Origin of the sequence: Mesorhizobium sp. M0816, from assembly GCF_040320005.1 — a bacterium.
Classification (GTDB): domain Bacteria; phylum Pseudomonadota; class Alphaproteobacteria; order Rhizobiales; family Rhizobiaceae; genus Mesorhizobium.
The window spans coordinates 1-54874 of sequence record NZ_JAMYOT010000003.1 but is presented as its reverse complement, the minus strand read 5'-3'; the positions used below and the strand labels follow the sequence as shown (position 1 = coordinate 54874).

At 63.0% G+C, this 54874-nt stretch carries 57 protein-coding genes and 1 pseudogene (1 of these 58 cut by a window edge); 30 read left to right on the top strand and 28 right to left on the bottom strand.

Translation table 11 applies throughout. The annotated features are described in order from the left end of the window. Positions 1-885, top strand: the 3' portion of a protein-coding gene (locus tag NKI17_RS04610) for an ATP-binding protein (RefSeq protein WP_352905447.1). The gene continues 1008 nt to the left of window position 1, outside the view; only the last 885 of its 1893 coding nucleotides appear in the window; its start codon lies off the left edge, out of view; it ends in the stop codon at positions 883-885. 871 nt (positions 886-1756) lie between these two features. On the opposite strand, the gene lepA is transcribed toward NKI17_RS04610, so the two are convergent. After that, positions 1757-3562 (bottom strand): translation elongation factor 4, encoded by a 1806-nt coding sequence (gene lepA, locus NKI17_RS04605; protein ID WP_352905445.1) that lies wholly within the window; start codon positions 3560-3562, stop codon positions 1757-1759. A gap of 157 nt (positions 3563-3719) precedes the next feature. On the opposite strand from lepA, the gene NKI17_RS04600 reads away from it, so the two are divergent. The 4 genes from NKI17_RS04600 to msrA all read left to right on the top strand — a co-directional run bounded on the left by NKI17_RS04600 (position 3720) and on the right by msrA (position 6901). Beyond that, positions 3720-4805 carry a TadE/TadG family type IV pilus assembly protein gene (locus NKI17_RS04600; protein ID WP_352905444.1) on the top strand — a complete coding sequence of 362 codons (1086 nt, stop codon included), beginning with the start codon at positions 3720-3722 and terminating at the stop codon, positions 4803-4805. A 179-nt stretch (positions 4806-4984) separates the two neighbouring features. Further along, positions 4985-5695 (top strand): DUF1223 domain-containing protein, encoded by a 711-nt coding sequence (locus NKI17_RS04595; protein WP_352905443.1) that lies wholly within the window; start codon positions 4985-4987, stop codon positions 5693-5695. Between the two features lie 79 nt (positions 5696-5774). Then, a complete protein-coding gene (locus tag NKI17_RS04590; protein ID WP_352571561.1) occupies positions 5775-6095 on the top strand; it encodes a hypothetical protein in 321 nt (106 codons plus the stop codon). Positions 6096-6172: 77 nt separating this feature from the next. Further along, positions 6173-6901 (top strand): peptide-methionine (S)-S-oxide reductase MsrA, encoded by a 729-nt coding sequence (gene msrA, locus NKI17_RS04585; RefSeq protein WP_352620820.1) that lies wholly within the window; start codon positions 6173-6175, stop codon positions 6899-6901. Between the two features lie 199 nt (positions 6902-7100). Here msrA and NKI17_RS04580 read toward each other — a convergent pair whose 3' ends face one another. The 3 genes from NKI17_RS04580 to NKI17_RS04570 all read right to left on the bottom strand — a co-directional run bounded on the left by NKI17_RS04580 (position 7101) and on the right by NKI17_RS04570 (position 12112). After that, positions 7101-9635 (bottom strand): mechanosensitive ion channel family protein, encoded by a 2535-nt coding sequence (locus NKI17_RS04580; RefSeq protein ID WP_352620822.1) that lies wholly within the window; start codon positions 9633-9635, stop codon positions 7101-7103. Positions 9636-9737: 102 nt separating this feature from the next. Next, the gene (locus tag NKI17_RS04575) at positions 9738-10742 is read right to left on the bottom strand and encodes a cytochrome d ubiquinol oxidase subunit II (RefSeq protein ID WP_352797260.1); all 1005 of its coding nucleotides are present in this window, start codon (positions 10740-10742) and stop codon (positions 9738-9740) included. Continuing rightward, positions 10739-12112 (bottom strand): cytochrome ubiquinol oxidase subunit I, encoded by a 1374-nt coding sequence (locus tag NKI17_RS04570; protein WP_352619970.1) that lies wholly within the window; start codon positions 12110-12112, stop codon positions 10739-10741. The genes NKI17_RS04575 and NKI17_RS04570 overlap by 4 nt, the downstream gene beginning before the upstream one ends. Positions 12113-12375: 263 nt before the next feature. Between NKI17_RS04570 and NKI17_RS04565 the strand changes: the two genes are divergently transcribed. The 4 genes from NKI17_RS04565 (at position 12376) to NKI17_RS04550 (ending at position 15408) form a co-directional block, all read left to right on the top strand. Next, on the top strand, positions 12376-13302 hold the full coding sequence (locus NKI17_RS04565) for an ABC transporter ATP-binding protein (RefSeq protein WP_352472842.1): 927 nt from the start codon (positions 12376-12378) through the stop codon (positions 13300-13302). Positions 13303-13316: 14 nt separating this feature from the next. Further along, positions 13317-14078, top strand: a complete 762-nt coding sequence (locus tag NKI17_RS04560; RefSeq protein WP_352451914.1) for an ABC transporter permease — start codon at positions 13317-13319, stop codon at positions 14076-14078. Between the two features lie 161 nt (positions 14079-14239). Then, complete coding sequence (locus tag NKI17_RS04555) at positions 14240-14731, top strand: MarR family winged helix-turn-helix transcriptional regulator (RefSeq protein ID WP_023679020.1); 492 nt, start codon at positions 14240-14242, stop codon at positions 14729-14731. Beyond that, positions 14728-15408: a GNAT family N-acetyltransferase gene (locus NKI17_RS04550; RefSeq protein ID WP_352575304.1), complete on the top strand. Its 681-nt coding sequence runs from the start codon at positions 14728-14730 to the stop codon at positions 15406-15408. The genes NKI17_RS04555 and NKI17_RS04550 overlap by 4 nt, the downstream gene beginning before the upstream one ends. A gap of 101 nt (positions 15409-15509) precedes the next feature. On the opposite strand, the gene NKI17_RS04545 is transcribed toward NKI17_RS04550, so the two are convergent. Beyond that, complete coding sequence (locus NKI17_RS04545) at positions 15510-17501, bottom strand: PhoX family protein (protein WP_352636239.1); 1992 nt, start codon at positions 17499-17501, stop codon at positions 15510-15512. Positions 17502-17704: 203 nt separating this feature from the next. On the opposite strand from NKI17_RS04545, the gene NKI17_RS04540 reads away from it, so the two are divergent. From NKI17_RS04540 to NKI17_RS04530, 3 genes and pseudogenes are all read left to right on the top strand, one after another. Then, the gene (locus NKI17_RS04540) at positions 17705-18043 is read left to right on the top strand and encodes a hypothetical protein (RefSeq protein WP_023679017.1); all 339 of its coding nucleotides are present in this window, start codon (positions 17705-17707) and stop codon (positions 18041-18043) included. 14 nt (positions 18044-18057) lie between these two features. Beyond that, on the top strand, positions 18058-18759 hold the full coding sequence (locus NKI17_RS04535) for a phosphatase PAP2 family protein (protein ID WP_023679016.1): 702 nt from the start codon (positions 18058-18060) through the stop codon (positions 18757-18759). A 259-nt stretch (positions 18760-19018) separates the two neighbouring features. Beyond that, positions 19019-19243: pseudogene (locus NKI17_RS04530) on the top strand (sodium-independent anion transporter); the annotation flags it as partial. Between the two features lie 36 nt (positions 19244-19279). Here NKI17_RS04530 and NKI17_RS04525 read toward each other — a convergent pair. Beyond that, positions 19280-20140: an SMP-30/gluconolactonase/LRE family protein gene (locus NKI17_RS04525; protein ID WP_023679013.1), complete on the bottom strand. Its 861-nt coding sequence runs from the start codon at positions 20138-20140 to the stop codon at positions 19280-19282. A 115-nt stretch (positions 20141-20255) separates the two neighbouring features. On the opposite strand from NKI17_RS04525, the gene NKI17_RS04520 reads away from it, so the two are divergent. Beyond that, entirely contained in the window at positions 20256-21059 is an 804-nt protein-coding gene (locus tag NKI17_RS04520) for a helix-turn-helix domain-containing protein (RefSeq protein ID WP_352905442.1), read from the top strand. Positions 21060-21185: 126 nt separating this feature from the next. Here the strand turns inward: NKI17_RS04520 and NKI17_RS04515 are convergent, their stop codons facing one another. From NKI17_RS04515 to NKI17_RS04505, 3 genes are read right to left on the bottom strand one after another with little or no spacing between them, the layout of a single operon-like run. Next, on the bottom strand, positions 21186-21986 hold the full coding sequence (locus NKI17_RS04515; RefSeq protein WP_352571573.1) for a C40 family peptidase: 801 nt from the start codon (positions 21984-21986) through the stop codon (positions 21186-21188). Positions 21987-22027: 41 nt separating this feature from the next. Beyond that, positions 22028-22975 (bottom strand): CHAD domain-containing protein, encoded by a 948-nt coding sequence (locus NKI17_RS04510; protein WP_352571574.1) that lies wholly within the window; start codon positions 22973-22975, stop codon positions 22028-22030. Next, positions 22972-23445, bottom strand: a complete 474-nt coding sequence (locus tag NKI17_RS04505; protein WP_023679010.1) for a CYTH domain-containing protein — start codon at positions 23443-23445, stop codon at positions 22972-22974. The genes NKI17_RS04510 and NKI17_RS04505 overlap by 4 nt, the downstream gene beginning before the upstream one ends. 88 nt (positions 23446-23533) lie before the next feature. On the opposite strand from NKI17_RS04505, the gene NKI17_RS04500 reads away from it, so the two are divergent. From NKI17_RS04500 to NKI17_RS04485, 4 genes are read left to right on the top strand one after another with little or no spacing between them, the layout of a single operon-like run. Continuing rightward, positions 23534-24250: a CerR family C-terminal domain-containing protein gene (locus tag NKI17_RS04500; protein WP_352571576.1), complete on the top strand. Its 717-nt coding sequence runs from the start codon at positions 23534-23536 to the stop codon at positions 24248-24250. Then, the gene (locus tag NKI17_RS04495) at positions 24247-25200 is read left to right on the top strand and encodes an HlyD family secretion protein (RefSeq protein ID WP_352571577.1); all 954 of its coding nucleotides are present in this window, start codon (positions 24247-24249) and stop codon (positions 25198-25200) included. Before NKI17_RS04500 ends, NKI17_RS04495 begins: the two co-directional genes overlap by 4 nt. Beyond that, entirely contained in the window at positions 25197-26117 is a 921-nt protein-coding gene (locus NKI17_RS04490) for an ABC transporter ATP-binding protein (protein ID WP_352619961.1), read from the top strand. The genes NKI17_RS04495 and NKI17_RS04490 overlap by 4 nt, the downstream gene beginning before the upstream one ends. Positions 26118-26125: 8 nt before the next feature. After that, positions 26126-27262, top strand: coding sequence for an ABC transporter permease (locus tag NKI17_RS04485; RefSeq protein WP_352905539.1), 1137 nt, complete (start codon positions 26126-26128; stop codon positions 27260-27262). 36 nt (positions 27263-27298) lie between these two features. Here the strand turns inward: NKI17_RS04485 and NKI17_RS04480 are convergent, their stop codons facing one another. The 3 genes from NKI17_RS04480 to NKI17_RS04470 form a co-directional block, all read right to left on the bottom strand. Continuing rightward, positions 27299-27952, bottom strand: a complete 654-nt coding sequence (locus NKI17_RS04480) for a glutathione S-transferase family protein (protein ID WP_352905441.1) — start codon at positions 27950-27952, stop codon at positions 27299-27301. 92 nt (positions 27953-28044) lie between these two features. Beyond that, the gene (locus NKI17_RS04475; RefSeq protein WP_352905440.1) at positions 28045-29022 is read right to left on the bottom strand and encodes a threonine ammonia-lyase; all 978 of its coding nucleotides are present in this window, start codon (positions 29020-29022) and stop codon (positions 28045-28047) included. 205 nt (positions 29023-29227) lie between these two features. Further along, entirely contained in the window at positions 29228-29545 is a 318-nt protein-coding gene (locus NKI17_RS04470) for a hypothetical protein (protein ID WP_023679003.1), read from the bottom strand. 181 nt (positions 29546-29726) lie between these two features. Between NKI17_RS04470 and mbfA the strand changes: the two genes are divergently transcribed. Then, the gene (gene mbfA / locus NKI17_RS04465) at positions 29727-30710 is read left to right on the top strand and encodes an iron exporter MbfA (protein ID WP_352451856.1); all 984 of its coding nucleotides are present in this window, start codon (positions 29727-29729) and stop codon (positions 30708-30710) included. A gap of 6 nt (positions 30711-30716) precedes the next feature. Here the strand turns inward: mbfA and NKI17_RS04460 are convergent, their stop codons facing one another. From NKI17_RS04460 to NKI17_RS04450, 3 genes are all read right to left on the bottom strand, one after another. After that, the gene (locus tag NKI17_RS04460; protein ID WP_352575316.1) at positions 30717-31061 is read right to left on the bottom strand and encodes an antibiotic biosynthesis monooxygenase family protein; all 345 of its coding nucleotides are present in this window, start codon (positions 31059-31061) and stop codon (positions 30717-30719) included. Continuing rightward, positions 31058-31390 (bottom strand): NIPSNAP family protein, encoded by a 333-nt coding sequence (locus tag NKI17_RS04455; RefSeq protein WP_352575317.1) that lies wholly within the window; start codon positions 31388-31390, stop codon positions 31058-31060. Before NKI17_RS04455 ends, NKI17_RS04460 begins: the two co-directional genes overlap by 4 nt. 96 nt (positions 31391-31486) lie before the next feature. Next, positions 31487-31702 (bottom strand): DUF1127 domain-containing protein, encoded by a 216-nt coding sequence (locus NKI17_RS04450; protein ID WP_023678999.1) that lies wholly within the window; start codon positions 31700-31702, stop codon positions 31487-31489. Positions 31703-31771: 69 nt separating this feature from the next. Between NKI17_RS04450 and NKI17_RS04445 the strand changes: the two genes are divergently transcribed. Beyond that, positions 31772-32446 carry an ArsR/SmtB family transcription factor gene (locus NKI17_RS04445; RefSeq protein ID WP_352620830.1) on the top strand — a complete coding sequence of 225 codons (675 nt, stop codon included), beginning with the start codon at positions 31772-31774 and terminating at the stop codon, positions 32444-32446. 119 nt (positions 32447-32565) lie between these two features. On the opposite strand, the gene ligD is transcribed toward NKI17_RS04445, so the two are convergent. The 3 genes from ligD to NKI17_RS04430 all read right to left on the bottom strand — a co-directional run bounded on the left by ligD (position 32566) and on the right by NKI17_RS04430 (position 36551). Beyond that, positions 32566-35064 carry a DNA ligase D gene (gene ligD / locus NKI17_RS04440; protein WP_352620832.1) on the bottom strand — a complete coding sequence of 833 codons (2499 nt, stop codon included), beginning with the start codon at positions 35062-35064 and terminating at the stop codon, positions 32566-32568. 9 nt (positions 35065-35073) lie between these two features. Next, positions 35074-35925 (bottom strand): non-homologous end joining protein Ku, encoded by an 852-nt coding sequence (gene ku, locus NKI17_RS04435; RefSeq protein ID WP_352571585.1) that lies wholly within the window; start codon positions 35923-35925, stop codon positions 35074-35076. Between the two features lie 119 nt (positions 35926-36044). After that, entirely contained in the window at positions 36045-36551 is a 507-nt protein-coding gene (locus NKI17_RS04430; protein WP_352473615.1) for a YciE/YciF ferroxidase family protein, read from the bottom strand. Positions 36552-36958: 407 nt separating this feature from the next. Between NKI17_RS04430 and NKI17_RS04425 the strand changes: the two genes are divergently transcribed. The 3 genes from NKI17_RS04425 to NKI17_RS04415 all read left to right on the top strand — a co-directional run bounded on the left by NKI17_RS04425 (position 36959) and on the right by NKI17_RS04415 (position 39544). After that, on the top strand, positions 36959-37105 hold the full coding sequence (locus NKI17_RS04425) for a hypothetical protein (RefSeq protein WP_023678994.1): 147 nt from the start codon (positions 36959-36961) through the stop codon (positions 37103-37105). 257 nt (positions 37106-37362) lie between these two features. Then, positions 37363-37743 carry a thiol-disulfide oxidoreductase DCC family protein gene (locus NKI17_RS04420; protein ID WP_245274773.1) on the top strand — a complete coding sequence of 127 codons (381 nt, stop codon included), beginning with the start codon at positions 37363-37365 and terminating at the stop codon, positions 37741-37743. A gap of 49 nt (positions 37744-37792) precedes the next feature. Next, positions 37793-39544, top strand: coding sequence for a saccharopine dehydrogenase family protein (locus NKI17_RS04415; protein ID WP_352905439.1), 1752 nt, complete (start codon positions 37793-37795; stop codon positions 39542-39544). Here the strand turns inward: NKI17_RS04415 and NKI17_RS04410 are convergent. From NKI17_RS04410 to NKI17_RS04400, 3 genes are all read right to left on the bottom strand, one after another. After that, positions 39433-39816: a DUF1850 domain-containing protein gene (locus NKI17_RS04410; protein ID WP_352571587.1), complete on the bottom strand. Its 384-nt coding sequence runs from the start codon at positions 39814-39816 to the stop codon at positions 39433-39435. The genes NKI17_RS04415 and NKI17_RS04410 overlap by 112 nt on opposite strands. Further along, positions 39813-41909, bottom strand: a complete 2097-nt coding sequence (locus NKI17_RS04405; RefSeq protein ID WP_352905438.1) for a TRAP transporter permease — start codon at positions 41907-41909, stop codon at positions 39813-39815. Before NKI17_RS04405 ends, NKI17_RS04410 begins: the two co-directional genes overlap by 4 nt. Positions 41910-42186: 277 nt before the next feature. Beyond that, a complete protein-coding gene (locus NKI17_RS04400) occupies positions 42187-43146 on the bottom strand; it encodes a TAXI family TRAP transporter solute-binding subunit (RefSeq protein ID WP_352457892.1) in 960 nt (319 codons plus the stop codon). 258 nt (positions 43147-43404) lie between these two features. Between NKI17_RS04400 and NKI17_RS04395 the strand changes: the two genes are divergently transcribed. Both NKI17_RS04395 and NKI17_RS04390 read left to right on the top strand, forming a co-directional pair. Beyond that, positions 43405-43758: a YciI family protein gene (locus tag NKI17_RS04395; RefSeq protein ID WP_023718846.1), complete on the top strand. Its 354-nt coding sequence runs from the start codon at positions 43405-43407 to the stop codon at positions 43756-43758. Further along, the gene (locus NKI17_RS04390; protein WP_352570205.1) at positions 43758-45014 is read left to right on the top strand and encodes an RNA polymerase sigma factor; all 1257 of its coding nucleotides are present in this window, start codon (positions 43758-43760) and stop codon (positions 45012-45014) included. The genes NKI17_RS04395 and NKI17_RS04390 overlap by 1 nt, the downstream gene beginning before the upstream one ends. A gap of 15 nt (positions 45015-45029) precedes the next feature. Here the strand turns inward: NKI17_RS04390 and NKI17_RS04385 are convergent, their stop codons facing one another. The 6 genes from NKI17_RS04385 to hrcA all read right to left on the bottom strand — a co-directional run bounded on the left by NKI17_RS04385 (position 45030) and on the right by hrcA (position 50482). Further along, positions 45030-45653 carry a glutathione S-transferase family protein gene (locus NKI17_RS04385; protein WP_023678987.1) on the bottom strand — a complete coding sequence of 208 codons (624 nt, stop codon included), beginning with the start codon at positions 45651-45653 and terminating at the stop codon, positions 45030-45032. Positions 45654-45828: 175 nt separating this feature from the next. Continuing rightward, positions 45829-46809 carry a cysteine synthase A gene (gene cysK / locus NKI17_RS04380; protein WP_023678986.1) on the bottom strand — a complete coding sequence of 327 codons (981 nt, stop codon included), beginning with the start codon at positions 46807-46809 and terminating at the stop codon, positions 45829-45831. 166 nt (positions 46810-46975) lie between these two features. Further along, positions 46976-47593, bottom strand: a complete 618-nt coding sequence (locus NKI17_RS04375; protein ID WP_352570203.1) for a LysE family translocator — start codon at positions 47591-47593, stop codon at positions 46976-46978. A gap of 87 nt (positions 47594-47680) precedes the next feature. Next, complete coding sequence (locus tag NKI17_RS04370; RefSeq protein ID WP_023678984.1) at positions 47681-49036, bottom strand: PQQ-dependent sugar dehydrogenase; 1356 nt, start codon at positions 49034-49036, stop codon at positions 47681-47683. 99 nt (positions 49037-49135) lie between these two features. After that, positions 49136-49333 carry a hypothetical protein gene (locus NKI17_RS04365; protein WP_023678983.1) on the bottom strand — a complete coding sequence of 66 codons (198 nt, stop codon included), beginning with the start codon at positions 49331-49333 and terminating at the stop codon, positions 49136-49138. Between the two features lie 36 nt (positions 49334-49369). Further along, positions 49370-50482 (bottom strand): heat-inducible transcriptional repressor HrcA, encoded by a 1113-nt coding sequence (gene hrcA / locus NKI17_RS04360; RefSeq protein WP_036239090.1) that lies wholly within the window; start codon positions 50480-50482, stop codon positions 49370-49372. A gap of 146 nt (positions 50483-50628) precedes the next feature. On the opposite strand from hrcA, the gene rph reads away from it, so the two are divergent. Genes rph through NKI17_RS04335 form a run of 5 tightly spaced genes read left to right on the top strand, consistent with a single transcriptional unit; the run spans position 50629 to position 53938 of the window. Beyond that, positions 50629-51345: a ribonuclease PH gene (gene rph, locus NKI17_RS04355; protein ID WP_352697382.1), complete on the top strand. Its 717-nt coding sequence runs from the start codon at positions 50629-50631 to the stop codon at positions 51343-51345. A gap of 32 nt (positions 51346-51377) precedes the next feature. Continuing rightward, positions 51378-51788: a VOC family protein gene (locus NKI17_RS04350; RefSeq protein WP_023678980.1), complete on the top strand. Its 411-nt coding sequence runs from the start codon at positions 51378-51380 to the stop codon at positions 51786-51788. Further along, positions 51788-52450: an RdgB/HAM1 family non-canonical purine NTP pyrophosphatase gene (rdgB, locus tag NKI17_RS04345; protein ID WP_352570199.1), complete on the top strand. Its 663-nt coding sequence runs from the start codon at positions 51788-51790 to the stop codon at positions 52448-52450. Before NKI17_RS04350 ends, rdgB begins: the two co-directional genes overlap by 1 nt. Beyond that, entirely contained in the window at positions 52447-53610 is a 1164-nt protein-coding gene (gene hemW / locus NKI17_RS04340; protein WP_352570197.1) for a radical SAM family heme chaperone HemW, read from the top strand. The genes rdgB and hemW overlap by 4 nt, the downstream gene beginning before the upstream one ends. Before the next feature lie 4 nt (positions 53611-53614). Continuing rightward, positions 53615-53938 (top strand): low molecular weight protein tyrosine phosphatase family protein, encoded by a 324-nt coding sequence (locus tag NKI17_RS04335; protein WP_352798014.1) that lies wholly within the window; start codon positions 53615-53617, stop codon positions 53936-53938. Positions 53939-54201: 263 nt separating this feature from the next. Here the strand turns inward: NKI17_RS04335 and NKI17_RS04330 are convergent, their stop codons facing one another. Further along, the gene (locus NKI17_RS04330; RefSeq protein WP_023678975.1) at positions 54202-54387 is read right to left on the bottom strand and encodes a hypothetical protein; all 186 of its coding nucleotides are present in this window, start codon (positions 54385-54387) and stop codon (positions 54202-54204) included. Positions 54388-54563: 176 nt separating this feature from the next. On the opposite strand from NKI17_RS04330, the gene NKI17_RS04325 reads away from it, so the two are divergent. Beyond that, a partial coding sequence (locus NKI17_RS04325; RefSeq protein WP_352854968.1) for an SAM-dependent methyltransferase occupies positions 54564-54874 on the top strand: 311 nt, incomplete at its 3' end.

The following is a 54874-nucleotide window of genomic DNA, read 5'->3' as shown; positions in this document are numbered from 1 at the left end:
TATGGCGGCAATGCCGAGATAAAGAAACTTATCGATGACCATCAGGACCGGGTGAACGAGATCCAAGCAAAGTATAATCGAAGTCACATCGCATCTATTGGTGACTCGGAGATGAGCACGGCCGCGCTATTGTCGCAGTCGCAGCGACTCCAGGCTGTAGGCCAGCTCTCAGCAGGGATTGCTCATGATTTTGGAAGTGTTTTGAGCTCTATCTCTTCTTCAGCTGAGGAATTATTCAGTGTCGTTTCACCCGGTGTGCCAGCCTATCAAAAACTACTTAGCATAAGAGAGTCGGCCAACAGGGGTGCCAGTCTCATTCGACAGCTTTTGGCATTTTCTCGCAAACAGGAGATCACTCCTGAAATATTGGACCTGGCGGAGGTCCTCGACGATCTCCTCATGCTTTTAACTCGCTTAGTTGGAAACGGCATTGTGATTGCAAGCCAATCTGATCCGGGCCTTTGGGAGGTAAAGGTCGACATCAGCCAGATCGAACAGATTATCGTCAATCTCGTAGTCAACTCGCGCGATGCTATGCCCGACGACGGAGGCTCTGTTTTCATAGAGTTGAAAAACCATACTGTACGCTCGCGACTCATTTTTGGCGACGAGGTCGTTAGCTCCGGTGACTACGTAGAACTCTCAGTCCGAGATACCGGCAAAGGTATCGAACCTGAAATAATTGACAGAATATTCGAGCCCTTTTTTACGACGAAGGAGGTTGGACGTGGCTCTGGGCTAGGCCTATCCATGGTGTACGGCATCGTTAAACAGAGTGGAGGATACATAACAGTTACTTCGAAATTGAACGAGGGGAGCACCTTTAGGATCCTACTCCCGAGAGCTTTTCCAGATAAAGTGGAGGCAACCAAAAAGACTGCTTGAAAGCGCTGAATGCGAGAGAACAAATCGGGAATTTCGTGTATATTAGCGAGTGCGAATCGAAATTTGGGAAGGTGTCCCAATGCCAGCTTTCGGAATTTCTGCCTTCTTGCGAATCGTTCACATGAACGTTCGCCCACAGCGAACTGAGCTGCGCCGGAGATCTACGCCACGAGAAAGCGGCTATGATTTTCACATGAGCCTTCGCAGACTCTGCCATCGGCTGACGGCTGGAGAGTCGTTAGAGAGCTTGCTGACTGCGACTTCAACAATAGCACAAGAGCCAGAGCGACGATCTGCTCAACTTGGCCTACAGCGGCTGGCCGCTTGGAGAGCTCTCAATCCCGGTGCAATTTTGGATTTTGCGCCGACTACTGTGCGAAGCCCTGGCGAAACGTTTTCCGTAACTTTTACGCCGAATTTTGGTCTCCAGATAGGAAGCCAGTCGGTCGCTATTCACGTTTGGAACACCGCTCTCCCGCGACTGGAACCAAGATTGGTCCGCGCCGTCCTTTCCGCATTCCAGGCTGCCTACCAAATAACGGATAACTCACCTAACGACATTGCTGTTCTATGCCTGCAAACAATGCGTCTCATTCGCTTAGGCGACGCATCTGAGGTTGCAGAACTCGGTCGGCTAATCTTCGCAGGTGTCGATGGCATTTTTCGAGAGATTGCCACGGAGTCGAGGGAACCCCCGCCTGTGCCCGAGGATCGTCCGCCACCGCCGCCGCCCGGAGAATAATCTCCACCATGCAGCTTCAGCGCCGCGCTGGCGGGGGGCCCGCTGCCTCCGGCAGCTCCCCCGCTTTCGAAGCCTGCCATCGATTCACTGGATCGATGGCTTGGCGCGCCGTGCGCGCCAACCAGCTTCTCAATCCCCCATCTTCAGCGCCTGGATAAACGCCTCCTGCGGGATATCCACCTTGCCGAACTGCCGCATCCGCTTCTTGCCCTCTTTCTGCTTGTCGAGCAGCTTGCGTTTGCGTGAGACGTCGCCGCCGTAGCATTTGGCCGTGACGTCCTTGCGCAGCGCAGAGATCGTCTCGCGGGCGATGACCTTGCCGCCGATCGCCGCCTGGATCGGGATCTTGAACAGATGATGCGGGATCAGCTCCTTCAGCTTCTCGCACATCTGGCGGCCGCGCTTTTCCGCTGCCGTACGGTGGACCAGCATCGACAGCGCATCGACTGGCTCTTCGTTGACCAGGATCGACATCTTGACCAGGTCGCCTTCCTTGTAGTCGGTCAAATGATAGTCGAACGAGGCGTAGCCCTTGGAGATCGATTTCAGCCGGTCGTAGAAGTCGAAGACCACCTCGTTGAGCGGCAGATCGTAGATGAGCATGGCGCGTTTGCCGACATAGGAGAGGTCGGCCTGAATGCCGCGCCTATCCTGGCAGAGTTTCAGGATGCCGCCGAGATAGTCGTCGGGGGTGAGGATGGTGGCGCGGATCCATGGCTCCTCGATGGCCGATATCTTGACCACGTCGGGCATGTCGGCCGGGTTGTGCAGTTCCTTGACCGTGCCATCGTTCAACAGCAGGCGGTAGACGACGCTAGGTGCGGTGGCGATGAGGTCGAGATTGAACTCGCGCTCCAGCCGCTCCTGGATGATTTCAAGATGCAGCAGGCCAAGGAAGCCGCAGCGATAGCCGAAGCCAAGTGCGGCACTGGTTTCCATTTCAAAGGAGAAGGAGGCGTCGTTGAGGCGCAGCTTGCCGACGGCGGCGCGCAGATCCTCGAAGTCGGCGGCGTCGACCGGGAACAGGCCGCAGAACACCACTGGCTGCGCCGGCTTGAAGCCGGGCAGGGCTTGTGCCGTCGGGCGCCTGTCCTCGGTGATGGTGTCGCCGACGCGAGTGTCGGCGACTTCCTTGATCGAGCCGGTGAAGAAACCGAACTCGCCGGGGCCGAGCTCGTCGACATTGATGCGGGCGGGCGTAAAGACGCCGGTGCGCTCGACCAGGTACCTGGCGCCAGTGCCCATCATGCGGATGGTCTGGCCCTTCTTCAGCACGCCGTCGATGATGCGGACCAGCACGATGACGCCGAGATAGGCGTCGTACCAGCTGTCGACCAGCATCGCCTTCAGCGGGGCCGTGATGTCGCCCTCGCGCGGCGGCGGCAGATCGTTGACGATCGCTTCGAGCACGTCGGGAATGCCGAGGCCGGTCTTGGCCGAAATCAGCACGGCGTTGGAGGCGTCGATGCCGATCACCTCCTCGACCTGTTCGCGGATGCGCTCGGGCTCGGCGGCGGGCAGGTCGACCTTGTTCAGCACCACGACGATCTCGTGGTTGTTGTCGATCGCCTGGTAGACATTGGCCAGCGTCTGTGCCTCGACGCCTTGCGAGGCGTCGACGACCAGCAGCGAACCTTCGCAGGCGGCGAGCGAGCGCGACACTTCATAGGCGAAGTCGACATGGCCGGGCGTGTCGATCAGGTTGAGGATATAGTCCTCGCCATTGTTGGCGCGGTATTTCAGCCGCACCGTCTGCGCCTTGATGGTGATGCCGCGCTCGCGCTCGATGTCCATCGAGTCCAGCACCTGCTCCTTCATGTCGCGCAGCTCCAGCCCGCCGGTCGACTGGATCAGCCGGTCGGCAAGCGTGGATTTGCCATGGTCGATATGGGCAACGATGGAGAAGTTGCGGATGTTTTTGATCGGCGTGGTCATGCGCCGCGCTTTAGCAGGGGCACGCTACATCGGCAAGCGGCGGGGCGCGGGTGCGGCGGCGGGGCGGCAAAGTCGTTAAACTTTGATCCATGAGATTAGAGCATAGTTCGCGCCCGGCGTGATAGCCACTGGCCATCGCCGTTTCGGGGGGATCGGAATGCCGTTGTCAGCACGCAAATTTCTCAAATCGGTGAGCGGCTCGTTCGCGCCATTGCTCGCCATCTTGCTTATCCCGATGGTTGCCGCATTGGGTTTTTCCATCGACTATACCTCTGCGGTTTCAACCAGGGCATCGATGCAGAACGCCCTCGATGCAGCGTCGCTGTCGATCACGACGCTTTCGACGGACACCTCACTGGCGGACCGCCAGGTAAAACTGCAGGAGGCATACCTGGCCAATGGCGGGCAAGGCACGGCCAAGCTCGACAGCTTCGTCGTCGCCACCGACGGCGCCGCCAGCATCAAGGCTTCGGCCGGCTTTGCCATGCCGACGAATTTCATGCAGATCGCCAGGATCAACACGGTGCAGATCGGCGTTGCGTCGGCAGTGACAAAGCGGCCGGCATTGGTGCAAGCCACGTTCAAGGTCGACAAGATCTCTGGCTGGTGGGACAAGACGGTGACGCTCTACGGCACCAAACCCGGTGACGCGGCGGCCAACAAGCTGATGAGGATCTCCTACGCGTACAACAGGTTTGGCGATCCCAAAGGCTACGGGACGTCCTCTGTTTACACGATCAACGGAACGACGGAGACGCTGGTCCAGAAACAAGTATGCACGACCGTCACGGTGACCAGCTTCTATGGCTTGCCCACCGGCACAATCACTCAGATCAGCGGTACCAGGAAATACGCAACCACCTGCGTCAACACGATGTATCCCGCGACCGGCGCCGGTGCGGTGATCGACGTGAAGGACATGGATAACCTGTCTCTGGAGATGAAGATTCCGAATCCCAATCCTGGTCTTGGCGGCGGCTATCTGGCCTCGGGCACGAAAGAAACCCTGCGATCGGACGATCCGGCCACGTCCGACCGATTGTTTATCGACAAGGTCAAGACGCTGGCCAATACGACTGTCGACATCTTTGAGGCCGTGCCGTGCGGCATCACCAGCAGTCAAGCGTGGGAAGATGGCGGATCACTTACCAACAACACCATAGACGATGCCGATTTTTCCTATTTTGTGACCGGCAAGTGCGCGTTCAACAAGCGGCCTTCGGAAACCGTGCTCACACAATAGGGGCGACTTGAGTGCCGATCTCCCCCTTGTGGGTCCTCAAGGGGGGAGATCGGACATCCCCTCGGCTCTCGCTAATGCTCTAGGAACTCGGACTTCTCCTCAATCACGAAGCGGTGATGCTGTAACGAACCGTGTGTCGGCGGCGAAGTGTGGACATGGAACCGCACAGGAGAACAGCGATGACCGGATCGAAACGCAGCACAGCCCTGATGGGGCTCGCCGCGGCACTGTTTTCCGCGACTGTGCTGTCGGCAACCAGCGCGGCCGCCGGCCAGACGCTGACCGTCGTAGAGCTGTTCACCAGCCAGGGCTGCTCGTCCTGTCCGCCGGCCAACGCCAATCTGATCAAGGTCAAGGACCGGCCCGGCGTGCTGGCGCTGTCCTTCAACGTCACCTACTGGGACTATCTCGGCTGGAAGGACACATTCGGCAAAGAAGAATTCACGCAGCGCCAGGTCCGCTATGAACCGTCGCTCGGCCGTTGCGGCCCGTTCACGCCGCAAGTGGTGGTCAACGGCAGGGCCGATGCCGTCGGCGCCAGGCCGGGCGAGATCGAGCAGCTGATTTCGAGTGGCGGCCACGCTGACGGACCTTCGTTGTCGCTCGCCGGCGGAAAGGTCAGCATCGGCGCCGGTCCGGTGCCCGGCGGCAGGGCCGATGTCTGGCTGGTGCGTTACGGCAAGGGCGTCGTCGAGGTGCCGGTGGCGCGCGGAGAAAACACCGGCCGCACGCTGCCGCACGCCAATGTCGTGCATTCGCTGACCAGGCTGGGCAGTTGGACCGGCGACGCCACCGCACTGCCGCTGCCGGCGGCGACGGGCGGCCTCAGCACAGCGGTGCTGGTGCAGGTGCCGGGCGGCGGGCCGATCCTCGCTGCCGCAGCGAATTAGAACCCGTTCCGAAATTTGCGCAACGCCGCAGCGGCGCCGCTGCATGCCGTCAACCCCTGCCAAACCCTAGGAGATCATCATGACCAATCCTTTGACCAATCGCCCGACCCTGGCGGCACTCGCCTTCGCACTTTGCTCGACGGCGCTGTTCGCAGGAGGCGCGGCGCGGGCCGAAGATGCGATGAAGCCGGCGAACGCCATGGCAACAAACGCCATGAAACCGGCAACGGACGCAATGAAGCCGGCCGGCGCCATGGCGGCTGACGCGATGGCCACGACCGCGATGAAGGCGACAGATCCGATGAAGGCCGACTGCATGGCCAAGGCCGCCGCCGAGACGGACGCCATGAAGAAAGCCGAAGCGACCAAGGCCTGCGATGCCATGGCTCCGGCCAAATAGGCGATGCGCACAGCAATGTGAGAGCCCGGCGGACCTATCCGTCGTATAATCCACACCAGCATCATGGGAGATCAGACATGACGGGAGCCCTGAAACGATCGTCGATTTTCGCAAAAGCAGCACTTGCCGCGCTCATCCTCACGGCCGCCGCGGCCGTGCTCTGGCAGACGCCGGCAGTCTCGGCCGAAGACGCGGTGGTGATCCCGCCGCCGGCATTGGACGAGAAGGCCACCGCCGGCACCGAAAAGGCGGTCTTCGCCGGCGGCTGCTTCTGGGGTGTGCAAGGCGTGTTCCAGCACGTCAACGGCGTCACCAGCGCCGTTTCCGGCTATGCCGGCGGCGACAAGGACACGGCCGTCTATGAAATGGTCGGCACCAGCCGGACGGGCCATGCCGAATCCGTCGAGATCACCTACGAGCCGTCCGAGGTGACCTACGGCCAGCTGCTGCAGGTGTATTTCTCGGTCGCGCACAATCCGACGCAGCTGAACTACCAGGGGCCGGACAGCGGCACCCAGTACCGTTCGACGATCTTTGCCGAAAACGACACGCAGAAAAAGATCGCCGAAGGCTACATCGCCCAGCTCGACAAGGCCAAGGTGTTTCCCAAGCCGATCGTGACGACGCTGGAGACCGGCAAGACCTTCTATCCGGCCGAGGACTATCACCAGGACTTTCTGACGCTCAACCCGACCTATCCCTATATCGTCTACAACGATCTGCCCAAGGTCGAGAATCTGAAGCGGCTCTTCCCCAACCTCTACCGCGAAAAGCCGGTACTGGTGCTGGCCGCCAGCAAGAGCTGAGTTTTGCGGCGGGGCCTGCTGATCTCCCCCCTTGAGGGGGAGATGGCCGGCAGGCCAGAGGGGGTCGGTTCGGTTGGCGCGACGCGGTCCGGCATATCGAGGAAGACGAAGTTGGCACTCCACGCGCGGCGACCCCCTCTGTCGCTTTCAGCGACATCTCCCCCTCAAGGGGGGAGATCAGCAGTTTCCGCGCTTCGCACTACTCCCCCTTTTTCCAGGGCAGGCTCCAGCGCACCTTCTCCAGCGTCGCCTTTGCCTCGGCCGAGTCCGGGTCGGGCTCTGTCTCGCGATAATGCGCCGAGCCCTCAGGCGGGTAGGCAAGTGTGTTGTTGAGGGCGAATTTGTCGATCTGGCTGAAGTCGGGGAAAGGCAGGTTTTGCGCCTCGCGCCAATCGCTGACCCTTTTCTCCGCGGCGATGCGTTTTTCGTCGTCGACCGGAAGGTCGGTGGCTCTGTATTCCAGTGACGAAGGGAAGGCGAACTGCGCGCCGGCATCATCCATGATGTTGATCATGGACAACAGGATGTCCTCGCGGATGGCTTGAAAATCGGCCACGTCGGCGGTTTTGATATAAGTGAACACGTCGATATCGAGCGAATAGGCGCCGAAGCCGGCAAAGCGCACGCGGCACGGCTCATCGATGACGCGCGGATGGGCAATCAGCAACTTGCGCAGCTCGGCCAGGACGTAACGTAGCTGATCGGGCGTCGTTTCGTAGCGCAGCTGCAGCGTCGTCGCGAACCGGGTGCGGTCGCGATGCGCGTAGTTCTCGATCTGCATGCCGGCGAAATCCGAGTTTGGCACCGAGATGATCGTGCGGTCGAGCGACCGGATGCGGGTGGAGCGCATGCCGATATGCTCGATCGTGCCGGACTGGTCGCCGAACTTGCAGAAGTCGCCGACGCTGACCGGCCGGTCGGCATAGAGCGTCAGGCCGGAGAGGAAGTTCTGCAGCGTCGGCTGCGCCGCCAGCGCCACCGCCAGACCGCCGATGCCGAGACCGGCAATGACGCCTTCGTAGGGGATGGCGAGCACTTCGGCCAGCAGCAGGAAGGCGACGACCAGCACGGCGACGCGCGCCACGCCGGTGGACAGCGAAATCAGCGTGTCGTGATAGCCGGGCACCTGCCACAGTCCACGGTAATGGTCGGCGACCTTGCCGATCAGGTGCCAGACCACCGGCACGGCGCCAATCACGACCAGGCTCCAGGCGATTGCCTTGACCGGGGCGGCGACCACTTGCGGCAGACCGAGCGGGCGCAGCGTCAACAGCAGGAAGAGGCCAAGCACGATCGAGCGCACCGCCCATTCGACAATGCGGAAGAAGGCCGGGCTGTCCGTCCTTCGCACAAACAAGGAAATCAGCGCATTGGCGATGAAGCCGAAGACGATGCCGGCCAGTGCGGCAAGGCCGAGCATCCACCATTGCCAGTGCTCCATCGGGCCGGCGCGGGTGAGCAGGCCGGGGCTGATCTCGCGGGCGAGGCCACGGGCGATGAAGAACGGGTCGGTGCTGGCGAAGGCGGCGAATTCCGGCGCCACCGGCATGTCTTCGACATCGGCGTAGAGCGCGCGGATGTGGGCGAGCGTCTCGGGCGTGAACTGCCAGATCTTGCCCTTCTCAGTCTCGACCGGGCCGATGACGATGTTGCCGGCGGGATGCTCGAAATAGACGAAGGGGGTGTTGCTCTTCGGATCGTCGGGGATCTCCTGCCAATAGACGTAGCCGATGCGGTCGATGACCTTTTTGAGATAGCGCTCGAGCAGGAACGCCTCGTCGCCACGCACCGCCTGACTGTAGTTGCGCAGGTCGAGCGCCGCCTGGGCCGGGTCGCCGGCTTCGGTGAGGCCGCTCAACAGTACCTTGAACGTGTCGCGCGGCGAGGCGAGCCTGCTCGGATCGTCGACCATGTCGACGGCTTCGCCACGCGCTTCCTGGAATTCGGCGAGCTTTGCCTGGAGTTGGCCAAGTGGCGGCCCGACGATGAACCAGTCGCCATTCTTGCGGCGAAAAGTGACGGCGAAGGAGACCCTGGTGCCGTATTGCGGCAGCGTCGCCGTCACCTCGTCTCCGGAAATCGCATCATGCGGCAGGCTCCACAGACGGAACGTCGCGTTGTCGATGACGGTGAACAGAAGCTTGGTGTAATCGGGCATGTTGAGGCCGCCGCGGTCGGCCTCGGTGACGTCGACGAGACCCGCTGCCAGACCGGCAAGACCCATGCCGCCACCGGTGGCGCGCGGCACGTTGTCGGCGCCGCTCTCGTTCATCGTCTGCAGGAACGAGCGCATGGTGCTCATCGGGCTCGACTGGTCGACACGGACGTCCTCGACGGCGCTGACGCGCACACCTGTCCACCATTCGGCGGTGGCGGCATCGAAGCGGCCCATGAAGCTGCCGCCGTCAGGCGATTGGACGAAGGTGAAGGCGCCCTGGCGGTCGCCTTCGAACCAGTGGCCGACAAGCTTGTCGCCTTCGGCCTTGGCCTCGATACGGCCGTTATAAAGCGGGTACACGCCCTTTACGTCAGTGCCCGTCTGCTCGAACTTGATCTGGGCGCCGCCGCCGCGCCACTTCGTGTCCCACACGCCCGTCCAGTTGGCCGCGTCCTGGGCGTGCGCCTGCGGCATGGCCGGCAGCAGGCCGGCAAGCGCGAGTGCGCCGATCAACGCGACCGTCCGGATCAGCAAAAGCAGCAGCCGATCCTGTCCTGCCGCAGAAAAGGGGTTCATTCTGTTGCCCTTCTTCTTGCCGGTGATTCTGCTGGGCCGGCCAGAGAAGGTTATTCCGCTTGAAGATGAATATTCTGTTTCAGGCTGCGACGGCGATGCCGGTCAGTCATAGGTCAGATCCGTCGCCTTGCCGGCGAACACCCGGTAGGCAAAGAACGAATAGAAGATGATGATCGGCAGCACGACGACCGTCCCGACCAGGATGACGGCCAGGCTTTCGGGTGCCGAAGCAGCCTGCCAGATGGTCAGCCGGTCGGGCACCACGAAGGGGTAGAACGACCAGGCGAGGCCGGCAAAGCCGAGCGTGAAGATCGCGGCCAATGTCAGGAACGGGAGCAGCGCGTGGCGGTCGCCGGGTTTCGGCAGATGGAAGGTCTGGCGCCACAGCCACAGGAACAGCACTGCCGACAGGATCGGCAGTGGCGACAAATAGAACATGGCCGGCCAGACGAACCATTTGTCGAAGATGCGCGCGCTGGCAAAGGGCGTGGCCAGCGATACCGCGACCATGCCGAGCGCGGTCAGCACCAACGCCGTGCGCAGCCACAGCACCGCCTTCTTCTGCAGATCGCCTTCCGTCTTGTAGATGACCCAGGCCGCTCCCATCGCCGCGTAGGCCGCGGCAAGGCAGAGCGCCACCAGCGCGCCGAAAGCGACGCCGCCAGGGCCAACGTCGAGGCCGAGCACATAGACGCCGAGCATATAACCTTGCGCCAGCGAAGCGATGACCGAGCCGAGGAAGAAGATGCGGTTCCAGCGGTGCTTCCTGCCGGCCGGCACCTTGGCGCGGAAATCGAACGCGACGCCGCGCAGGATCAAGCCGACCAGCAGCACGAAGACCGGAATGTAGAGCGCCGTCAGAATGGTGCCGTGCGCCAATGGAAAGGCGACCAGCAGCAAGCCGACCGCCAGCACCAGCCAGGTCTCGTTAGCGTCCCAGAACGGGCCGATGGCGGCGATCATCGTATCCTGTTCGGTGTCTTCGGCTGCGGCGAACAGGATGCCGATGCCGAGATCGAAGCCGTCGAGGATGACGTAGATCAGGATAGCGAGGCCCATCAGCCCGGCGAAGATCAGAGGCAGCAGGGTCGGCCAGTCGAAGCTCATGATGTTTCTCCCGGTTGCGCAACCGGCTGCGACAGCGGCCTGTTCATGACGCCCGGCAGCGGCGAGGTGTCACCATCCTTCGCCGCCTTCAATGCCAGATGCACCAACACGCCGAGATAGGCGATCAAGAGCAGCACGTAGAGGATGAGATAGACCGCGAGCGACAGCGCGACATGGCTGCCGGCGACGGGGCCGACGGCATCGGCGGTACGCAGCACGCCGGTGACCAGCCAGGGCTGGCGGCCGATCTCGGTGGTGTACCAGCCGGCCAGCGTCGCCAGCCAGCCGGACAGCGCCATCGGCACCATGACAAGCGCCAGCGGCTTGGGCAGGCCGTGGCGGCGCTTGAGGAAGAAGGCCGCCGACCAGGAGACGGCGAGCATCAGGAGGCCGGTGCCGACCATGATGCGAAAGCCCCAGAACACCGGAAATACCGGCGGATGGTTGCCGGCATAATCGTTCAGCCCCGGTACGATGCCGCCGGCGCTGTGCCTGAGGATGAGGCTGGCGCCATCGGGAATGGTGAGCTCGAACCTGTTCTCCTTGGCCGCTTCATCGGGAAGCGCAAACAGCACCAGCGGCACGTTGGGACCGGTGTTCCAGTTGGCCTCCATGGCGGCGATCTTCTGCGGCTGATGTTCCAGCGTGTTGAGGCCGTGCTGGTCGCCGGCAAAGATCTGGATCGGGATCAGGATCGCGGCGGTGAAGACGCCGGTGCGCAGCGCCTTCCACATCGATTCCGAGCGATCGCCGTAGAGATAGCGCAGCGCCGACAGGCCGGCGACCAGGAACGAGACGGTCAGGCCCGAAGCAAGCAGCATATGGACGAGCCGGTAGGGCATGGACGGATTGAAGACAACGGCCCACCAGTCGGTGGCGTGCGCAACACCATCGCGCATTTCGAAGCCGGCCGGCGTCTGCATCCACGAATTGAGTGCGATGATCCAGAAGGCGGACAAGGTGGTGCCGCCGGCCACCAGCACCGTCGCCAGTGTATGGACGCGGTTCGAGACACGGCGGAAGCCGAACAGCATGATGCCGAGGAACGCCGCCTCGAGGAAGAAGGCGGTCAGGATCTCGTAGGCCAGCAGCGGGCCGGCGATGTTGCCGACCGTCTCCATATAGCCCGGCCAGTTGGTGCCGAACTGAAAACTCATGGTGACGCCGGAAACCACGCCCATGGCGAAGGACAGCGCGAATACCTTAACCCAGGTGAAATAAGCGCGCATCCAGGCGGAATCGTTTGTCGCGTTGTAGCGGAGCTTGAAGAACAGCAGCACCCAGCCGAGCGCGATGGTGATCGCCGGGAACAGGATGTGGAACGAGATGTTCGCGCCGAACTGTATGCGCGACAGAATGAGCGGGTCCATGGCGGCTCCGGCTGCTGCTTGTTTGTTGAAGGATAGGCTTGATGCACCGGACGGTCAAAGCGGCGTCCCGCCGCGAGGCGGAACGCCGCAGTGCGGTTAATCTGCTTTTGCGTGGAATTTGGCTGGACGACCGGGCAGGTGTTGCCTATTCCGGCGAACCTCGATGGTCCAGAACTGTCAGGAGCGCCATTGACATCCGGATTTGCGAACCGACATTCAGCGGATTAAATCAACAACTCTGTTTCAAGCAGTCGTTTTCAGCCATGCAGCCGATCATCTCGATTTCCGGGGTCACCAAGACCTACGCCACCGGCTTCAAGGCGCTGAAGGAGATCAATCTCGACATCGTGCGCGGCGAGATCTTTGCGCTGCTCGGGCCGAATGGCGCCGGCAAGACAACGCTGATCTCGATCGTCTGCGGCATCGTCAACCGCTCGTCGGGTTCCGTCACCGTCGACGGCCATGACATCAACCGCGACTACCGCGCCGCGCGCAGTCTGATCGGGCTGGTGCCGCAGGAACTGACCATCGACGCCTTCGAGAGCGTGTGGGCGACGGTCAACTACAGCCGCGGCCTGTTCGGCAAGCCGGCGGACAAGGCGTTCGTCGAAAAGGTGCTGCGCGACCTGTCGCTCTGGGACAAGAAGGACGCCAAGGCGATCACGCTGTCCGGCGGCATGAAGCGCCGGCTGATGATTGCCAAGGCGCTGTCGCACGAGCCGCGCATCCTGTTCCTCGACGAACCGACGGCAGGCGTCGATGTCGAGCTGCGCCAGGACATGTGGGCGATGGTGCGCCGGCTGCGCGAAGACGGCGTCACCATCATCCTGACCACGCATTACATCGAAGAAGCCGAGGCGATGGCCGACCGCGTCGGCGTCATCAACCGCGGCGAGATCGTGCTGGTGGAGGACAAGGCCGAGCTGATGCGCAAGCTTGGCCGCAAACGGCTTGTGCTGGAACTGCGCAGTCCCCTGGCCACCGTTCCCGATGCTTTTTCGCACTACGCGCTGGAGCTTTCGCCGGATGGCGGACAGCTGACCTATACTTATGACAACCAGAGCGAACGGCCGGGCGTCGCCTCGCTGATCCGCGAGCTCGAGGCGGCCGGCATCCAGTTCCGCGACATCGATACGGAAAACAGCTCGCTCGAGGAGATCTTCGTCAATCTGGTGAGGAAACCGGCATGAACCCGCGCGCGGCCATGAATCTTCATGCGGTATGGGCGATCTATCGGGTGGAGATGGCGCGCGCCCTTCGCACTGTGCTGCAGAGCATCGTTTCGCCGGTCATTTCGACGTCGCTCTATTTCGTCGTCTTCGGTTCGGCCATCGGCTCGCGCATCACCGAGATCGACGGCATCAGCTACGGCGCCTTCATCGTACCGGGGCTGATCATGCTGTCGCTGCTGACGCAATCGATCTCCAACGCCTCCTTCGCCATCTATTTTCCGAAATTCGTCGGCTCGATCTACGAATTGCTGTCCGCGCCGGTGTCCTATCTGGAGATCGTCATCGCCTATGTCGGGGGCGCGGCGACAAAGTCGATCGTGCTTGGCCTGATCATCCTGGCGACGGCCTCGCTGTTCGTGCCGCTGACGATCGAGCATCCGTTCTGGATGCTCGCCTTCCTGGTGCTGACGGCGGTGACCTTCAGCCTGTTCGGCTTTATCATCGGCATCTGGGCGAAGAGCTTCGAGCAGCTGCAGCTGGTGCCGCTGCTGATCATCACGCCGCTGACCTTCCTCGGCGGCAGCTTCTATTCGATCAACATGCTGCCCGGCATCTGGCGCACGGTGACGCTGTTCAACCCGGTGGTCTACCTGGTCAGTGGGTTCCGCTGGAGCTTCTACGGCAAGTCCGACGTTTCGGTCGGCGTCAGCCTCGGCATGACGGTGGTCTTCCTGCTCATCTGCATAGCGATCGTCGCCTGGATCTTCAGGACCGGCTACCGGCTGCGCAACTGATCGAACGGGCCTCGTCCAGGCGAAGCAGCCTTATCGATCGACCTTTCCTTGCCGAAGGCGACATACGCCCGATGCCTGGAACCCGCGCTTGAATGCCTCGATCTTGCTTTTCATGCATTGTTATATATCATGTTATCGATGTTCATGGGATGAATTGACCTATGGAAGACGTCATACGATCGCTTGGCTTCCTGTGCCTGGGCAGCAGGCTGAAGCGTATAGGCGAGCAACTGCAAGCGGAGGCGCAGCGCCTGCTCGACAGGCTGGATGTCCCGGTTCAGGCGAGCCAATACCCGCTGCTGGCCGCGCTCGACAGACTGGGTCCGCTGTCGGTCGGGGAACTGGCGCAATCCCTTGGCATCGCGCAGCCAGGCGTAACGCGAAGCGTCTCGCTTCTGGCCGGATTGGGACTGCTCGAGGTCAGTCCGTCGACCGATGACCAGCGGCGCAGGATCGTCTCGCTTACTCGGGACGGCCGGCGGCTGGTCGATGTCGCAAAGCGCGACGTCTGGCCTTGCATCGAGAACGTGGTCGCGGATTTGTGCGCAGGTTTTTCGGGGCCACTTCTTGAGCAGCTGGCTGCCATCGAGGACGGCCTCGCCGCTGCCCCTCTCGACCGTCGTGTAAATAAGCCTGAGGGTGCCGCGCAATGAGACATCTGCTCGACCGCCCTATCTGGAGCGCGCTTCAGACGCGACATCGGGCCTTCGCGGAGGGTGACAACCTCGCCATGCGATATCGGCCGTCGATCGTCCCTTTCGCCGCCACTGGCGCGGACGACCCGGAAAGCCTGCGGGCGCTCGAAAAGCTTGTCTCCCCGGGCGAGAGTGTGATCCTGCTTCAAGCGGACGCGATTGCTCTGCCCACCGGGCTTTCCGCGACTTCGACCGCAGCCGGGGTTCAGATGATCGCCGAGCAGCCATTGCAGATCGTCTCCGACCCGCGCGTGCATCGTCTGACCCGAGACGATGCTGCTGAGATGCTCGCCCTGGCATTGCTCACCAAGCCTGGCCCATTCACGCTCGAAGCCTTGAGCCTGGGCGATTTTTGGGGTGTGAAAATCGAGGGCAGGCTTGCGGCAATGGCCGGCGAGCGCATGAAGCAACCTGGCTATACCGAACTCAGCGGGGTGTGCTCACATCCGGAATTTCGCGGCGGTGGCCTGGGCAAGCTGCTGTCCCTATTCGTGGCAAACCGGATAGTGGCGCGCGGCGAAGTTCCCTATCTCCACGCCTATGCCAGCAACGCCGCGGCCATAGCGTTATACGAGTCCATCGGCTTCAGGTTGCGAAGCACAATGAATGTCGCCGTGGCTCAGCGCAGCGAATGATTAGTCGGCGCCTGATGCGCAGCATGGATGCATCCCGTATCGGAAGGAAGGATTTCGTATGGCCGAAATCCTTCCTTGAGACTGCAAGACCTTGCTGCGTGTCAGACCGCGATCTTGCCGCCGCCTTGCCTGGTGATGGCAACGACCGCCGGGCGCACCGGCATGTCCGGCTTGAAGTCGGGCCAGCGCGTCGACAAATCCTCATAGTAGGACGGACGGCCGAAAGCCTCCCAGTCCTCGCCGCCGTCGCCCGGATGCTGGACGGCAACGAAGGCGGTCTGGTCGTCCGGCGCAAACAGGGGACCGCACATTTCGGCGCCGATCGGCACGCGGAAGAACAGCTTTGATGTCGCCCGTGCCGTCCCCTCCGTATCGACAGCCCACAGACCATCGGTGCGGCCGGTGGCTTTCGGGCCTTGGCCGTCGGTGGCGACCCAGAGGCGGCCGGCCGAATCGACCGCGCAATTATCCGGCATGCCGAACCAGCCATTGGCGGTGGTTGCGGTCGAGAAGGTGGCGCCGACGTCGGCCACAGCGGGATCGCCGCATTTCAGCAGGATTTCCCACCTGCCCTTTGTCGCGGTGAAATCACCGCCGTCCTCGACGATCTCGATGATGTGGCCAAAGGCATTTTCGGCACGCGGGTTGGCGGCGTCGACCTGGTCGGCCTTGCGCTTCGAATTGTTGGTCAGCATGACATAGACCCTGCCGTTGGTGGCATTGGGCTGGATGTCTTCCGGACGGTCCATCTTGGTGGCGCCGAGCAGGTCGGCGGCGCGGCGCGTCTCGATCAGCACGTCGGCCTGGCTGGCAAAGCCGTTCTCCGCCGTCAGCGGCCCTTGGCCGAAGACGATCGGCAGCCACTCGACCGAACCGTCGTCGGCAAACTTGGCGACATGCAAGGTGCCGTCGTCGAGCAAATCCATGTTGGCGGCGCGGTCGTCCGGATCGAACTTGCCTGTGGTGACGAACTTATAGACATAGTCGAAGCGCTCGTCGTCGCCGAGATAGAAGACGACACGGCCATCCTTGGCGACGATTGATTCGGCGCCCTCATGCTTGAAGCGCCCCATCGCGGTGCGCTTCCTCGGCGCCGAAGTCGGATCCTGGACGTCGACCTCGACGATCCAGCCGAAGCGGTTCGGCTCGTTCGGCTCCTTGCCGATGTCGAAACGGTCGTAATGCGCTGCCCATTCATAGGCACCTTCGGGAATGCCGAGGCGCTTGTAATTGGCGGCTTCCTTATGCCCCTGCGGCAGCTCGCCCGAGAAATAGCCGTGGATGTTCTCCTCGGCCATGACATAGGTGCCCCATGGCGTGACGCCGCCGGCGCAATTGTTGATGGTGCCGATGATCTTCGTGCCGGTCGGATCGGCGCTGGTCTTGACGCGGTCGTGGCCGGCGACCGGGCCGGAGAGCGCGATCTCGGTGTTGGAGGTGATGCGGCGGTTGAGCTTGCCGTCGCGAACGACCTGCCATTTGCCTGATACCTTGCGTATCTCGACGATAGTGCCGCCATGCGCCGTCATCTCGACGTCGACTTGTTCCTTGCTGAGGGGCGCCTGCTTGGCCTTGCCGTCGACGATGGTGACGAGGCCCGGAAACATCAGGTGCGGATTGGTGTATTCGTGGTTGACCACCAGCAGGCCGTGCTCGGCCGAGCCGTCGATCGGGATATAGCCGACATAGTCGTTGTTGTAGCCGAATTGTCTGGCCTGGGCTTCCGCCGACTGTTTTGTCGGATCGAATTCCGGCGAATCGGCGAACAGCGGATCGCCCCAGCGCAGCAGTACATCGGCGTCATAGCCGGGTGCGACGTGATGCTTGTCGTCGATGCCGGCCTCGAGCTCGTCAAAAGCGAAGGCGGAGCCTTCGGCGGCGCGGGCATTGTCGGCGGTGATCAGCGCCAGCGGGCTGACGGTAGCGGCTATGGCCGAGACGGCAAGCGAGCCCTTGAGGAAGCCCCGGCGCGAGAACCGCGCGGCGATGATCTCACCCATGGTGCGGTTGTTGGTGGGATTGGCTCCTGGCCCATCATTTTCCTCGAGCACGCTGGTGCGGAAATGGGCGTCAGGGGAGCGATGTTCGGTCATAGTGGGCCTGCCTCTGGCTGGATGGATTGCTGGAGCGTGTTGCCTGGCCAATCCGGTATCGCCGGCAGGTCACAGTTTGATGACATGCCGGCTAATTACCATCTGCGATTTCGTGTCCAACATCGGGCCCGCTTGACCGCGACCGGCGCTTCGGAAACAAGAGCTGCGGCAGGCGCGTAGGGACACATCGGGAGAGAACAAAAGTGAGTTTCTGGGGACTTGGGCAGCTCTGCGTTTCGACGGTAATCTTCCTGCTGGCGGCGATGGCCGCAAAACAGTGGGGGCTGGCGCCGAGCCTCGGCAAGATTGTGCTGACGTTGGCGCTCTATTCGCTGGGCAATCTGATCATGCTGAGGCTGATCCGTGAATTCGGCATGTCGGTGTCGTTCAGCCTGTCGGCGGTGATCCAGCTGGTGTCGGTGAATGTGGTGGCGCTGGTCTTCTTCGGCGAGCGCGTCAATGCCTTACAGGCAACCGGCATCGTGCTTGCCATCGCAGCTGTGGCGCTGATCACGCTCGGGCCCTATCTGCAAAGGCTGTAACTGCGATCGGGCCGATGAAGAAGATTGCAAGCAGACTGCGCAACTGGCTGGAGTTCCCGGTTCTGCTGGCCGGGCTGGTCATTGCCGGCGGGCTGTGGGGGTTCGAGGAGCTGATGGAGCTGGCGCGGGCCACCACGCCGCATGCCTTCGACACCGAAATCCTGCTTGCCTTCCGCAAGGCCGGGCAGCCCGACAATCCGATCGGACCGGCGTGGCTGGAAGGGGCGATGCGCGACATCACCAGCCTCGGCAGCGCCAGCGTACTGGTGGTGATCACGGCAGCAATGATCGTCTACCTGCTCCTTATCCGCAGGCCAGGCGCGGCGCTTCTCATGTTCGTCGCGGTAGCGGGCGGCCAGCTCCTGTCAAGCGTGCTGAAATTCGACATCGACCGGCCGCGCCCTGATCTGGTCTCGCATCTCGCCGATGTGGCATCGCTTTCGTTTCCGAGCGGCCACGCCATGCTGTCGGCGGTGACATATTTGACGCTGGGCAGCATGGCGGCGCGGTTTTTGCCCGGGCGGACAACGAAGATCTATGTACTCGGGCTGGCGGTGCTGACGACGGTGGTGGTCGGCATCAGCCGCATCTATCTCGGCGTCCACTGGCCGTCCGACGTATTGGCCGGCTGGTGCGCCGGCTTTGCCTGGGCGATGCTGTGCTGGCTTGCGGCACGGTTCCTGCAGCGATGGCTTGGGCGGGCCGACGGCACCTGACTCAAATCAGCCTGTTGATCAGGCCATGACCGCAGCCTGCCAGCAGGAAAACCATCGACAGCAAGGCTGTCGAGGTCGCCAACGCTTTGAATATCTTCACCCGCTCATCCTTTTGAAGTCGTGCCTGTGAAATCGGGATCGCAGTGGATGTCCCGCCAAACGATGCCGAGGTTTGTAGCATGACAGCGCATCGGCTGGCAAAGAGTGCTGCATGTTTGGAGGCAGACCATCAATCCTTGGTGCAGGAAGACGTCGCCGACCGCGCCAGCGCAGGAACTTCATCCTCGACTGTTCGGCGGTGCCGTTCTTCGATTCAACGGCGGCCAATGTCATCGAGGGTGCGGCCCACAAGGCGAGCCGCGCCGGCGTTCGCTTCATTATATCAGGCGCTTCGCCGCAGATACGCCGCATGCTGATCAACCACGGCGTCAAGCGGCCGCTGGTGACTTATGCCGCCTCGATCAAGGATCGCGGGCGCAGCTGAAGAAAGCCGCGCCCGCCGCCTGAGCCGATGGCTGGCTTAGTCGAGGCCCAATGCCGCGATCTCGCCGTCGTTCATCAGCGGCACGAAGATTGTCGACTTGCCGTCGGTGCCGATGTCGGCGCTGCCCGGTTTGAACGTCGCAACCGCTTGCGGCGTGCCGCCGGCTTTGTAGCGGTAGAGCGTGCCGGTCATATACGCGGTGGCGTAGATGCTGCCGCCGATGGCAACGACGCCATCGAGGTTGGCAAACTTTTCCGCGCCGGGCAGTGGCGAAACGGCCTTGGTAGCAAGATCGACCGAGAGCAGGCCGCCCGGCTCCGCGGTGCTGAAGTCGGGCTTGATGCCCTTGCCCCAGGAAGCGACGATCAGCCGGCCGCCATCGGCGAAGATGCCATTCGGCGAAGCAAGCGCCGCATCCCTGACGAACAGTTCGGGCCGGTCGCCGTCGATGCGATAGATCGTATCGGCAAGCATATCCGTGACGTAGATCTTGCCGGACGCGTCGGCGGTCACGTCGTTGAGGAAGACCGCGTTCGGCACGTCGATCGTCGATGTTAGCTTGCCGCTTGCGAGATCGACGACGCGCACATGGGTGAGGTCGGCGACGTAGAGTTTGCCGCCGACAATCGCCATGCCCTTGGGCGCGTCCATGCCGTCGGTCCAGTGTTGCGTGACTAGCTTGCCGTCCATCGACAGGATCGACAGATAGCCGTTGCCGTCGGCTTCGCCGGGATTGCCGACGATGTTCGAGACGATAACGCGCTGGCCGGCGGCGTCGAACAGCGCCGATTCAGGCTGCTCGAGGCCGCCGGTGCGCCAGAGTTCAGCGGCCTGAACTGCTGGCGCGGCCGCGATGCCGACCAGGGCGAGAAGTATCGAGGTGAAGAGGCTCTTCATGGCTAGTCTCCTGTAATGGACTGGCGGAGAGCTAGGCCTTTCGATACTTTTCGGGAAGATCTATCAGGACTAGTACCGAAGGCTGATACCAAATCGTGCAAAAGAGGTGCATCCCATGAACGGCCTGATCTTCGAAGCGCTGAAGCGGACGCTTAAGGCAAAGGGCATCACCTATCGCGTCCTTGCCGAGCGGATGGGTGTTTCCGAGCCGACGGTGAAGCGCATCTTCCACGAGCGCAACTGCAAGCTCGACCGGCTGATGGAGATCTGCACTGCCGCCGGCGTAGAGTTGGAGAACGTGCTCGGCTCTATGAACAGAGGACCAGGACCCGCCAACCAGATCGCGCCGGAGATCGAGCGCAAGCTCGCCGGGCGGCCGGCACTGCTGTTCGTCTTTGTCATGCTTTCCGAGAAATTCACGCCCGAAGGCATCATGCGCTCACAAGGGCTGAGCGAGGCTTCGATGTTCCTCTATCTGCGCGACCTCGAGGAACTCGGCCTGGTCGCGCTCGGTCGCGGCCTGTCGGCAAGGCTGCTGGTCGAGGCGCCGATCCAGTGGAATTTCGACGGGCCATTGCGGCCGCTGTTCGAGATGACCAACAAGAATTTCATCGGCTGGGCCATTACCCATCTTGAGCGCGAGGCGACGTTCGTCAGCTTCTCCAGGCGGATGCGGCCGGAAACGGCGGAAATGATCAAGCGCGAGGCTGAGGAATTGGCGGAGCGCGCCAAATTGCTTGCCCATCACGACCAGCACACGACGCCCGAAGACGGGCTGGTCGGTTACAAATGGACGTTCGCGTTCGGCGCAACGCCGTTCCCGGTGATCATGCCGATCGGGCCGCATCCGCGCGACGCAGGCGCACGGACGGACGATCGAGTTGCGGCTGCCGCAAACGGACGACGTCTGCCGGCCTAGGTCAAAATGCAGAACGACCGAGTCCTGGCTGTTGGCGGCAGCCAGTCTGACTGAGCTTCTCACCCCTGAGTATCGGCCGCAAACCGGTTCTCAGAGCGTCCCTTGCTCAACCACAAGATCGAGCGGCTATTCCGCGGTCTTGTTCGCCGCCACCTTGTCATCCCAGACCATCTGCCGGTAGTCGAAGCCGTATTCCAGCGTCGGCTTGACGATGCGGAAATAGGGCGACAGGTCAAAGTCGCGCGGCGTGTAGAGCGAGTGGTGGCGGATGTGCAGGATTTCCTTGCGCGAATAGCTCGACTGGGCCGAAGCACGGCCGGGCGCCCGGGTAATCTCGGGCAGGATCGGGTAGCGGATCCGGCCGTATGCCTCGGCGATCAGCGACGAGCAGATGGCGCGCGTCGGGTCGCCGGAACCGAAAGCCAGCATGCGGCGGCGCCAACGCACCGGCACCGGCGGCGTCGGCAAGAAGTAGCGCAGCATGTCGAATATGTTCTTGAGATCGTATCTGAGACCGAGCCTGCCGATCATGAAGGCGACGACCGTGTCGCGGTCTTCGGGAGCCAGGCCGCTCGCCCGGCAGATGCGGGTGTTATAGCTGCGGTAGCGCGACAGCGGCACGGCGGTGCAGCCATCGCCAAGCGTGACCTCGATCAGGCGCCGCCGCTCCGAGCCGTCCTCGGGTTCCGGCAATGCATCGCCGACATAGAAGGCGGCATGCGACCAGGTCGACTGGGTGAGGTATTTGATCGCCGCCGAGATCTTCTGGTTGCCTTCGATGAGCAGGATGTCGCCGGGCTCGAGCGTGCGGCGCAGCGTTTCAGCGTCCGACGGCGTGTAAGGCTCGTAGCCGGACGATTCCTCCTGCAGCCGGCCGGCAAGCCAGCGGCCAAGTCGGTCCAGAAGCGTGTCGCCGGGCTCGGTCATGCCAGACGGCGATTACCACAGGGCGGCAAATTAGACCATGATCAGCCCACGCCAGGCGCGCCGGCGTCTTCGTGCTGCGGTGCCGCTGTGAGATCTTCGCGCACCTTGCGGGCGAGCTTCCTCGTCGAGCGCTTCGGACTGTCGCCGAAAAGCTCGGCCGCCTCGGCGAGGCAGGTCTTTTTCAGGCCCTTTTCCGAGCGCTTCAGCAGCTTGGCAAGCAACCGCGTCTCCTCAGGGGGGCCGAGCGGTTGGTCCTCGGCATCTATAAGCGCGCGCATGACGAACACATCGTGGAGCTCGCCAAGCCGCTCGCCCAATTCGTCGACGGCCTTGCGCCGCGTCTTGATCGGCGTCGGCCACAGCCTGCCAAGCAGCGACAGGTGCATGCCATGCGTCTTGGCCGCCTTGCGCAGATCGTGAAAGTCATCGGCTTCGCCGCGCGAAGCCGCCTTGTCCAGCGCTTTCCTGGCGCGGCGCAAAGTGGTGCGCGCGCCTTCGGCGAGCACGTCGGCAGCCTGCTCCGGCTGGTCGGGCAGAGCGAGCTTGTCGATCCGGGCGACACCTTCCTCGCAAGCGGAAATCGCCGCGCCTATCGCAGCATCGAGGCCTGCTCCGCCATGCAGTTCATGCTGGCGCGCGACGAGCCTGTCACGCACGGCACCGAGGCCATCGCCGGCACTTTGCTCGGGAAAGCTTGCCGCCAGCCGGTCGATTGTTTCCACCAGTGCGGTCGCCTCGCGCGGGCCGGCAAGCAGGGCCGCCACCTGGCGGTAGCACTGATTCTCCGTCACGCAGAATGTTTCATCTCCGGAACGGACAAGGCGCAGCAAGGCGCGGACGTTCTTCAGCCGTTTGCGGCATTTGTGCAGCCCCTGTTCGGGCCTGTCACGCGCGGCGTCCAGATGGACAAGCGCCTTGCCGATCTCCTCGGCGAAGATGCGCCTGACCTCTCCGGTCAGCGACATGCGCGGATCGATACGAAAGCTCATGCGACGATCTCCGGAATCCCCCCAAGGGCGAGCGACGCGTTGTAAAATCTTGGCTCGCCGGTGACTTCACGGCCGAGCCAATGTGGCAGCATTTCGTCCTGTACATCATCCGGCGTCTCGAGCTCGGCGATCACCAACCCCGCAAGCGTCCCGCCGAAGACATCGACTTCGTAGCGATAGCCGCGGTGTCTAACATGGTGGCGTGTCTTCTCGATGACATGTCCGATGGCAAAGGCCTGCATCTCCTGCGCCTCCGCCAAAGGTACCGGATATTCGAATTCATCGCGCTCGCGTGCCTGGCTGCCGAACTTGAGCGTCAGCTTGGCGGCCGCATCGTTGCTGATGCGCACACGCACCGTGCGGCTGGGTTCGGCGACTAGATAGAATTGACGGATATGAATGTCCGCCTCGACCATTGCCCGCCATTCCTCACCTGAGACCAGGAACTTACGCTCGATTTCCTTGCCCATGGCCAGGCACTAAAGCGCGCACGGCCAGAGTTGGCAAGCCGCTTGACCGCACTTGACTTTAATCATTCGATTGATTAAATTGTTGGCCATGATCAAATCGCCCAGCGCCAGCGGCCTTCCTCATGAGGCGCCCAAGACCGCCGCGGATATGACGCGGACGGCACTCGTGCGCGCGGCGCTGAAGCTGTTCGGACGCCAGGGTTTCGACGGCACGTCAACGCGCCAGATCGCGGCTGAGGCCAAGGCCAATATCGGCTCGATCGCCTATCATTTCGGCGGCAAGGAAGGGCTCCGCAACGCCGCGGCCGACTACATCGTCGACACCATCCAGACCGTTGCCGGCCAGGCGATCGGCAATCTGCAAGCGCCGGCCGCGGCATTGGCGGACACCGAGGCCGCGCGGGCACATTTGGCCGTCGCACTGGAGCGGATGGTCGCCTTCATCGCGGCAAGGCCGGAAGCCGGCGAGATTGTACAGTTCGTCCTGCGTGAGCTGTCGCATCCAACCGCCGCGCTCGACCGTATCTATGATGGCGTGTTCGAACCGGCGCATCACCGACTCTGCCTGATCTGGGAACAGGCCACGGGCGAGCCGGCCGAGAGCGAGCGCACTAAACTCACCGTATTTACGCTGATCGGCCAGGTCGTCTATTTCCGCATCGGCCGCGAGGCAGTTATGCGCCGGATGGGCTGGCGCGAGATCGGCGACGACGAGGCCGGCAAGATCGCGGCAACAATAACCGACAATCTCAGCGCGATTTTAGCTCGGCGCGATTTGGCTGTCCGGAAGGATCGTGGATCATGAGCCTGCTCTGTTCTTTGCCGTTTGCCGCCCAGCTTTTCAGCGCCTGCGCGCCGGCAGCACCGCTCGCCGTCGGCTACGTCGAGGGCGACTACGTCCTGCTCGCGCCGATCGAGGTGGCGCAGGTCGAGACGATTGCGGTCAAGCGCGGCGACCGCGTCGCGCCCGGCACGCCGGTGGTGACGCTGGAAAACGCCGACGCCAAGATCGCCATCGCACAAGCCGAGGCGGCCCTTGCGCAGGCCCAGGCGCAACTTGCCGACCTACAGGTCGGCAAGCGGCCGGAAGAGATTGCGGTGCTCAAGGCGCAGGTCGACATGGCCAAGGCGCAAGCCGCCGACGCCAAACGCCGTTACATCCGCGCCAGCGATCTGTTCAAACGCGGCACCGGCACACAGGCCGACTACGACACGGCTTCCGCGACGCTGGAGACGGCCAACGCGCAGGTCGGCCAGGCGGAGGCCAATCTCGCGGTCGGCGGCCTGCCGGCACGGCCCGAGACTATCAAGGCCGCCGACAATCAGGTCAGGCAGGCGCAATCGGCGCTGGAGCAAGCGCAATGGCGGCTGTCGAAGCGCGTGCTGACGGCGCCTTCGCCCGGCCGGGTCAACGACGTGATCCGCAATCCCGGCGATACGGCCGGGCCGACGGCACCGGTTATCTCGATACTGCCGGACGGCGCGGTGAAGCTCAGCGTCTATGTGCCGGAAAGCGCGTTCTCCTCGGTCGACGTCGGCACGCTGCTCAACGTCCATTGCGACGGCTGCGGGTCGGGCGTGAAGGCACGCGTCAGCTATGTGTCGCCCGATCCGGAATTCACGCCGCCGGTGATCTACTCGCTCGAGACCCGGCAAAAGCTGGTCTATCTGGTCGAAGCGCGGCCGGAGGGCGACGCCAGCGCCTTGCAGCCCGGGCAGATCGTCGACGTCGATCTGGCGGACATCGGAAAATGAACGTCATCGACGTGCACGGCCTGGTCAAACGCTTTGGCGACAAGACCGTCGTCGATCATGTGACTATGGCTGTGGCCGAGGGCGAGATCGTCGGCTTCCTCGGGCCGAACGGCTCGGGCAAGACGACGACCATCCGCATCATGTGCGGCTTGCTGACGCCGGATGAGGGCGAAGGCACGGTTCTGGGCTTCGACATCCGCACCGACAGCCTGCGGATCAAACGCGAAGTCGGCTACATGACGCAGAGATTCTCGTTCTACGAAGATCTGACGATCGGCGAGAATCTCGAATTCGTGGCACGGCTGTACCGGCTGAAGCCGCTCGACGAGCACGTGGCTAAGACGCTTGAGGAGCTCGGCCTGAAATCGCGCAGGAACCAGTTGGCCGGTACCCTGTCCGGCGGCTGGAAGCAGCGGCTGGCGCTGGCCGCCTGCATCATGCACAAGCCGAAACTGCTGCTGCTCGATGAACCGACGGCGGGCGTCGACCCGAAAGCGCGACGCGAATTCTGGGACGAGATCCACCGGCTGGCGAGCGGCGGCCTGACCGTGCTGGTCTCCACCCATTACATGGATGAGGCCGAGCGCTGCCATCGCATCAGTTACATCTCCTACGGCAAGATGCTGGCCACCGGCACGGTCGAGGACGTGGTGAGGAATGCCGGGCTGACCACCTTCGTCCTGCAAGGTCCGCGGCTCGATCAGGTCGCTGCCGCACTTCATGGCCGCCCCGGCGTCGACCAGGTGGCGCCGTTCGGCGCGACGCTGCATGTCGTCGGCTCCGACAGGACGGCACTTCAGGCAGCGCTCGCCGATGTCGAGAAAGAGCACGAGGGCGTTACGGTGACGCCCGGCGAGACCAGCCTGGAGGATGTGTTCATCCAGTTCATGTCCGGTTCGAAGGACAACATGGGATGAAAAATGGGATAAACAGCATCTTTTCGTTCGCCAGGCTAGGCGCGCTGCTGATCAAGGAGTTCATCCAGATGCGGCGCGACCGCATCACCTTCGCCATGATGCTCGGCGTGCCGTTGATGCAGCTGGTGCTGTTCGGCTATGCCATCAACAACGATCCGAAGAGCCTGCCGGCAGCGCTGGTGGCGATGAGCAGCGATTCTTACACACGAGCCATGGTTTCGGCGCTGCAGACCACCGGCTATTACCGCTTCGACCACGTCGCGCAAAGTGCCGCCGAAGCCGAATTCCTGATGGCGCGCGGCGACGTCGCCTTCGTCGTCACCATTCCCGCCGATTTTGCCCGGCGGGTCGAGCGCGGCGACAGCCCGCAGATTCTGATCGAGGCGGATGCGACCGATCCGGCCGTCGCCAGCGGCGCCATCTCGACGCTCGGCACCGTCGCCAACCAGGCGCTGCTCAGGGCACGCGGCATGCAGGAAACGGCGGCCGAGGCTGCCCGGGGCCAGCTCCAGGTGGTGGTGCACCGGCGCTACAATCCGGAAGCCGTCTCGCAATACAACATCGTGCCCGGCCTGCTCGGCGTCATCCTGCAGATGACGATGGTGATGATGACCTCGATCGCGCTGACGCGCGAGACCGAGCGCGGCACGATGGAGAACCTTCTGGCGATGCCGTCAAGCCCGCTCGAGATCATGCTGGGCAAGGTGCTGCCCTATCTGGCGGTCGGCGCCGTGCAGGTGCTGGTGGTGCTGGCAGCCTCGAAGCTTCTGTTTGCCATCCCCTTCACCGGATCGATGTCGCTGCTGTTGACGGCGGTCCTTATCTTCGTCTTGGCGCTGGTGCTGCTCGGCTACACGATCTCGACGATCGCCCGCACGCAAATGCAGGCCCTGCAGCTCACTTTCTTCTTCTTCTTGCCGTCGATCATGCTGTCCGGCTTCATGTTCCCCTATCGCGGCATGCCGGACTGGGCGCAGGTCTTTGGCGAGGTGCTGCCGCTGACGCATTTCCTGCGCATCATCCGCGCGGTGATGCTGAAGGGCGCCGAACTGCCGGCGGTGGCAACGGAAATCGGCTGGCTGGTGGTGTTCGTGGCGCTGTTCGCCGGTATTGCGCTGGTGCGGTTCCGCCGGACGCTGGATTAGGGTCGAACTCGATCCGCTTGTCCAAATGATCGAGATTCACACGGACTTGGCCTGGCCCGGGACCGGTGTCAATTCAGGCGCATTGAGCCCTTCGAAGGGATCGCGCCAGGCGTCGATTTCTTCGAGTTGAAGATACCAGCGACTGACAGAGGGATAGTCATCGAGCGGCAATCGGGCGACATCGTTGAAGGGCAGAAATGTCGCCATTCGAAAGTCGGCATAGGAAACCGAAGCGCCGACCAGCCATTCTCGCTGGGAAAGCTCGGCATCAAGTATGGCAGCGGCCGTGCGGAAGTCGCTCAGGCCCTCCTCAACCCGCGCCTGATCTATCGGGCCGAGCCCATAGCGCTGTTTGGTCCCGCGTTCGAAATGCACGACATCGCAGGCTCTTGCGAAGTTCTCTTTCCCCCAACTCAGCCATCGGATCATCTCGGGCTCGTCGTCGCCAGCGCGCCAGAAATCCGAATGCATATCGCGCGAAAGCCGACAGGCTATGGCGTCGGCCTCCCAGAGGCTTTTTCCCGAACCTATAAGGATGGGCAATGAAAGATTTGGATTGAGCGGCCGAAATCGCTCGGCCTGGCCCGTAGCGAAGGGAGAGGCGAATTCAAACTCGACCTTGGCGTTGAGATACCGTGCCACCGCGACCGCGAGGCGAGGATTGGGATTGCGGCTGAAGAACAGTTTCATTGATCTCAGTCTTTGAAGGGTACCGGTTCGACCGGGTGCAACGGACGCTTGAGCACCTCGAATCGGCACATGAGCTGGAACTGGTTGCTATCCTAGCCGGCAGCAATGATCTCGGCATAGGTGCTGAGATCGACATTGCCGCCGGAGAGCACCACGGCAATGCATTTGCCGGCAAGGTCGATTTCGCCTGACGACAGCGCGGCCAAGCCGACGCAACCGCCAGGTTCGACCACCAGCTTCAGACAAGCCATCGCGTCGCGCATCGCCTGTGTCACCGCGCTGTCGGAAACGGCGATGGCGCCGGCGAGATTCTTGCGGTTGATTTCGAAAGTGATCGCGCCGGGCTCGGCGACGAGAAGGGCATCGCAGATCGAGGTGTGGCCGGGCGCGTTCGATACCCTGGCGCCTTTGATCAGCGAACGGCGTGTGTCGTCGAAATGCTCGGGTTCCACGGCCCAGACGGCGGTGCCCGGCGAGGCGTCCTTGACCGCGATCGAAATGCCGCTGCTCAAGCCGCCACCGCCGCAGGGAACCACCACCGCATCGAGGCTGACGCCAAGCGCGTTTGCTTGGCGCATCAATTCGAGGCCGACCGTGCCCTGGCCGGCGATGATAGCCGGATCGTCGTAGGGCGGCACCAGGACCATGCCGTTTTCCACGTAAGAACGGACGACGGCAGTGCGATCGTCGCGGACCCGGTCGAAGGTGATCACTTCGGCGCCCATCTTCCTGACATTGCCGACCTTCATCGCCGGCGCGTCGGTAGGCATGGCGATTACGGCCTTGACGCCGAACATCCCCGCCGCGGCGGCGACGCCTTGCGCGTGATTACCCGACGAGAAGGCGACGACGCCGCGGGCGCGTTCTTCCGCCGAGAGCGAGGAGAGCTTGTTGTATGCACCGCGGAACTTGAACGAGCCGGTGCGCTGCAACGTCTCCGGCTTGAACAGGATCCTGGCGCCGAAGCGATTGTTCAACTCCGGCGATTCGATCAGCGGCGTTTCGACGATCCGTCCGGACAATCGCGCTGCTGCGCTGTGAATATCGGCGATGCCGGGAGGGGTGGTCATGGCTAGGTCCTACAAGAGATGAGACCGCCTATGCTGCACGGAAAGGGAGGCGGCGCACCAAGGAAAAAATGTGACCGTTACAATTCGTCCTTGGAGGCAGGAGAGTGGGGCGTGACTGTCCCCACCGCCTCCTCGGCCCTCTGCCATGCATTCGCCGCTTCAGTCGACAAATCGTTGTCGATTGACCGGCATAGCCTGCCGCTCCTCACCCCAACAGCGTCTTTTGCCGTTTGGGGCCGCCCATCTTGCGCCACGTGTTGAAGCGGTGGGTGGCGGCGGCGAAGGAGATCTTCATCTGCTGGGCAACCGAATAGCGCGACTTGCCCTCGTCGAACAGGCGATAGCAGCACTCGACACCCTCCTCGGTCAACTTGCCGTCGGGAGCCTTGTTGTGCGGATTGGCGGGATCAAATTTTTCGACCTGCTGCTCGACTAGGCCTTTCAGGCGCTGCAGATCCGCCTCAATATTAGCGATAAGATCGAGAACCGGTTTGGGATCAAACAGCTGCTGTTTTTCCGGCATCTGCGGCGTTCCTTTCTCTTGGTTGAGATTCGGTTATATAAGTGAACGTTTGCCGATAGCAACGGCGATGTGTTCGGGATTTTGAAGCCTGTACCTTTTGAGCATGAGTGGAGCGCACACGATTGACCGGCGACGTGCGAGGCCCTAGTTTAGAACTGTTCTAAACTGGGGTGAATTTCTCATGCTTTCCCGCGTTTTCGGCTTCGGCCGCCGTCCCTTTGAATCGCTCTCGGAACAGGAGATTCTGGCGCTCGCCATCTCCTCCGAGGAGGATGACGGGCGCATCTATCGCGCCTATGCCGACGGGCTGGCGGAGAGCTTTCCGCAATCGGCCAAGGTGTTCGAGGAGATGGCGGAGGAGGAGGACGGCCATCGCGATTCGCTGATCGAGCTTTACCGCAAGCGTTTCGGCGAGCGCATACCGCTGATCCGGCGCGAACATGTGAAGGGCTATTACGAACGCAAGCCGGACTGGCTGGTGAGGCCGCTCGGCATCGATCATGTGCGCAGCCAAGCCGAGGCCATGGAGCGGCAGGCCTACCTGTTCTATATCGAGGCGGCCAAACGCACAGGCGATGCGTCGACGCGAAAGCTGCTCGACGACCTGGCCATCGCAGAACAGGGCCACGAGACACTGGCGCAGCGGCTGGAGCAAAAGCATGTGCCGGGCGCGGTCAAGGACGAAGAAACGGCAGCCGAGCAGCGCCAGTTCATCCTGACCTATGTCCAACCGGGGCTGGCCGGGCTGATGGATGGCTCGGTGTCGACGCTGGCGCCGATCTTTGCCGCCGCCTTTGCCACGCATGATACGTTCCAGACCTTTCTGGTCGGGCTTGCCGCCTCGATCGGCGCTGGCATCTCGATGGGTTTCACCGAGGTGGCTTCCGACGACGGCAAATTATCGGGCCGCGGCTCGCCGGCAAAACGCGGGCTGACCGTCGGCGTCATGACGACGCTGGGCGGGCTCGGCCATGCGCTGCCCTATCTAATCCCGCTTTTTTGGACGGCGACCATTGTCGCCGCCGTGGTGGTTTTCTTCGAGCTGTGGGCGATCGCCTTCGTGCAGAACCGCTACATGCAGACGCCATTCTGGCGCGCCGCCTTCCAGGTGGTGCTGGGTGGCGCGCTGGTGTTTGCGGCAGGGGTGCTGATCGGGAATGCCTAACAGTCCTTAACCATTTACCGCCTGGCTGTCCTGAGGCGCCTCGGCGCGTTCGGTCAGGCCGTAATCGCGCACGACATGGGCGATGCGCAAACGATAGTCCGCAAAGATACCGCCGCGCCCGGCCTTCTGCGCCTGCCGATGTTCCTGCGTGTTGCGCCAGGCCTTCACCGCGTCCTCGTCGCGCCAGAAGGACAGCGACAGGATGCGGTTCGGATCGGCAAGGCTCTGGAAGCGCTCGATCGACAGGAAACCGTCGATGCCGTCGAGCAGTGGGCGCAGGTCGGCGGCGATGCCGAGATAGGCATCGCGCTTGCCCGCCGCCGGCTCGACCTCGAAGATGACGGCGATCATGGCTTCACCAAAGGAGCATGCGGCCCGGAGGCCAGCTTGAGGAAGATGCGGTCCTCCTTCAGAATGAATTTTTCCCGTCGGGCGAACTCGTAGTTCGCCTTGCCGGCGGGATCGGCGGCGAGCCGGGCGCGGTAGGCTTCGTAGGCCGCAAGACTGTCGATGTTGTAGGCGGCATAAGCCGTGTTGGCCGAGCCTTCGTGCGGCGCGAAATAGCCGATCAGATCGGCGCCGCAGCGCGGGATCGCCTGCCCCCAATTGCGTGCATATTCCTCGAACGCCGCCTTGCCGAACGGATCGATCTCGTAGCGGATGAAGCAGGTGATGGTCATTTTCGCCTCCTTGGCGGTGGATGTTATCTTGCGGTCACAGTTCGAGCCGGATCGAAACGTTCCGAAGGTCGATATGCTAGGCAAATCCCTCGCTGATCATGCCTGCCAGAACGATTTCGCGCATTCGCGGCGGACGTCTTCAGGTGTCAGGCCAAGGTCACGCAGCAGATGATCGTCGATCTCGGCGAGGTCGAGACGCTGCAAATGACGGTCGTACCACCGCTTCAGGAGCCGCAGCCGCAAGCGGCGCAAGACAATGAACGGGAACGGCCGGCGAGCAGGCGCGGCGCTGAGAATGGTCCTTGCAGGCATCGTTGTCTCCTTGATTTGCATCGAGACTAATGCTTTATCTGACGAGGATGCTTCGATGAGGAACGAACTATGCGCGAAGGACCTGACATAGCCCGAATTGCCAGCCTGGTGGGCGATCCGGCGCGGGCAAACATGTTGTCCGCACTGATGGGCGGCACGGCACTGACGGCGAGCGAACTGGCACTCGAAGCCGGGGTGTCGCTTCCGACAGCGAGCTCGCATCTGTCGAAGCTGATGGAAGGCGGGCTGCTGACACTGGCGAGCCAGGGGCGGCACCGCTATTACGGCCTCGCAGGCCCGCAGGTGGCGGGAATGATCGAAGCCATCACCGGCGTCGCCGCTGCGGTCGGACCGCAGAGGGTGCGACCCGGCCCTCGCGACGCGGCCATGCGCGTGGCGCGGGTCTGCTACGACCACCTCGCCGGCGAGCAGGCGGTGGCGATGCTGGACCGTCTTGTGGCTCGACAAGCGCTCCTGCGCGACGACAAGGTGATCCAGCTTGGGCCGTCGGCCGCCTCGCATTTCGCCGCGATCGGCATCGACATCCATACCAAAGCGCGGCGACCGGTGTGCCGCGCCTGCCTCGACTGGAGCGTGAGGCGCTCGCACCTCGCCGGCACGCTGGGCGCCGCCATTCTCGACAAGATCCTCGCCGAGAAATGGGCCCGGCGCGAGAAGGACAGCCGTGCCGTGATCTTTTCACCGGTAGGCAAGCAGGCCTTCGAGACGACGTTTCTCGCCTGACGGCTCGCTTCAATGCGCTAGAACGGTTCGTCGTTTCACGGAAACGCCGAACCGCTGTAACTTTTTGTTTTGAAGCATGTCGTTGTCGCAAACCGCTGCACATTTTTGCGCGACATGCATTAGCCGCGCTTGAGCGGCTTGGCCTGCTTGAAAAAATCCGCCCAGGGATCGGCTTGCCCGAGCCGCTTCAGCGTCGTCTTGTCGCCGATCGGAAAGGCGTTCGGCGGCAATCCGGCCTCGATTTCCGCCCAGGTCACTGGCATCGATATCGTGGCGCCTTTTTTGGCGCGCGACGAATAAGGCGCAACCGTGGTGGCGCCGCGGCCGTTGCGCAGATAATCGACGAAAATCTTGCCCGTGCGCGCCTTCTTCGACAGCGTCGCCGTGTAGCGGTCGGGTGCGGCTTGCTCGAGCGCTCGGGCGAACTCATGGGCGAAGCCTTTGACCTCGTCCCAGTCCGCCGACGGCTTCAGCGGGACGAGGACATGATAGCCCTTGCCGCCCGAGGTCTTGACGAAATTAGGCAGGGACAGTTCGTCGAGCCGGCTGCGGATATCGAGCGCCGCGGCACGCACTGCCTTCACGTCGACACCCTCGTCGGGATCGAGATCGAAGATGATCTGGTCGGGTTTTTCCAGTTCGTCCGTGGTCGAGCCCCAGATGTGGATCTCGACGACGCCGAGCTGCACCAGGGCCACGACACCGTCGAAATCGCGGATGAACAATATCTCCTCGCCGTCGGTGGGATCCTTCATCACTGCGATCTTGTCGTGCATGCCGGCCGAGGCATGTTTTTGGAAGAACCGTTGGCCGCCAACGCCGTCCGGCGCCCGCACGAGGCTGAGCGGCCGGTTGATGACGAATTGCTTCATGCGCGGCCAGACCAGCGCGTAGTGATCAACCAGATCCTGCTTCGATACGTTCTCCTCGGGCCACAGAAGCTTGTCGGGGCGGGACAGTGTAACCGAGGTTTTCGCCGCGCCGGCGGGTTCGGCGGGCTTTGGCCTCGGCTCGGCCGTGGCTGAGCGTGCTTTCGGTTTCTCCTGCACGACTTCCTCCGCCGGCTTGTCCTCGCGCAATCCCTGGAACGACGCGTGGCGTATTATACGGTCCGACGTCCAACTGCGAAACTCCACTTCGCCGACAAGTTCGGGCTTGACCCAGACCAGCCCCTTGCCCCTTGGCACCGCCCTGTCGAAGGGCGAGGTTGTCGTCTTCAGCGCATCAAGCCTCTTCTTCAGCTCGTTGGTGCTTTTGGCCGTGAAGCCGGTGCCGACGCGGCCGGCATAGCGCAGCTTGCCGCCCTCGTGATAGCCAACCAGCAGCGAGCGCAGGCCGCGCCCGGTCTTGTCCGACGGCATATAGCCGCCGATGACGAATTCCTGGCGCGCCGTGCATTTCGACTTCACCCACGAGGGAACACGACCGCTGCGGTAGGGCGCATCGGCACGCTTGGAGACGACGCCTTCGAGCCCCAGCCGGCAAGCATGCTCCAGCATGATCTTGCCGGGCTCGGCAAAGTGGTCGCTGAAGCGCACGGCCTGATCCTCGGCCTGTCCGGCGAGCAAAGTGCGCAGCCTTTCCTTGCGCTCGACCAGCGGCTCGGAACGGATATCCTCACCGTTGAGACGCAACAGGTCGAAAACGTAGTAGATGAAACGATCCGTGCGGCCCGCCGACAGATCTTGCTGCAGCAGCGAGAATGACGAGACGCCGTTATCCGCCAGCACGACGATTTCGCCGTCGATGATCGCATCGGTGCATTTCAGGCCGCCAAGTGCCGCGACAATTGCGCCACCGAATTTGTCGGTCCAGTCGAGGCCGGCGCGTGTCAAAAGCCGCACCTCGGTGCCGGCAAGCTGCGACTGCATGCGATAGCCGTCGAACTTCACCTCATGCAGCCAGTCCTTGCCGGGCGGCGCGTCCCGCTCCAGCGTTGCGAGCGCCGGTTCGATGAATTCGAGCCGCCTTGCCGCGACTGCCTTCTTGCCGGTAGCCGGCCTGTCGGACTGCCAGACCCTTGGCTTCTTGCCGTCGGCGGTCTTGCCTTCGCCGACCTCCTCGATGGTCAGGCCGGATTTCACCGATTGCGGCGCCTCCTGCAAAATGTCCTCGCCTGGACGCGCGGCGGCATCGTCGGATTTGATCAGCAACCAGTTGTCACGCTTTTCGCCCGGACGCGGCTTCAGCCGCACCAGATGCCATGCGCCATGCAATTTGTGGCCATGCAGTTCGAAACTGATATGGCCTTTCTTCATCGCCTTTGCCGGGTCGCCATCGGGGACCCAAGTTCCCTCATCCCAGACAATGACCGAGCCGCCGCCATATTGGTCCTTCGGGATGGTGCCTTCAAACGGCGCATAGTCGATCGGGTGGTCCTCGACATGCACGGCGAGCCGCTTTTCGTGCGGGTCGAGGCTCGGGCCTCGCGTCACCGCCCAGCTCCACAGCACGCCGCCGTGCTCGAGACGAAGGTCGTAGTGAAGCCTGGTGGCGGCATGCTTGTGGATGACGAAGATGCCACCCGGCACGGCTTTCTTGCCGCGCGAAACCTTGCCGGCTGGTTCGGCCGTCTTCTTGAAATTGCGCTTGGCGTGATACTGCTCGAGGCTGGCCATGGGCGGATCCTAAGCAGATTTGCGCCGGGCGGCTTTGGACTTGGCGCCTTTTGCCGGGCGTCCGGTCTTTGCCGGCGCACCGGCTTCCGACGAAAGGCTCTTCTTCAGCGCATCGAAGAGGTTGACGACGTTGGAGGGCCGTGGTTCCGCCTTGGTCTTCGGTGCCTTCTTGCCGGCCTTCTTGGCGCGGACCAGCTCGATCAGGGCGTTTTCGTATTTGTCCTCGAATTCGGAAGGATCGAACTTCGCCTGTTTGTCATCGACGATGTGTTCGGCCAGCCTGATCATCTCGGCGTCGGTCTTCACCGGCTTGATGTCGCCGAACACCATCTCGGGCCTGCGAACCGTATCGCCATAGCGCAGGGTCGTCAGCAGCAGACCCTTGCCCAACGGCTCAATGACCACCGGACGTTCGCGGCGATAGAGCACAATGCGGGCTAGCCCCGCCGTCTTCTTGGCGGCCATGGCGTCGCGGATGACGGCGAAGGCCTCTTCCGAGACCTCGTCCGCAGGCGTCACATAATAGGGCGCATCGAGATAGATCTGCTGGATCGAGGATTTTTCGATGAAACCATCGAGGCTCATCGTATGCGAGGAGTCGATCAGCACGGCTTCGATCTCCTCCTCCTCGATTTGGACGAAGTCGCCGTCGCCGATCTCGTAGCCCTTGATCTCGTCGCCTTCATCGAGCGGCTTGCCGCTTGCCGAATCGACATAGACGCGCTTGACGGTATTGCCGGTCTTGCGGTTGAGCACGCGGAACGAGACTTTCTCGGCCTGGGTGACGACATTGGTCAGTTCGACGGCGCAAGTGACCAGCGAAAGCTTGAGATACCCTCTCCAGGCCGGGCGCGGCGCCATGACAAACTCCCTGCGCGACAATGTTCAACCGAGAACGGGCAAAGTCCGTTCCGGTTCCGGCGGCGCAAAAGGCAAGTCCGGGCTTTCAACCCAGCCTTGCCTTGTTCTCGCTCACTGCCCTACTCGGCGGCTTGCAGGTTGACCTTGCTTTCCGCTATTTCGGTAAGCTTGCGGTCGGTTGCCTGCTCCTCCTTGAGGTTGTTGGCCAACACATTGGCGCAGTCGCTGCGGCCCAGTTGCTTGGCCCAAGCAATCAGGGTGCCGTAACGGGTCATCTCATAATGCTCGACCGCCTGGGCGGAGGCGATCAGCGCAGCGTCGAGGACCTCCTTGTCGGCGATGTCGCCGCTGACGTCGTCGGCTTCTTCGAGAATGCCGTCGATGGCCGGGCAGTCGACCTGCTTGGCCTTCACGCCGTGCAGTTCGAACACCTGCTCGACACGCTGGATATGACCCTTGGTCTGAGCGAGATGTTTCTCAAAGCCGGCTTTCAGCTGCGGATCACTCGCCTTGTCGATCATCTTCGGCAGCGATTTTTCGATCTGTTTTTCAGCGTAATAGATGTCGCGCAGCGTGTGCACGAAGAGGTCGTCGAGGGTTTTGATATCCTTCGAAAAGAAACCCATGGCCTTTGCCTTTCCATTGCTCTTGCAGTTTCGGATTTTTTGGCTGCGGCCCACCCGAGCACCACAGCCTGCGGAGCCAGTTCGTCCCGGCACTGGGAAATCAACGTGCGGCTGACGGGCCGGTTCCTGGTTTTCCGGCCGCGTGCACGGAAATTTCGCGGTCCGGCAAAACCTGAAACAAAACCGCGCCTCTGCGACATTCAGGCGAAACATATGTGATGCAAAAGTCACACTGGACGAAATGCCGACGGACTGCATGGAAACACCGCGAATCAGCCGCATTCCAGCCATGAACAAAGGCATTTTCGACCAGAGATTAACATCGCGTTCACCGACTATTCACGCCTGGACGCTATGATCCCCGCAATTCGGAAGGGACATCCGAAACGGGACAGGGACCGAGTAAAATGAGCTTCTGGAATCAAATCGCCGGCTATGCCGCCGCCATCCGCGAATTCGTCGCGCCGACCTATCGGCCTGAGCGCTATTATATGCGCGGCCCAGGCCCCGCCTGCGCGCGCCGTGGCAACACGCTTGGGATCAGCGTGCGCTGATGATGAGCATGGAGAGCCGTCACGACAGCCGTATCTGCCGGCCCGACGCCGACAATCGGTCAACGACTTATCGCGCCGAGCGCCCTGCGCTGACCGACAGACGGCGTGCGACAACGCCAAGCCTTCAGCATTCCGGGCTTTGATCCAGCCGCCGGCAGGCCTAGTGTCGCCTGACACCAGCTGCCGGGCGTCACGTGATCGTCAAGCCGAACCATTCTCCTGAGCCGCCAGAATTCGAATCAAGTCGCCCGTTGATCGTGTTCGACGGTATTTGCGTGTTGTGCTCGGGCTTTGTGCGCATGGTGGTGAAGCTCGACCGCAAGGGCCGCTTTCATTTCGTAACGGCGCAGTCGCCCTTCGGCGAGATGCTGTTCAAGAAATACGGGCTGCGGACGGATCGCTACGAGACCAATCTCGTCATCGTCGATGGCGCGGCTTTCACCCGCCTGGACAGTTTCGTTGCCGTCATGGCCGAACTCGGCTGGCCGTGGCGGGCGGCGCGGATCCTGCTGCTGTTGCCGCGCCCGCTTCGCGACTGGCTCTACGACCGCATCGCAAAGAACCGCTACGCCCTGTTCGGCAAGAAGGACAATTGCGAAATCCCTTCCGCTGAGGTGAGGGCAAGATTGATCGGCTAGGTTCGTTGCCGTGGCCGGGAGCGGGCGGGGCATTTTGGGGGAACTGCGGATGAAGGTTCTTGTCGTCGGCGGCTATGGCACCTTTGGCGGTCGCACCGTCGAGCTTTTGGAGGGCGAGCCGCATCTGATCCTCTTTGTCGCCGGGCGCTCGCTCGCCAAGGCTGACGCGTATTGCAAGAAGCGCGCCCCGACAGCAGCCCAGCTGGTGCCGGCACTGTTCGACCGTGACGGCGATCTCGCCGCGCAACTCGCTGCATTTGAGCCTGATATTGTAGTCGACGCGAGCGGTCCGTTCCAGGCCTATGGCGAGGGACGCTATCGCCTGATCGAGGCCTGCATCGCCCGGCGCATCAACTATCTCGATCTAGCCGACGGCTCGGATTTCGTCGCCGGGGTCTCTGCGTTCGACGAGGCGGCGCGAAACGCCGGCGTCTTCGTGCTGTCCGGCGTCTCGAGCTTTCCGGTGCTGACGGCGGCGGTGGTGCGTCGCCTGTCTTCGGACCTGACGCGGGTCGACGGCATTCGCGGCGGCATCGCGCCTTCGCCCTTTGCCGGCGTCGGCGGGAACGTCATCCGGGCTATCGCCGGTTATGCCGGTCGGCCGGTGCGGCTTGTTCGCAATGGCCGTCCCGAACAAGGCCGTCCGTTTACCGAGCAGCTGCGCTACACTATCGCGCCGCCGGGCCGGCTGCCGCTTCGAAACACGCTGTTTTCTCTGGTCGACGTTCCAGACCTGCGCGCCTTGGCCGCGCTTTGGCCGGAGGCGAGGACCATCTGGATGGGAGCCGGGCCGGTACCCGAGGTGCTGCACCGCGCCCTGATCGGCCTCGCCTGGCTGGTGCGCGCCGGATTGATCGGTTCGCTTTCGCCGCTGGCGCCGCTGATGCATGAGGCAACGAACCGGCTGCGCTGGGGCGAGCATCGCGGCGGCATGTTCGTCGAGGTCGAGGGATCGGACCGGGCGGGCGCCATCGTCAAGCGCTCGTGGCATCTCTTGGCCGAGGGCAATGACGGGCCGCTGATCCCGTCGATGGCGGTCGAAGCACTGGCCCGCAAAGCGCTGGCCGGACATCAGCCCGCGCCGGGCGCACGGGCGGGGGTGCGCGATTTGGAGCTCCGGGATTATGAAGCCCTGTTCGCCGGGCGGACAATCTACACCGGCTTCAGGAACGGGGCGGCGGACGAGGACAAGCCGCTTTATGCCGAGCTGCTCGGTGCCGCCTGGCAAGGCCTTCCCGAGGCAATTCGGTCAATGCATGACCGTACGATCACGGCCGCAGGCCGCGCGCGCGTCGAACGCGGGCGCAATGTTCTTGGCCGGCTAATGGCCTGGACGGTCGGCTTCCCCGGGGCAAGCGAGGACATCCCGGTTCATGTCCGCTTCGACACCGACAAGGACGGCGAGACCTGGACCCGGACATTCGGCAAGCACAGTTTTTCGAGCCTACAGTCCGCAGGCCGGGGTCGATCGCAGCGCTTGCTGTGCGAACGCTTCGGCCCGCTGACCTTCGCGATGGCGCTGGTTGCCGAAGACGGCCGGCTGGCGCTGGTCTTGCGCCGCTGGAGTTTTTTTGGCCTGCCGCTTCCGATGTGGCTCGGTCCACGCTCGACTTCCTACGAAACGGTGAAGGATGGCCGCTTCCGCTTCCATGTCGAGATCTCGCATCCGCTTGCCGGCATGATCGCCCGCTACCGCGGCTGGCTGGAGCCCTCCGGCCCGCACGGCTCCAGCGAGATCGGGCCGCCTGCCAGCTTGCCCAGTTCGCGACAGTCCTGCGCCGTGCACAGCGTCCAGCCCTGACCCGTGGCGCCCGAGGCGGCGAGCGCGAGGCGCCGCTGTGGCCCGACCTTGGGCGCATAGACCCACCAGCCGTTTCTCAGCACCGAGCCTTGCGGCGGCTCCACCCCGGCGCCCGATCCCTTGATGCGGGCCTCGACCAGCTGCAGGCCGGACGGCAGCACCTTCCAGTCTTCCTGCCACTGGGTCTTCTCCACCGAATGCACCCAGGAGAGCGTGAAGGCAGCAACGGCGAGCGTCACCGTCTTGCCGGCCGCGACGATGCAGAGGCTCATGCTGAATTAGCCAGCGAAGCCTGCCGCGCGCGCCAGCAGTGCCAGCCGATCCAGGCAAGGGACAGCGCCCAGCCCGCCTCGTCGGTGAGCGGCAGCGCCGCAACCAGCAGCACGCCGGCGGCGAAGGCGACGAGGCGTTCCCACCAGGCCATGCGCCGGGCGAGAAATCCGACGGCCGCGGCGCCCCACAGGACGATACCCATGCAGGCTTTGATGACGATATAGGCGACCTCGACGGGATAGCCGAACTGGGCGGCGATCGGGCCGGGGTCCTGCAGCATCAGCGCCGGGGTATAGACCGCCATGAACGGCACAACGAAGCCGGCAATGGCAAGCTTGGTGGCCTGGATGCCGATCTTGAGGCCGCTTTCCTTGGCCATGGGTGCGGCGGCGAAGGCGGCCAGCGCCACAGGCGGGGTGAGATCGGCCATGATGCCGAAATAGAAGACGAACATATGGCTGACCACCAACGGCACGCCGAGCGACAGCAGCGCTGGCCCGGCCAGCGACGAAGTGATGATGTAGTTGGGAATGGTCGGTATGCCCATGCCGAGCACCAGGCAGGTGAGCATGGTCAAAAGCAGCGACAGGAACAGATTGTTCTCGCCGATCGAGATGATCCAGCCGATGAAGGTCGAGGCGATGCCGGTAAGCGTCAACGTGCCGATGACGATGCCGACAATGGCGCAGGCAATGCCGACCGGCAGCGCGTTCTTTGCTCCTTCGGCAAGGGAATCCACGCACATGCGCAGCGTCTCGCGCCCGCCCTTGAAGGTGAGGCAGGCGGCGACCAGCACGGCGATGACCAGGCTGAGGATGTTGACGCCGAATTTCATGAAGGAAGCCGCGGCAAGCCCGAGCGCCAGCCAGAAGACGACACGGAAGGCGAGCGGCCCGATCGATGCCGCCAGCGGCGTGCCGAGGATAAGCACAATGGTCAGCGCCAGGCCCATGGTGCCGGCGAAGACCGGTGTGTAGCCGGCAAACAGCAGGTAGATCAGTGCTGCGAGAGGCAGTACCAGCGGCCAATGTTGTCTCACGGCATCCCACGGATTGGGCAGGTCGGCCTTGGCCATGCCGTGCAGGCCGGCCTTGCCGGCTTCCAGGTGCACCTGCCAGAAACAGGCGCCGAAATAGAGCAGCGCCGGAATGATCGCCGCCTTGACCACCGCGGCATAGGGGATGTTCAGGGTCTCGGCCATGATAAAGGCCACCGCTCCCATCACCGGCGGCATGATCTGGCCGCCCATCGACGAGGTCGCCTCGACGGCGCCGGCGAAAGCCGAGCGGAAACCGAAGCGCTTCATCAGCGGGATGGTGAACTGGCCGCTGGCCACCACATTGGCAACACCGGAGCCGGAAATGGTGCCCATCAGCGCCGAGGACAGCACGCAGACTTGCGCCGGGCCGCCGCGCCATGAGCCGACCAGGCCAAGCGCAAAATCGTTGAACAGCGCGATCATGCCGGCGCGCTCAAGAAAGGCGGCGAAAACGACGAAGATGAAGATGTAGGCGGCCGAGACATAGATCGGCGTGCCGTAGATGCCTTCGGTGCCATAGGCGAAGGTGTCGACGAGCTGGGCGAAATCATAACCGCGATGGATGAACGGCGGCGGCAGATGATTGCCGGCAAATGCGTAGGCGAGAAAGATGAAGGCAATGACGGCGAGCGGCAGCCCCATTAACCGCCGGGCCGCCTCGAAGACCAGCACGACCAGCACCGCGCCGACGATCAGGTCAGGCGTGGTGAGAAAGCCGGAGCGGCGGATGAGGTCGGCATAGAACACCCAATTGTACAGACCGGTGGCGAAACCAAGCAGGCCGAGCGTCCAGAACACTGCTTTCGCCGGGACGCTTTTGGCGCGCAGATTGGCGATTAGGGCAAAGCCGAGCAGCAGCAGGAAGCCGACATGCATGGCGCGTATGACCTGGCTCGGCAGGCTGCCATAGGCGGCGATGTAGATTTGGAAGATGGAGAAGGCGATGGCGATAAAAAAAGCCGCCTTGCCGGCGATGCCTTCGCCGAAGCCAGGCGGCAATCCTTCGACAGGAGCTTCCGCTGTGGGGGAAAGAACGGTCGGGGTTACGGTCATTAGCGGGGTTCCTGGCGGGGCGGTCCCCTCCTCGAGGGGAGGGTGCCGAGCGAAGCGAGGCGGGGGGGGGGGGGGGGGGGGGGGGGGGGGGGCCCCCCCCCCCCCCCCCCCCAAAGCCGGGGGGGGGGGGGGGGCCCCCCCCCGGGGGGGGGGGGGGGCGCCGCCCCGCCGGGGGGGGGGGGGGGGGGGGGGGGCTGGGCGCGCCCCAAACCGACCCCACCCGTCCATTCGCCTTCGGCAGCTGTTCACCTTCTCCTCAAGGGGGAGGGATGGCTCCTTACTTCACCAATCCCTTTTCCTTGTAATACCTCTCGGCGCCTGGATGCAGCGGCACCGGCATGCCGTCGAGCGCCTTGGCCGGGTCGATCGCCTTGGCGGCGGCGTGGGCAGCGGTGAGCTGGTCGAGATGCTCGAACAGCAGTTTCGTCATCTGGTAGGCGGTCTCGTCGGAGACATCGGCGCTGGTGATCAGGAAATTGCCGACGGCGGCGGTCGCAACATCCTCGGTCTGGCCCTCGTAGGTGCCCTTGGGGATGACCACGGAAAGGTAGGGCGAGCCGATCTTGGCGACGTCCTCCGCCGGCACGGCAACGATGTTTACCGGCACTGAGGTGGCGAGGTCACGGATCGACGCGACCCCAAGGCCAGCCGACTGCAGCGTGGCGTCGAGCTGGCGGTTCTTGATCAGCTCCACCGATTCGGCGAAGGGCAGATATTCGATCCGCCCGAGGTCTTCGTATTTCAGCCCGGCAGCGGCAAATATCGTGCGGGCGTTGAGCTCGGTGCCTGAGGCCGGCGCGCCGACCGAAAGGCTCTTGCCCTTGAGATCGGCGAGCGTCTTGATGCCGGATTCCTTGCTGGCGACGATCTGGATGTAATTGGGATAGATGGCGGCAATGCCGCGCAGCTTGTCGAGCTTGCCTGGGAAGCCTGCTTCGGTATTGCCTTCGGCGGCCAGCTTCACGGAATCGCCGAGCGCAAAGGCGATCTCGCCCTTGCCCTGCTGCAGCAGGTTGAGGTTTTCGACCGACGCTTTCGTCGCCTGCACCTGGGTGCGCGCGCCTTCGATGCCCTTGCCGTAGATTTCCGACAGCGCGACGCCGAGCGGATAGTAGACGCCGGAAGTGCCGCCGGTCAGCACGTTGATGAATTCCTGTGCCTTGACCGATACCGCGCCAAGGCCAAGCGACAGCGCCAGCACGCCGGCTGCAACAAATTTCGTCCTGAAATTGAGCATGCGATTTCCTCCCTGAAAATTCGTCGCCGTTCCCTCCTCGGCGGCATGAAGCGAAGCGAGTTTAGACAGCGGGCGGGAAATGCCAACCCGCAATAGCAGCGATTAGACGAACGGCTAAGCAGTGCCGCAACACGTTGGCGCTTGCGCGAGGTCGTATCGCGGCAGAAAGATTTTTCCAGCGCTTGTCGAAATCCGGCAGGGCCGCGCGACATAAGTCCGGCTCGCAACGATGCGGCCTTCGAGAAACGGGAGAAGACCATGCGATACATGCTTTTGATCTATGGAAACGAAGCGGGGATGGCAGCCGCGCCAGCAGATGCGGTGACACAGATGTCGAGCGCGTACGTCGCCTACACCGAAGCGTTGAAGAAATCCGGCGCCTGGCTCGCCGGCGACCGGCTGAAGCCGACGCAATCCGCTACCTCGGTGCGGATGGCCAATGGCAAGACCAACGTGCTCGACGGCCCCTATGCCGACACCAAGGAGCAGCTTGCCGGCTTCTATATGATCGAAGCGGAGGACGTCGACGCCGCCATTGCCTGGGCGGCGCGCTGCCCGGGCGCCAGCACCGGCACGGTAGAGGTGCGGCCGATCTGGGAACTCACCATGTGATGCCGGAATTGCCCGATACTGCGCGGGCGGCGGCGGAAGCGGCCGCCCGGCAAAGCTACGGCAAGCTGGTCGCCTATCTCGCCGCACGCACGCGCGACGTGGCCGCTGCAGAGGACGCATTGGCCGATGCCTTTGCAGCGGCGCTCGAGCGTTGGCCACAGGCGGGCGTGCCCGACAAGCCGGAAGCCTGGCTGCTGGCGGTGGCACGCAAGCGCCGCGTCGACGCGGTCAGACGGCGGCTGACACGCGAGGCGGGCCGCGACCACCTCAGACTCATCGCCGAGGAGATGGAGGCGCGCATGGCCGAGGAAGACCTGCCGGACGAGCGGCTCAGGCTCATGTTTGCCTGCGCCCATCCCGCGATTGAGGCCGGCGTGCGAGCACCGCTGATCCTGCAGACGGTCCTGGGCTTCGACGCAGCGACCATCGCCTCGGCTTTTCTTGTCTCGCCAGCCACGATGAGCCAGCGCCTGGTGCGCGCCAAGACGCGAATTCGCGAGACAGGCATTCCGTTCCGCGTGCCGGAGCGGGCCGAGCTCGGCGAGCGGCTGGGCACCGTTCTGGAAGCGATCTACGCGGCGTTTGCCGAAGGTTGGTCCGACCCGGCCGGCACCGAAACGCGGCGCCGCAATCTCGCGACCGAAGGCATCTGGCTCGGCCGTCTGATCGCCTCGCTGATGCCGGATGAGCCGGAAGCACTCGGCCTGCTGGCGCTGATGCTGTTCGCCGAGGCGCGGCGTGCAGCCCGGCGCAATGCGGCGGGTGACTATGTGCCGCTGGCCGAGCAGGATCTTGCATTGTGGGACGACACCCTGATCGATGAAGCGGAGGCGCTGCTCGGGCGCGCGGCCGCCGAGGGTGTTGTCGGCCGCTACCAGCTCGAGGCCGCCGTGCAATCCGCCCATACGACACGGCGGCTGACCGGTTGTACCGACTGGGTCGCGATCAAGGAGCTCTACGACGCGCTGTCGGTGATTGCCGGCTCGCCGGTGGTGTCGATCAACCGTGCGGTGGCGATTGCCGAGGCCGAAGGTGCTTCAGAAGGATTGGGCGCGCTTGATCAACTCAGCGGCGACAAGCGCCTGTATGACTATCAACCTTACTGGGCCGCCCGCGCGGGCCTGCTGGCCAGACTCGGCAAAGTTCCGCAAGCGAGCGAGGCCTATGACCGGGCTATCGGCCTCGAACGCGATCCGGCCGTGCGCCGGTTCCTGCAGGAACGACGGGCATGGCTCGGCCACGCGGAAAGACACTGAGACAAGGCGGAGTGCTTAGGCCGGCCACATGTCGTGGGAAGCATTCAGCCTCTTTATCACTCGATGTTCCCGCAAATTGGCCCACAGGCGTCCGATATTCGGCCAAGCGGTTGGAACCTTCGCGACCTCCGGATGCCAGGCCACCAACATGACGAGATAGATGTCGGCCAGCGAGAGTTGGTCGCCGGCCAGCCAGTCATGGCCTGCGAGGGCGGCATCGAGAATGGCGAAGCTGCGATCCATTTCCGAGACCGCCGCCCGTTTGACAGCGTCCACGCCGCGGGGATCGGTCGTGTAGCGATGAGCGTAGAAGAACCGCAGGTCAGCCGAATAGATGACGGAGGACATGAAAAACATCCAGCGCAGGAAGTCGGCACGGTCAGCCGAACTTGCTGCGGGCGCCAGTCCTGCTTCCGGGTGGCGCTCGGCCAGCAGGATGCAGATCGCCGCCGATTCGGTCATCGAGCGTCCGTCCGGCAAGATCAGGACCGGCACCTGGTTCAAGGGGCTGATATCTAAAAAGGCCTGGTCGGGTCGGCCCTTCGGAACGTCGATTTGGTCGAAAGGCACGCCCGCCAAAGCGAGCGCCGCCTCGATGACAAAGCCGCCGGTATTGGCACGCGTATAGAGCTTGTACATGAAGTCCTCCACCTGCCGGGCAGCGACGATTTGATACGGAAGGGACCCGCCGCTCAAGCGAACGACGCCCGCCACAGGTGGTTTTTCAGCGGTCCACGCCGACGCGTGATACAGAGTATTTGATGTCGGAGGGCATCGCGAAGGATCGCTACTGACCGGTCAAAAACGCTCGTGTCTAAGCGCCCAATCCCTCGAACAGGATCGTCGAGAGATAGCGCTCGGCGAAAGAGGGGATGACGACGACGAGGTTCTTGCCCTTGTTCTCGGCCCGCGAGCCGACGACGATCGCCGCTTGCAGGGCGGCACCCGACGAGATGCCGACCGGCACACCTTCGAGCCGAGCGACGAGCCGTGCATTGGCAACCGAATCCTCGTTCGAGACCTTGACGATTTCGTCATAGATCGTCGTGTCGAGGATTTTTGGCGCGAAGCCGGCGCCAATGCCCTGGATCTTGTGCGGGCCTGGCTGGCCGCCCGACAGCACCGGCGAGGCTTCCGGTTCGACGGCGACGACATGCACCGAGGGCTTACGCTTCTTCAGCACCTGGCCGACGCCGGTGATGGTGCCGCCGGTCCCGATGCCGGCAACGAAGATATCGACTTCGCCATGGGTGTCGTTCCAGATTTCCTCGGCCGTGGTGCGGCGATGGATTTCCGGATTGGCCGGGTTTTCGAATTGCTGCGGAATGACAGCGTCGGGCAGCGTTGCCGCCAGCTCGTCCGCCTTGGCGATGGCGCCCTTCATGCCTTTCGGCCCTTCGGTCAGCACCAGTTCGGCACCGAGCAGAGCCAGCATCTTGCGGCGTTCGACCGACATGGTTTCCGGCATGGTCAGGATCAGCTTGTAGCCCTTGGCAGCGGCGGCAAAGGCGAGCGCGATGCCGGTATTGCCCGAGGTCGGCTCGATCAGGGTGGTCTTGCCGGGCGTAATCCTGCCCGAAGCCTCCAATGCCTCGATCATCGACACGCCGATGCGGTCCTTGACCGAGGCGATCGGGTTGAAGAATTCGAGCTTGGCCAGCAGATTGGCGACGACGCCCTTCTCCCTGGCGAATTTATCAAGCCGCACCAGCGGCGTGTCGCCGATCGTCTCGGTGATCGAATTGTAGATGCGGCCGCGGCCGGGCACGTGTGCGGGGGTGGCGGGCTTGTTCATTGATTTCCTCCCAGAGGTCAAGCGGCAAGAGTCGGGCGGGGCCTAGGATAGAGCCATCCGCCGCGCAAGATAGGCTGTCGATCGAAAAATATCCGAGTGAAGTTCGTGCTGAGTACCCCCGCCCTTGCAAGGCGTGGCAATCCTTGGGCGGATTGGCGAAAGAGATTTATTGGCGGGCAGCAATTGCCGCCGCCGCACCGACCATGAAGCCGGCGGCGGTGCGGTTGAGTGCCCTCAGCGCCCGCGGCGACTTCAGGAACCAGCGCGCCTTGGCCGCCAGCGCCAGATAGGGCACCAGCACGACGAGCAGGACGACGATGGTGAGCGCGACAAGAATGCCGTAATCGGCCAGCGTGATCGTCTTCAGATCGACGATGGTCGGGGTGATGGCAAGATAGAAGATCATCGTCTTCGGATTGCCGAGCGTGACGGCGAGGCCGGCTATAAAGCTGGATGTCAAGCCGCCCTTGCCTTTCTTGGCCTCCACCGTCTCGGGCGTGATGCCGCTCGTCCAGAAACGCCAGCCAAGAAAGGCGAGGTAGGCGACGCCCAGCCATTTGATGGCCAGGAAGACCATGCCGAAAGTCTGTGCGACGAAAGCCAGGCCGAGCACCACGGCAGTCAAATAGGTCAGGTCGCCGAGCATCAGCCCGAACGACATGGCCAGCGACGAGCGGAAGCCGGAACCCAGCGCACGCGCGACAAGCGCGGTGACGCCTGGGCCGGGGATGGCTGCGGCGATGCCGAGGGCGGCGCTATAGGCGAGGAACCCGGTGAGTGTCATGATTGGCGCTTGTCGCACAATGTTGAAGTTGGGTGAATTCCCTCGGGCCGAATTCGATTGCGCCAGCGCAGCAGGCGACACCGCCGTTCAGGAGCGGCCGTCTTCGTAGGTAATGCGCCAGATGGTGCCGTTGCCGTCCTCGGTGACGATCAGCGAGCCGTCCTTGGCCATCGCGACACCGACCGGTCGGCCCCAGACGGCGTCGTTCGAGATGACGAAGCCGGTCATGAAGTCCTCATATTCGCCTGTCGGCTTGCCATCCCTGAATTTGAGCCTCACCACCTTGTAGCCGGTCCTGGCGCCACGGTTCCACGAACCATGCATGGCGACGAAGGCGTCACCCTGATAATCCGCCGGGAAGTTCTTGCCGTCGTAGAAGGCTATATTCATCGGCGCCGAATGCGCCTGCATCAATACATCGGGGACAGTGGCCTTGCCGGCGAGGTCTGGCCGCTCGCCCTGATGGCGCGGATCCTCGTTATTGCCGATGTAGTACCAAGGCCAACCATAGAATCCGCCGTCCTTGACCGCTGTTGCAAATTCGAACGGCACATTGTCGCCGAGTTCGTCGCGCTCATTGACGACGCACCACAATGCGCCGGTGGCGGGCTGCACGGTCATGCCCGTACAGTTGCGCAGGCCGGTGGCGACAGTTCGGGGATTTTTCCCATCCGGGTCAAAGGCGAGCACATCGGCACGGCCGTCCTCGGAGCCCCAGGCCGCCCCGAGCGGCTTTGATTTGGCCCAGGCGTCGAGGCCGCTATCCGGCTCCTTACCTATATCCTCGGCGACGTTCGAGGCGGAGCCAACCGACAAATAAAGCGTTTTGCCGTCCTGCGAGAAGGCGATGTCGCGGGTCGTGTGACCACCCGACGGGATTTGGGCGACAATGGTTTCTGGTTTGCCGGATGTCTTCAGGTCGCCATCGCGATAGGGGAAGCGGACGATGCTGTCGCTGTTCGCGACATAAACCCATTGCGGTTTGTCTCCTGGCGGATAGAAGGCGATGCCGTAGGGATAATTGAGCCCCTTGGCGAAGATCGCTTTCTCGATGGGCTTGGCGCTGCCCTCGGCGAGACGATAGACGCGTATTTGGTCGGCATGGCTGTTGGCAACAAACAGGTCGCCATTCGGAGCGACGCGCACGACACGTGGATTGACGATGCCGGATGCGATCATTTCAGCCGAAAAGCCCGACGGCAATTCTGGCTTGGCGCGTTCGGGCCGTTCCGCCACGCCGGCGCCGTTCGAAGCGGATTGGGCGGGGTCGGCTGCCGGCATGTCTCGCGGCCCAATCAGGCGTCGGACGCCAGGCCTGTCGGCGTGCCAATCGCCAAACGCGGCTTCGCCTTTGAGCACATTCTGGTCCGCCTGCTGGGCGGCTGCCGGTGTCGCAACAAGGAGGGCAGCGGCAACGGCCGCAAAGCCGCCAGATCGGATCATCAACGTCCTCCGGGATTCGCCTCGAACAGGGCAAACGGCATCAGGTATTGATCGTTCCAAGCGGCCGTCCAGCACACGAGGATTTGAAGCCGAACCCGTTCAGTTGCCAGAGGCGTAAAAGTCGTCGTCGAGGCGCTTTTCCAGCGCGACCAGATCGGCCGGCAGCGGCAGACCCATCGCCCGCATCTCTTGCAGCTTCTCGCGCAACTGCTCTTGCACCTCGTGCTGATCCTCTGGCTGGTTGATCATTTCTTCGAGCAGCAGACTGATCTGGGCCTTGAACGATTCCAGCGCCATTCTTTTCTCCTCCTTGCGGCAGGCCCGCGGCGGCTCCTAGCTCAGCATGCGCGAAATCAGCTGCGCGGTATAGTCGACCATCGGTACTATGCGCGCATAATTCAGCCGCGTCGGCCCGATGACGCCGAGCGCACCGACGACGCGCGCGTCCTTGTCGCGATAGGGTGCCACCACCAGCGAGGAGCCAGACAGCGAAAACAGCTTGTTTTCCGAACCGATGAATATGCGCACGCCTGGGCCTGCCTCGGCGAGGTCGAGAAGCTGGATCAGCCCATCCTGCGTCTCCAGATCCTCAAACAGATGCCGCAGCAATTCTATGTCGGCCTGGGCAGTGACGTTTTCCAGGAGATTGGCGCGGCCGCGCACGATAAGCCGCCCAGGCACGCCGCTTTCAGCGCCTGCCCAGACCGCCAGGCCCTTCTCGACCAGATCCTGCGACAGCGTGTCGAGGGCTGCCCTGGTCTCTTCCTTGATGCGGGCGATCTCGACCCGCGCCTCGGCCAGGGTGCGGCCGCGGATATGGGCGTTGAGGAAGTTGGAGGCTTCGTGCAATTGCGAGATGGTGATGCCGGCGGGCAGATCGATGACGCGATTTTCGACGTCGCCGTTCTGCGAGACCAGCACGGCCAGCGCCTTGGTCGGCTCGAGCTGGATGAATTCGATGTGCTTAAGCGCCACCTCATTCTTGGCGGCGAGCACGAGGCCGGCGCCGCGCGACATGCCGGACAGCATCTGGCTGGCCTCGGTCAGCATATGCTCCAGCGTCGCGCCCGAGCCGGAGGCGCGCACCTGGGCCTCGATGGTACGGCGCTCCTCGTCGGAGAGGTCACCAAGTTCCATGAAAGCATCGACGAAGAAGCGCAGGCCTGCCTGGGTCGGCAACCGGCCAGCCGAAATGTGCGGCGCATAGATCAGGCCGAGATGCTCAAGGTCGCTCATCACGTTGCGGATGGTGGCCGGCGACAGCGACGACGGCAGGATGCGCGACAGGCTGCGCGAACCGACCGGCTCGCCATCCCTCAAATAGGAATCGACGATGCGCCGGAAGATGTCGCGCGAACGCATGTCGAGCGATTGAAGCGCGGGCGATTGCAGCGCGTGCGACGGGAGCACGTGCGACTGCAAACCGGGATCGACTGCCTTTGTCATTTCGAGCCAAAAACCTCCGCCCCGAAGATATAGACTTCCGCGGTGTCGGCGCAACCGGTCCATTTTCCTTTGCGCCTCACGCCCCGTGCGGCTACAAGCCGGCCAAGATTCCCCGGCCAAGATTCCGAAGAAAGAAAGAAGCCTGAATGCGCCCTTCCAAACGCCAATTCGACGAAATGCGCCCCATCTCCTTCGAGCGCGGCGTCTCCAAGCATGCGGAAGGCTCGTGCCTGGTGAAGTTCGGCGACACGCATGTGCTGTGTACGGCCAGCCTGGAGGAAAAGGTGCCGGGCTGGATGCGCAACTCCGGCAAGGGCTGGGTGACGGCGGAATACGGCATGCTGCCGCGTTCGACCGGCGAGCGCATGCGCCGCGAGGCTTCGGCCGGCAAACAAGGCGGCCGCACGCTGGAAATCCAGCGGCTGATCGGCCGCTCCCTGCGCGCCGTGGTCGATCTGCAGGCGCTCGGCGAGCAGCAGATCACCGTCGACTGCGACGTGATCCAGGCCGACGGCGGCACGCGCACCGCTTCGATCACCGGCGGCTGGGTGGCGCTCTACGACTGCCTGCGCTGGATGGAAACCCGCCAGATGGCGAGCCTGGGCAAGGTGCTGAAGGATCACGTTGCGGCGATCTCCTGCGGCATCCATGATGGCCAGCCGGTCATCGACCTCGACTATATCGAGGATTCCTCGGCCAGTACCGACGCCAATTTCGTCATGACCGGCAAGGGCGGCATCGTCGAGATCCAAGGCACGGCCGAGGGCGAGCCGTTCTCGGAAGAGCAGTTCGCGGCGCTGATGGGGCTCGCCAAGAAAGGTATTCAGCGCCTGGTCAGCTTGCAGCAAATGGCGGTGGCTTAGCTGCGGTCAATATTGATGAGATTGGCGATCCTGTGACCCCTTCTGCAATCCTGGAATCAGCACTCTACGTGACGGACCTTGCTGCCGCGGAACGGTTCTATTCGGGCGTGCTCGGGCTCGATCTGCTCGGCAAGGTCGATGGCAGGCATCTCTTCTTCCGCTGCGGCGACAGCGTGCTGCTTATGTTCAATGCCGAGGCGACCAAAGTGCCGCCGCCGGCCGACGCCAAGCTCAAAGTACCGCCGCATGGCGCGGTCGGCCAGGGCCATCTTTGCTTCGCCGCAAGCGCGGATGAAATCCCACGCTGGAAAGCGCATCTTGAGGCGAAGAAAATTGCCATCGAAAGCGAGTTCGAATGGCCGCAGGGCGGCCGCTCGATCTATATTCGCGACCCGTCGGGCAATTCGATCGAATTCGCCGAGCCAAGAATCTGGGGCATCTGATGCATTCGCCAACTGTTCATTCGCTTGACGGGCATAAGATCGTCGTCGCCAGCCATAACGCCGGTAAATTGCGGGAATTCGCCGATCTGATGGCGCCATTCGGCATTGAAGCGAAGTCCGCAAAGGAATACGGCCTGCCGGAACCGGACGAGACCGGCACCACTTTCGAGGAGAACGCCCTCATAAAAGCCTTGGCTGCCGCCAAGGCCACTGGATTGCCGGCGCTGTCGGACGATTCCGGCCTGTGTGTCGATGCGCTCGACGGCGCACCCGGCGTCTACACCGCCAACTGGGCCGAGACGCCGGACGGCTCCCGCGACTTCGGCATGGCCATGCAGCGCACGGAAGTGGCCTTGCAAGAAGTTGGCGCGATCACGCCTGCCCAGCGCAAGGGCCGCTTTGTCGCGGTCATCTGCCTGGCCTTCCCCGATGGCCAGGCGGAATATTTTCGCGGTGAGGTCGAGGGCACGCTGGTATGGCCGCCGCGCGGCGAGCTAGGCTTCGGCTACGATCCGGTGTTCTTGCCCTACGGGTTCGAAAAGACCTTCGGCGAGATGAGCGCGGAGGAAAAGCATGGCTGGAAGCCCGGCCAGCCAACCGCATTGTCGCACCGTGCCCGCGCCTTCCAGAAATTCGCGCAAGCCCGATTGGCCGGCGCATGACCATGCTGCTCGACCGCAGCCCCGGTTTCGGCGTCTATGTCCACTGGCCATTCTGCGCGGCCAAATGCCCCTATTGCGACTTCAACAGCCATGTCCGCCACCAGCCGGTCGACCAGGAGCGTTTTGCCCGCGCCTTCGAGACCGAGCTGGCGACGATGCGCGGCCGCACCGGGCCGCGCGAGGTGACCAGTATCTTTCTTGGCGGCGGCACGCCATCGCTGATGAAACCGCAGACCGTGGCGGCGGTGCTGGATGCAGTGGCGAAGAACTGGACGGTGCCTGATGGCATCGAGGTGACGCTGGAGGCCAATCCCTCCTCGGTCGAGGCCGAGCGCTTTCGCGGCTATCGCGCGGCCGGCGTCAACCGGGTGTCGCTTGGCGTGCAGGCACTGAACGACAAGGATCTGCGCTTCCTCGGCCGTTTGCACAATGTCGATGAGGCCCTGCATGCGATCGGCCTGGCGCGCGAGATATTCCCACGGCTGTCGTTCGACCTGATCTACGCGCGGCCCGGTCAGACGCCGGAAGCGTGGCAGGCGGAGCTCGAGCAGGCGATCGGCCACGCCGCAGACCATCTGTCGCTCTATCAGCTGACCATCGAGGAAGGCACGCCGTTCCATGCACTGCATGCGGCAAGGAAATTCATCATTCCAGACAATGAGCTTGCCGCCGATCTCTACGCGTTAACGCAGGAGATCACCGCCGCGCGCGGACTGCCGGCCTACGAGATTTCCAACCACGCCAGGCCCGGCGCCGAAAGCCGGCACAATCTCACCTATTGGCGTTATGGCGAATATGTCGGCGTCGGTCCCGGCGCGCATGGCCGGTTCGTCGAAAATGGCCGCCGCGTGGTGACGATCGCCGAGAAAATGCCGGAGACCTGGGCCAATCTGGTCGAGGCCAAGGGTCATGGCGTTTCCGGCGGCGAGGTCCTGACGCGGTCGGAAGAGGCCGACGAGTTCCTGCTGATGGGGCTGAGGCTGGCGGAAGGCATCGACCTTTCCCGCTACGAGGCATTTTCAGGGCGCGGCCTGTCGACGGCACGGCTGTCGGTGCTGCAGGACGAAGGCCTGGTGGCGCCGATCGGCAATGCCCGCCTGCGCGCCACGCCGGCCGGCATGATCGTGCTCGATGCGGTCGTGGCGGATTTGGCCAGATAGCACGTTGAAGAACGTTCTCTTCATCTGCAGCCAGCATCGCTTGCGCAGCCCGACGGCGGAGCAGGTGTTTTCCAAGCGGCGGGACATCGAGGTCGCTTCGGCCGGCACTAATCACGATGCCGACATACCGTTGACGCATGAACTCGTCGCCTGGGCCGACATCATCTTCGTGATGGAAAAAACGCACCGCGCCAAACTGCAGCAGAAATTCAAGACAAGCCTGAAAAAGGCTCGAGTAATCTGCCTCGATATTCCCGACGACTATGCATTCATGGACCCGGCTCTGGTGGGCCTGCTGGAGGCGCGTGTCTCGAAGTATCTGGGTTGAATGATACATCGCGGAGCATTCGCAACCGCGCTTCGAGAACTGTCTCGACCGATCGCTAAGGTTTGCGGGGTCAAGCCTCGTGCTTGTGGCGGTGTTTGGCGCGATCTTTTTCGCTGGTCTCTCCGGAACGGGCCGGCTTGATCTCGCTTTTGTCGCGTGAGGCATGGTGCTGGTCGTCTGTGGAATGTGACGCTGCGCCATCGCGGGCGCTTTTTGTTTCGAGGCGGGTGATGAAAATGTCGAAGCGATTGGGCATCGTCCGGTCAGTGCTCCATCGTGCGGTCGGTTTCGTTTGCGGGCTTGCTCTCTGCCGATCGCTGGCGTGCAAGCGGCTTCTTGGCTCTGCCATCTGCGGCTTCGGCAGGCAGGCTCTTGTCGCATGGCGCGGCGAAGCGTTTGCGGCCGGCATAGTAGGGTTCGAAAACGTCCTGTATCGTCAGGCTGTTCATCCTGCTCCTCCCGAGATCAGGGGTAAAATTCGCCGGCAACGGTTTCGTTCCCTACTGTGGCGAAGGCATGGCGGCCGGTTCACGTCGGCATCCCTTTTGGAACCAGGGCCTTTGCAACCCAGGCTTTTGCAACCAAGCGTGAGCCGTGCCAAACAGGGTCGAACGGAGTTGTGCAGGTGACCGGCGAATCGGCCAAACGCAGTTATGTGGTCGGGCAGACCGAAATCGCCGCCCGGCCGCTCGAGCCGGCGCTCTACCTGGTCGCGACGCCTATCGGCAATCTCGCCGACATCACGCTGCGCGCGCTGGAAACGCTCGCCGCCGCCGATATCGTCGCTTGCGAGGACACACGTGTCAGCCGCGTGCTGCTCGACCGCTACGGCATCCGCCGCCGCACCACCGCCTACCACGAGCACAATGCCGGCGAGGCCGGACCGAAGCTGATCGCGGCGCTGCTGGCCGGCCAAAGCGTAGCGCTGATCTCGGA

Bases quoted from the DNA above. Each gene is read 5' to 3' on its own strand.
- lepA (WP_352905445.1), bottom strand. From the start codon at position 3,562: ATGACCACGCCGATCAAAAACATCCGCAACTTCTCCATCGTTGCCCAT.
- NKI17_RS04600 (WP_352905444.1), top strand. From the start codon at position 3,720: ATGCCGTTGTCAGCACGCAAATTTCTCAAATCGGTGAGCGGCTCGTTC.
- NKI17_RS04595 (WP_352905443.1), top strand. From the start codon at position 4,985: ATGACCGGATCGAAACGCAGCACAGCCCTGATGGGGCTCGCCGCGGCA.
- NKI17_RS04590 (WP_352571561.1), top strand. From the start codon at position 5,775: ATGACCAATCCTTTGACCAATCGCCCGACCCTGGCGGCACTCGCCTTC.
- msrA (WP_352620820.1), top strand. From the start codon at position 6,173: ATGACGGGAGCCCTGAAACGATCGTCGATTTTCGCAAAAGCAGCACTT.
- NKI17_RS04580 (WP_352620822.1), bottom strand. From the start codon at position 9,635: ATGAACCCCTTTTCTGCGGCAGGACAGGATCGGCTGCTGCTTTTGCTG.
- NKI17_RS04575 (WP_352797260.1), bottom strand. From the start codon at position 10,742: ATGAGCTTCGACTGGCCGACCCTGCTGCCTCTGATCTTCGCCGGGCTG.
- NKI17_RS04570 (WP_352619970.1), bottom strand. From the start codon at position 12,112: ATGGACCCGCTCATTCTGTCGCGCATACAGTTCGGCGCGAACATCTCG.
- NKI17_RS04565 (WP_352472842.1), top strand. From the start codon at position 12,376: ATGCAGCCGATCATCTCGATTTCCGGGGTCACCAAGACCTACGCCACC.
- NKI17_RS04560 (WP_352451914.1), top strand. From the start codon at position 13,317: ATGAATCTTCATGCGGTATGGGCGATCTATCGGGTGGAGATGGCGCGC.
- NKI17_RS04555 (WP_023679020.1), top strand. From the start codon at position 14,240: ATGGAAGACGTCATACGATCGCTTGGCTTCCTGTGCCTGGGCAGCAGG.
- NKI17_RS04550 (WP_352575304.1), top strand. From the start codon at position 14,728: ATGAGACATCTGCTCGACCGCCCTATCTGGAGCGCGCTTCAGACGCGA.
- NKI17_RS04545 (WP_352636239.1), bottom strand. From the start codon at position 17,501: ATGACCGAACATCGCTCCCCTGACGCCCATTTCCGCACCAGCGTGCTC.
- NKI17_RS04535 (WP_023679016.1), top strand. From the start codon at position 18,058: ATGAAGAAGATTGCAAGCAGACTGCGCAACTGGCTGGAGTTCCCGGTT.
- NKI17_RS04525 (WP_023679013.1), bottom strand. From the start codon at position 20,140: ATGAAGAGCCTCTTCACCTCGATACTTCTCGCCCTGGTCGGCATCGCG.
- NKI17_RS04520 (WP_352905442.1), top strand. From the start codon at position 20,256: ATGAACGGCCTGATCTTCGAAGCGCTGAAGCGGACGCTTAAGGCAAAG.
- NKI17_RS04515 (WP_352571573.1), bottom strand. From the start codon at position 21,986: ATGACCGAGCCCGGCGACACGCTTCTGGACCGACTTGGCCGCTGGCTT.
- NKI17_RS04510 (WP_352571574.1), bottom strand. From the start codon at position 22,975: ATGAGCTTTCGTATCGATCCGCGCATGTCGCTGACCGGAGAGGTCAGG.
- NKI17_RS04505 (WP_023679010.1), bottom strand. From the start codon at position 23,445: ATGGGCAAGGAAATCGAGCGTAAGTTCCTGGTCTCAGGTGAGGAATGG.
- NKI17_RS04500 (WP_352571576.1), top strand. From the start codon at position 23,534: ATGATCAAATCGCCCAGCGCCAGCGGCCTTCCTCATGAGGCGCCCAAG.
- NKI17_RS04495 (WP_352571577.1), top strand. From the start codon at position 24,247: ATGAGCCTGCTCTGTTCTTTGCCGTTTGCCGCCCAGCTTTTCAGCGCC.
- NKI17_RS04490 (WP_352619961.1), top strand. From the start codon at position 25,197: ATGAACGTCATCGACGTGCACGGCCTGGTCAAACGCTTTGGCGACAAG.
- NKI17_RS04480 (WP_352905441.1), bottom strand. From the start codon at position 27,952: ATGAAACTGTTCTTCAGCCGCAATCCCAATCCTCGCCTCGCGGTCGCG.
- NKI17_RS04475 (WP_352905440.1), bottom strand. From the start codon at position 29,022: ATGACCACCCCTCCCGGCATCGCCGATATTCACAGCGCAGCAGCGCGA.
- NKI17_RS04470 (WP_023679003.1), bottom strand. From the start codon at position 29,545: ATGCCGGAAAAACAGCAGCTGTTTGATCCCAAACCGGTTCTCGATCTT.
- mbfA (WP_352451856.1), top strand. From the start codon at position 29,727: ATGCTTTCCCGCGTTTTCGGCTTCGGCCGCCGTCCCTTTGAATCGCTC.
- NKI17_RS04460 (WP_352575316.1), bottom strand. From the start codon at position 31,061: ATGATCGCCGTCATCTTCGAGGTCGAGCCGGCGGCGGGCAAGCGCGAT.
- NKI17_RS04455 (WP_352575317.1), bottom strand. From the start codon at position 31,390: ATGACCATCACCTGCTTCATCCGCTACGAGATCGATCCGTTCGGCAAG.
- NKI17_RS04450 (WP_023678999.1), bottom strand. From the start codon at position 31,702: ATGCCTGCAAGGACCATTCTCAGCGCCGCGCCTGCTCGCCGGCCGTTC.
- NKI17_RS04445 (WP_352620830.1), top strand. From the start codon at position 31,772: ATGCGCGAAGGACCTGACATAGCCCGAATTGCCAGCCTGGTGGGCGAT.
- ligD (WP_352620832.1), bottom strand. From the start codon at position 35,064: ATGGCCAGCCTCGAGCAGTATCACGCCAAGCGCAATTTCAAGAAGACG.
- ku (WP_352571585.1), bottom strand. From the start codon at position 35,925: ATGGCGCCGCGCCCGGCCTGGAGAGGGTATCTCAAGCTTTCGCTGGTC.
- NKI17_RS04430 (WP_352473615.1), bottom strand. From the start codon at position 36,551: ATGGGTTTCTTTTCGAAGGATATCAAAACCCTCGACGACCTCTTCGTG.
- NKI17_RS04425 (WP_023678994.1), top strand. From the start codon at position 36,959: ATGAGCTTCTGGAATCAAATCGCCGGCTATGCCGCCGCCATCCGCGAA.
- NKI17_RS04415 (WP_352905439.1), top strand. From the start codon at position 37,793: ATGAAGGTTCTTGTCGTCGGCGGCTATGGCACCTTTGGCGGTCGCACC.
- NKI17_RS04410 (WP_352571587.1), bottom strand. From the start codon at position 39,816: ATGAGCCTCTGCATCGTCGCGGCCGGCAAGACGGTGACGCTCGCCGTT.
- NKI17_RS04405 (WP_352905438.1), bottom strand. From the start codon at position 41,909: ATGACCGTAACCCCGACCGTTCTTTCCCCCACAGCGGAAGCTCCTGTC.
- NKI17_RS04400 (WP_352457892.1), bottom strand. From the start codon at position 43,146: ATGCTCAATTTCAGGACGAAATTTGTTGCAGCCGGCGTGCTGGCGCTG.
- NKI17_RS04395 (WP_023718846.1), top strand. From the start codon at position 43,405: ATGCGATACATGCTTTTGATCTATGGAAACGAAGCGGGGATGGCAGCC.
- NKI17_RS04390 (WP_352570205.1), top strand. From the start codon at position 43,758: ATGCCGGAATTGCCCGATACTGCGCGGGCGGCGGCGGAAGCGGCCGCC.
- NKI17_RS04385 (WP_023678987.1), bottom strand. From the start codon at position 45,653: ATGTACAAGCTCTATACGCGTGCCAATACCGGCGGCTTTGTCATCGAG.
- cysK (WP_023678986.1), bottom strand. From the start codon at position 46,809: ATGAACAAGCCCGCCACCCCCGCACACGTGCCCGGCCGCGGCCGCATC.
- NKI17_RS04375 (WP_352570203.1), bottom strand. From the start codon at position 47,593: ATGACACTCACCGGGTTCCTCGCCTATAGCGCCGCCCTCGGCATCGCC.
- NKI17_RS04370 (WP_023678984.1), bottom strand. From the start codon at position 49,036: ATGATCCGATCTGGCGGCTTTGCGGCCGTTGCCGCTGCCCTCCTTGTT.
- NKI17_RS04365 (WP_023678983.1), bottom strand. From the start codon at position 49,333: ATGGCGCTGGAATCGTTCAAGGCCCAGATCAGTCTGCTGCTCGAAGAA.
- hrcA (WP_036239090.1), bottom strand. From the start codon at position 50,482: ATGACAAAGGCAGTCGATCCCGGTTTGCAGTCGCACGTGCTCCCGTCG.
- rph (WP_352697382.1), top strand. From the start codon at position 50,629: ATGCGCCCTTCCAAACGCCAATTCGACGAAATGCGCCCCATCTCCTTC.
- rdgB (WP_352570199.1), top strand. From the start codon at position 51,788: ATGCATTCGCCAACTGTTCATTCGCTTGACGGGCATAAGATCGTCGTC.
- hemW (WP_352570197.1), top strand. From the start codon at position 52,447: ATGACCATGCTGCTCGACCGCAGCCCCGGTTTCGGCGTCTATGTCCAC.
- NKI17_RS04330 (WP_023678975.1), bottom strand. From the start codon at position 54,387: ATGAACAGCCTGACGATACAGGACGTTTTCGAACCCTACTATGCCGGC.